The organism is Bradyrhizobium sp. AUGA SZCCT0158 (genome assembly GCF_018130065.1).
Lineage (GTDB): Bacteria > Pseudomonadota > Alphaproteobacteria > Rhizobiales > Xanthobacteraceae > Bradyrhizobium.
In genome coordinates, this window is sequence record NZ_JAFCME010000044.1 from 1 (window position 1) to 43,464 (window position 43,464).

General features: G+C 63.2%; 44 protein-coding genes and 1 pseudogene. 12 read left to right on the forward strand and 33 right to left on the reverse strand.

All coding sequences use genetic code 11. The features are described 5' to 3' along the window. Positions 1-302: 302 nt before the first annotated feature. On the reverse strand, positions 303-1,160 hold the full coding sequence (locus tag JQ574_RS33185) for a PCC domain-containing protein (RefSeq protein WP_212210525.1): 858 nt from the start codon (positions 1,158-1,160) through the stop codon (positions 303-305). 35 nt (positions 1,161-1,195) lie between these two features. Next, positions 1,196-2,836 carry an acyl-CoA synthetase gene (locus JQ574_RS33190; protein ID WP_212210447.1) on the reverse strand — a complete coding sequence of 547 codons (1,641 nt, stop codon included), beginning with the start codon at positions 2,834-2,836 and terminating at the stop codon, positions 1,196-1,198. A 193-nt stretch (positions 2,837-3,029) separates the two neighbouring features. On the opposite strand from JQ574_RS33190, the gene JQ574_RS35615 reads away from it, so the two are divergent. Further along, on the forward strand, positions 3,030-3,158 hold the full coding sequence (locus JQ574_RS35615) for a hypothetical protein (RefSeq protein ID WP_283813479.1): 129 nt from the start codon (positions 3,030-3,032) through the stop codon (positions 3,156-3,158). Positions 3,159-3,281: 123 nt separating this feature from the next. Here the strand turns inward: JQ574_RS35615 and JQ574_RS33195 are convergent, their stop codons facing one another. Both JQ574_RS33195 and JQ574_RS33200 read right to left on the reverse strand, forming a co-directional pair. After that, a complete protein-coding gene (locus JQ574_RS33195; protein ID WP_212210449.1) occupies positions 3,282-3,686 on the reverse strand; it encodes an SPW repeat protein in 405 nt (134 codons plus the stop codon). Between the two features lie 145 nt (positions 3,687-3,831). Next, positions 3,832-4,776, reverse strand: coding sequence for a tetratricopeptide repeat protein (locus tag JQ574_RS33200; protein WP_212210451.1), 945 nt, complete (start codon positions 4,774-4,776; stop codon positions 3,832-3,834). Between the two features lie 98 nt (positions 4,777-4,874). Here JQ574_RS33200 and JQ574_RS33205 point away from each other — a divergent pair, with 98 nt between their 5' ends. Next, on the forward strand, positions 4,875-5,144 hold the full coding sequence (locus JQ574_RS33205) for a GNAT family N-acetyltransferase (protein ID WP_212210453.1): 270 nt from the start codon (positions 4,875-4,877) through the stop codon (positions 5,142-5,144). Positions 5,145-5,164: 20 nt separating this feature from the next. Here JQ574_RS33205 and JQ574_RS33210 read toward each other — a convergent pair whose 3' ends face one another. Then, positions 5,165-5,953, reverse strand: a complete 789-nt coding sequence (locus JQ574_RS33210; protein WP_212210455.1) for a fumarylacetoacetate hydrolase family protein — start codon at positions 5,951-5,953, stop codon at positions 5,165-5,167. 171 nt (positions 5,954-6,124) lie between these two features. Between JQ574_RS33210 and JQ574_RS33215 the strand changes: the two genes are divergently transcribed. Continuing rightward, entirely contained in the window at positions 6,125-6,289 is a 165-nt protein-coding gene (locus JQ574_RS33215) for a DUF1127 domain-containing protein (protein ID WP_211996721.1), read from the forward strand. Between the two features lie 82 nt (positions 6,290-6,371). Here JQ574_RS33215 and JQ574_RS33220 read toward each other — a convergent pair whose 3' ends face one another. Continuing rightward, a complete protein-coding gene (locus JQ574_RS33220) occupies positions 6,372-6,761 on the reverse strand; it encodes a DUF3597 domain-containing protein (protein WP_212210457.1) in 390 nt (129 codons plus the stop codon). A gap of 294 nt (positions 6,762-7,055) precedes the next feature. On the opposite strand from JQ574_RS33220, the gene JQ574_RS33225 reads away from it, so the two are divergent. Together JQ574_RS33225 and JQ574_RS33230 are read left to right on the forward strand one after the other, a co-directional pair. Then, positions 7,056-7,985, forward strand: coding sequence for a DUF2189 domain-containing protein (locus JQ574_RS33225; protein ID WP_212210459.1), 930 nt, complete (start codon positions 7,056-7,058; stop codon positions 7,983-7,985). Positions 7,986-8,260: 275 nt separating this feature from the next. Next, on the forward strand, positions 8,261-9,076 hold the full coding sequence (locus tag JQ574_RS33230) for a lytic murein transglycosylase (protein ID WP_212210461.1): 816 nt from the start codon (positions 8,261-8,263) through the stop codon (positions 9,074-9,076). 58 nt (positions 9,077-9,134) lie between these two features. Here JQ574_RS33230 and JQ574_RS33235 read toward each other — a convergent pair whose 3' ends face one another. Further along, complete coding sequence (locus tag JQ574_RS33235; RefSeq protein WP_212210464.1) at positions 9,135-9,398, reverse strand: hypothetical protein; 264 nt, start codon at positions 9,396-9,398, stop codon at positions 9,135-9,137. A gap of 878 nt (positions 9,399-10,276) precedes the next feature. Between JQ574_RS33235 and JQ574_RS33240 the strand changes: the two genes are divergently transcribed. The 3 genes from JQ574_RS33240 to JQ574_RS33250 all read left to right on the forward strand — a co-directional run bounded on the left by JQ574_RS33240 (position 10,277) and on the right by JQ574_RS33250 (position 13,144). Further along, positions 10,277-10,429 (forward strand): DUF1127 domain-containing protein, encoded by a 153-nt coding sequence (locus tag JQ574_RS33240; protein ID WP_016846063.1) that lies wholly within the window; start codon positions 10,277-10,279, stop codon positions 10,427-10,429. Between the two features lie 152 nt (positions 10,430-10,581). Beyond that, positions 10,582-12,015 (forward strand): methylenetetrahydrofolate--tRNA-(uracil(54)-C(5))-methyltransferase (FADH(2)-oxidizing) TrmFO, encoded by a 1,434-nt coding sequence (trmFO, locus tag JQ574_RS33245; protein WP_212210466.1) that lies wholly within the window; start codon positions 10,582-10,584, stop codon positions 12,013-12,015. Positions 12,016-12,019: 4 nt separating this feature from the next. Further along, positions 12,020-13,144 carry a serine/threonine protein kinase gene (locus JQ574_RS33250; RefSeq protein WP_212210469.1) on the forward strand — a complete coding sequence of 375 codons (1,125 nt, stop codon included), beginning with the start codon at positions 12,020-12,022 and terminating at the stop codon, positions 13,142-13,144. On the opposite strand, the gene JQ574_RS33255 is transcribed toward JQ574_RS33250, so the two are convergent. Genes JQ574_RS33255 through yajC form a run of 5 tightly spaced genes read right to left on the reverse strand, consistent with a single transcriptional unit; the run spans position 13,141 to position 17,408 of the window. Then, positions 13,141-14,004 (reverse strand): phytoene/squalene synthase family protein, encoded by an 864-nt coding sequence (locus tag JQ574_RS33255; RefSeq protein ID WP_212210470.1) that lies wholly within the window; start codon positions 14,002-14,004, stop codon positions 13,141-13,143. The genes JQ574_RS33250 and JQ574_RS33255 overlap by 4 nt on opposite strands. Next, the gene (locus tag JQ574_RS33260; protein ID WP_212210472.1) at positions 14,001-14,384 is read right to left on the reverse strand and encodes an Mth938-like domain-containing protein; all 384 of its coding nucleotides are present in this window, start codon (positions 14,382-14,384) and stop codon (positions 14,001-14,003) included. The genes JQ574_RS33255 and JQ574_RS33260 overlap by 4 nt, the downstream gene beginning before the upstream one ends. A 2-nt stretch (positions 14,385-14,386) precedes the next feature. Next, positions 14,387-15,391: a protein translocase subunit SecF gene (gene secF, locus JQ574_RS33265; protein WP_212210474.1), complete on the reverse strand. Its 1,005-nt coding sequence runs from the start codon at positions 15,389-15,391 to the stop codon at positions 14,387-14,389. Between the two features lie 13 nt (positions 15,392-15,404). Then, on the reverse strand, positions 15,405-17,003 hold the full coding sequence (secD, locus tag JQ574_RS33270) for a protein translocase subunit SecD (protein WP_212210476.1): 1,599 nt from the start codon (positions 17,001-17,003) through the stop codon (positions 15,405-15,407). A gap of 39 nt (positions 17,004-17,042) precedes the next feature. Next, the gene (gene yajC / locus JQ574_RS33275) at positions 17,043-17,408 is read right to left on the reverse strand and encodes a preprotein translocase subunit YajC (protein WP_192739505.1); all 366 of its coding nucleotides are present in this window, start codon (positions 17,406-17,408) and stop codon (positions 17,043-17,045) included. A gap of 178 nt (positions 17,409-17,586) precedes the next feature. Here yajC and JQ574_RS33280 point away from each other — a divergent pair, with 178 nt between their 5' ends. Then, positions 17,587-18,558, forward strand: a complete 972-nt coding sequence (locus tag JQ574_RS33280) for an ATP-binding protein (RefSeq protein WP_212210479.1) — start codon at positions 17,587-17,589, stop codon at positions 18,556-18,558. Positions 18,559-18,692: 134 nt separating this feature from the next. Here the strand turns inward: JQ574_RS33280 and JQ574_RS33285 are convergent, their stop codons facing one another. Both JQ574_RS33285 and JQ574_RS33290 read right to left on the reverse strand, forming a co-directional pair. Next, entirely contained in the window at positions 18,693-20,072 is a 1,380-nt protein-coding gene (locus JQ574_RS33285; RefSeq protein WP_212210481.1) for a peptidoglycan DD-metalloendopeptidase family protein, read from the reverse strand. 109 nt (positions 20,073-20,181) lie between these two features. Next, positions 20,182-20,826: a protein-L-isoaspartate(D-aspartate) O-methyltransferase gene (locus JQ574_RS33290; RefSeq protein ID WP_409363424.1), complete on the reverse strand. Its 645-nt coding sequence runs from the start codon at positions 20,824-20,826 to the stop codon at positions 20,182-20,184. A 256-nt stretch (positions 20,827-21,082) separates the two neighbouring features. Here JQ574_RS33290 and JQ574_RS33295 point away from each other — a divergent pair, with 256 nt between their 5' ends. After that, complete coding sequence (locus JQ574_RS33295) at positions 21,083-21,460, forward strand: response regulator (protein ID WP_212210483.1); 378 nt, start codon at positions 21,083-21,085, stop codon at positions 21,458-21,460. A 129-nt stretch (positions 21,461-21,589) separates the two neighbouring features. Here the strand turns inward: JQ574_RS33295 and surE are convergent, their stop codons facing one another. The 12 genes from surE to JQ574_RS33355 form a co-directional block, all read right to left on the reverse strand. Continuing rightward, positions 21,590-22,357, reverse strand: a complete 768-nt coding sequence (gene surE, locus JQ574_RS33300; RefSeq protein ID WP_212210485.1) for a 5'/3'-nucleotidase SurE — start codon at positions 22,355-22,357, stop codon at positions 21,590-21,592. Positions 22,358-22,455: 98 nt separating this feature from the next. Further along, the gene (locus tag JQ574_RS33305) at positions 22,456-23,001 is read right to left on the reverse strand and encodes a hypothetical protein (protein ID WP_212210487.1); all 546 of its coding nucleotides are present in this window, start codon (positions 22,999-23,001) and stop codon (positions 22,456-22,458) included. Between the two features lie 11 nt (positions 23,002-23,012). Continuing rightward, the gene (gene serS / locus JQ574_RS33310; RefSeq protein ID WP_212210489.1) at positions 23,013-24,347 is read right to left on the reverse strand and encodes a serine--tRNA ligase; all 1,335 of its coding nucleotides are present in this window, start codon (positions 24,345-24,347) and stop codon (positions 23,013-23,015) included. A gap of 81 nt (positions 24,348-24,428) precedes the next feature. Beyond that, positions 24,429-25,253: a twin-arginine translocase subunit TatC gene (gene tatC, locus JQ574_RS33315; protein ID WP_212210491.1), complete on the reverse strand. Its 825-nt coding sequence runs from the start codon at positions 25,251-25,253 to the stop codon at positions 24,429-24,431. Beyond that, positions 25,250-25,768, reverse strand: coding sequence for a Sec-independent protein translocase protein TatB (gene tatB / locus JQ574_RS33320; RefSeq protein WP_212210493.1), 519 nt, complete (start codon positions 25,766-25,768; stop codon positions 25,250-25,252). Before tatB ends, tatC begins: the two co-directional genes overlap by 4 nt. A 154-nt stretch (positions 25,769-25,922) precedes the next feature. Continuing rightward, on the reverse strand, positions 25,923-26,162 hold the full coding sequence (locus tag JQ574_RS33325) for a twin-arginine translocase TatA/TatE family subunit (RefSeq protein WP_192739514.1): 240 nt from the start codon (positions 26,160-26,162) through the stop codon (positions 25,923-25,925). A gap of 231 nt (positions 26,163-26,393) precedes the next feature. After that, positions 26,394-27,125 carry an SMC-Scp complex subunit ScpB gene (scpB, locus tag JQ574_RS33330; RefSeq protein WP_192739515.1) on the reverse strand — a complete coding sequence of 244 codons (732 nt, stop codon included), beginning with the start codon at positions 27,123-27,125 and terminating at the stop codon, positions 26,394-26,396. Between the two features lie 21 nt (positions 27,126-27,146). Then, complete coding sequence (locus tag JQ574_RS33335; protein ID WP_192739516.1) at positions 27,147-27,977, reverse strand: segregation and condensation protein A; 831 nt, start codon at positions 27,975-27,977, stop codon at positions 27,147-27,149. After that, a complete protein-coding gene (gene nagZ, locus JQ574_RS33340) occupies positions 27,974-28,996 on the reverse strand; it encodes a beta-N-acetylhexosaminidase (protein ID WP_212210495.1) in 1,023 nt (340 codons plus the stop codon). The genes JQ574_RS33335 and nagZ overlap by 4 nt, the downstream gene beginning before the upstream one ends. Positions 28,997-29,043: 47 nt before the next feature. Further along, positions 29,044-30,501: an SPOR domain-containing protein gene (locus tag JQ574_RS33345; RefSeq protein ID WP_212210497.1), complete on the reverse strand. Its 1,458-nt coding sequence runs from the start codon at positions 30,499-30,501 to the stop codon at positions 29,044-29,046. Positions 30,502-30,621: 120 nt separating this feature from the next. After that, a complete protein-coding gene (argS, locus tag JQ574_RS33350; RefSeq protein ID WP_212210499.1) occupies positions 30,622-32,415 on the reverse strand; it encodes an arginine--tRNA ligase in 1,794 nt (597 codons plus the stop codon). Between the two features lie 23 nt (positions 32,416-32,438). Then, on the reverse strand, positions 32,439-33,647 hold the full coding sequence (locus tag JQ574_RS33355) for a deoxyguanosinetriphosphate triphosphohydrolase (protein ID WP_212384180.1): 1,209 nt from the start codon (positions 33,645-33,647) through the stop codon (positions 32,439-32,441). 107 nt (positions 33,648-33,754) lie between these two features. Between JQ574_RS33355 and erpA the strand changes: the two genes are divergently transcribed. Beyond that, positions 33,755-34,084 carry an iron-sulfur cluster insertion protein ErpA gene (erpA, locus tag JQ574_RS33360; RefSeq protein WP_192739521.1) on the forward strand — a complete coding sequence of 110 codons (330 nt, stop codon included), beginning with the start codon at positions 33,755-33,757 and terminating at the stop codon, positions 34,082-34,084. A gap of 6 nt (positions 34,085-34,090) precedes the next feature. On the opposite strand, the gene JQ574_RS33365 is transcribed toward erpA, so the two are convergent. From JQ574_RS33365 to JQ574_RS33375, 3 genes are read right to left on the reverse strand one after another with little or no spacing between them, the layout of a single operon-like run. After that, a complete protein-coding gene (locus JQ574_RS33365; RefSeq protein ID WP_249119770.1) occupies positions 34,091-34,930 on the reverse strand; it encodes an amidohydrolase family protein in 840 nt (279 codons plus the stop codon). A gap of 17 nt (positions 34,931-34,947) precedes the next feature. Then, on the reverse strand, positions 34,948-38,076 hold the full coding sequence (locus JQ574_RS33370; RefSeq protein WP_212210503.1) for an efflux RND transporter permease subunit: 3,129 nt from the start codon (positions 38,074-38,076) through the stop codon (positions 34,948-34,950). Between the two features lie 3 nt (positions 38,077-38,079). Next, on the reverse strand, positions 38,080-39,210 hold the full coding sequence (locus tag JQ574_RS33375) for an efflux RND transporter periplasmic adaptor subunit (RefSeq protein ID WP_212210505.1): 1,131 nt from the start codon (positions 39,208-39,210) through the stop codon (positions 38,080-38,082). 155 nt (positions 39,211-39,365) lie between these two features. Here JQ574_RS33375 and xth point away from each other — a divergent pair, with 155 nt between their 5' ends. Then, positions 39,366-40,157: an exodeoxyribonuclease III gene (gene xth / locus JQ574_RS33380; protein ID WP_212210507.1), complete on the forward strand. Its 792-nt coding sequence runs from the start codon at positions 39,366-39,368 to the stop codon at positions 40,155-40,157. 49 nt (positions 40,158-40,206) lie between these two features. Here xth and JQ574_RS33385 read toward each other — a convergent pair whose 3' ends face one another. From JQ574_RS33385 to JQ574_RS35785, 4 genes and pseudogenes are all read right to left on the reverse strand, one after another. Beyond that, positions 40,207-41,067, reverse strand: coding sequence for a tetratricopeptide repeat protein (locus JQ574_RS33385; RefSeq protein ID WP_212210509.1), 861 nt, complete (start codon positions 41,065-41,067; stop codon positions 40,207-40,209). Next, positions 41,054-41,698, reverse strand: a pseudogene (locus tag JQ574_RS33390) (dihydroxy-acid dehydratase); the annotation flags it as partial. The pseudogene JQ574_RS33390 and the gene JQ574_RS33385, both read right to left, overlap by 14 nt. A gap of 301 nt (positions 41,699-41,999) precedes the next feature. Continuing rightward, entirely contained in the window at positions 42,000-42,905 is a 906-nt protein-coding gene (locus JQ574_RS33395; RefSeq protein WP_312014657.1) for a cytochrome P450, read from the reverse strand. Further along, positions 42,794-43,240: a hypothetical protein gene (locus tag JQ574_RS35785; RefSeq protein WP_312014658.1), complete on the reverse strand. Its 447-nt coding sequence runs from the start codon at positions 43,238-43,240 to the stop codon at positions 42,794-42,796. Before JQ574_RS35785 ends, JQ574_RS33395 begins: the two co-directional genes overlap by 112 nt. Between the last annotated feature and the right edge of the window lie 224 nt (positions 43,241-43,464).

Below are 43,464 nucleotides of genomic sequence, written 5' to 3' on the forward strand. Positions count from 1 at the left end.
TCGTGTGCAGCTTTGTTTGCACTATTCGCACACGAGACCGCGGGTGCAGCGCGCATCCGGCATTCCCTGCGCCCTCTGAATTTTTTGGGGGCGAACGATTTCAAGCACAACTCGGGCGCAACGCGTCGCGAGAATGCGAAGCCACATCCACGTGTCGTCCCGGCGAAGGCCGGGCCCCATAACCCCAGGGAGTAGTTTTGCGAATGGTCTCTGCTACCGAGCTTCATAGAGAGATCACGCGGTATGGGTCCCGGCCCCCCGTGCGCAATTGCGCACTAGGCCGGGACGACAGCAGAAACCGATCAAAGCACTTCGAGCACCAGCTCCATCGTCATCAGCACCGGATTGTCGCCGCGCATCAGCCGGCCTTCGGCGATGCCGCCGAGATAATCCACCAACGCAATATCCAGCGTCGCCTCCAGCGTACCGTCGGCGGTTGACGTGATGGTGCCGAAGCGGATCGCAAGCTCGGTCGCGAACGGCACGACGGATCGGCCATCGGTGAACTGCGCGCCGATCGTGCTGCCGACCCCGCCATGAATCCGGGCCTGAAAGATCCCGTGTTGCCGGCAGAATGCTTCCAGCGCACACGCGAAATCCTGGTTCGGCCGCAGCCGCAGCGCAAAGGCCCGGCTACTGGTGTCGGCACCGCTCGCCTCGCGCGGCACCGGCCCGAACAATTTGAAATTGGTCTCGCTATCCACCTCGGCGGTGAAGACAGCGCCATCGATCCCGAACGCTTCCACCACGAACGGCTCGGCGACGATGCTCTCCTCGGGCAGGATGTGGCCGCCATGCAGGTCGCCGTCGGTCTCGGTCCACAGGCCGTGGCAGTGGAAGAACGGCGCGCCGTCGCGCTCGCCCAAAGTCATCGCCGCGAACTTGAGCTGCGTGATGCCTTCGGGCCGGAAGGTGTCACTGTAGAACGCGGCATTGGCGCCGGTCTTCGACAGCGCCGGCATCACATAGGCAAACGGCCCGAGCGCCCCGCCCCGCATGCTCAGCACGCCGCCGGCAAAACCTGCCTCGGCGAAGCCGCGGCGCGCGGCTTCGAGCAGCGGCAGGCCGGCTTGCAGCGTGAACGAGAACGCGCGGCCCCGCGCCTCGACCCACTGGATGCGTTCAGGGTTCGGCGGACCGGGCTGGAGGATGCTGCGCATTGCTTCCGGCACCGGCCGGTTTGCCTTCGCCGCCGTCATCGTGGCGCGTCTTGACTGGTGAGGTCGAGCAGCCCGCGCGCCTCGAGTTCGTCGCGCACCAGCCGCTTCGGGATCTTGCCGTATCCGGACTTCGGCAGCGCCTCCCAGAAGAAGAACCGCTTCGGCATCTTGTAGCGCGGCACCTTCGGCGACAGGAATGCGGCGAGCTCCGCCTCGCTCACCGCAGCCGCGCCCTCGCGCGCAACGCAGACGGCGACGCCGACCTCGCCCCAGAACGGGTCGGGCACCCCGAGCACGGCGACCTCACCGATGCCGGGATGCGTCAGGATCTTCTCCTCGACCTCGCGCGGATAGATGTTCGACCCGCCCGAGATGTACATGTCGGAGGCGCGGCCGGTGATGTAGAGAAAACCCTCCTCGTCCATATGGCCGAGATCGCCGGTGCGGAACCAGCCGTCGCGAAACGCCTTCGCATTGGCATCCGGGTTGTCGTAATAGCCGGCGAACACGGCGGGGCCGATCACGCAGATCTCGCCGGTCTCGAACGGTTTGAGTTCGCGCCCGTCATCGCCCTGGATCGAGACCTGCATGCCGGTGCGCTCGAAGCCGCAGGTGCCGATCCGCGCATGCGGCGTATCCTCGGGGTCATGCAGATTGGCCGGCATGACAGTGATGTTGCCGGTGACTTCGCCGAGCCCGAAATACTGCACCAGCACCTTGCCCAGCTTGTTCAGCGCGGCCTTCTGGTCCTCGCGGTACATCGGCGCGCCGGCATAGATGATGAAGCGGAGCGAGGAATGGTCGTAGCGGTCGACCGCGGGATGCTCGACCATCATCTTCAAAATGGTCGGCACCGTAAAAATGTTGCTGACGCGATGCGCCTCGATCAGCCGGAACGCCTCGTTGATATCGAATTTTTCCGACGGCAGCAGGATGGTCGGCACGCCCCGCGCCGCCTGCACCAGCTGGTGCACGCCGGCACCGTGCGACAGCGGCGCCACCACCAGAGAGGCGTCCTGCTCGGTGGTGCCGGGCATCAAATCGGCGAGATGGTTGGTGACCACAAAGGCCATCTGGCCATGGGTCAGCACCGCGGCCTTGGAGCGGCCCGTGGTGCCTGACGTGAAGAAGAACCAGCAGGGGTCGTTGTAGTCGACCGCGGTATTGGCAAAACTCTCGCCGGCATGCGCCGCAATGGCGGCGCTCACCGACTTCTCGCCAAAGGCGCCCTCGCCGATCCGCCAGATGAACTCCAGCGCGGGGTTGGCTACGGCGGCGGCGTGTTCCGGGAAATCGCCGTGGCACAAAAATCCCTTGGCGCCCGAGGCAGTGGCAAGATAGGCGACCTCGTCCGGCATCAAGCGGAAGTTGGTCGGCACCCAGACCACGCCGAGCCGGAACGCCGCAAACATCGACCAGAACATCTCGTCGCAATTTTTCGAATGCACCAGCAGTCGGTCGCCCTTGACGAGGCCGCGTTCGGCAAGCGCCGCTGAAAGCGCCGAGACGGCGCGGTCGATCTCGCGCCAGGTCCAGGTCCGGTCGCCGTAGATAAAGCCGGTGCGATCGCCATGGCGGCGGGCGTTCTGGGTCACCAGATGCGCCAGGTTCATCACCCGGTTCGACATCCGCACGAGGCCGCCGCGCGGCGCGGCTGTGGTTGCGGTTCCCGTCATGTCGGCACCGCCGCACTGCACAAGCCAAGCAAAATCATCATCGTTACGCTTCTCAACGCTGATCTGAACATTCCGGCCGGACGTTAGCAGAAAGCCCGGCCTCTGCCAGCGCGTCCAGGTACAGGCTGCGTGCTTATAGACGCGGCTGCATGGCTGGCCCATGGTGCCATCAGCCAAACGCCGGGAGATCAAGATGGCCAATGAAAAAGGCCCGAACATCAAGAAGAAGCAGAAATGCAAGAATTGCGAGGGCAAGGGCCTGGTGAAGAAGGGCGATAACGTCGTGAAATGCCAGCGCTGCAAGGGGACCGGCGTGCGCTGACCTCCCGATTTCCCACGCCGAAACAGGACCACCCGGCGGGTCCCGGGCGATCCTGTCGTCATCGTTACCACGCTGCCACGCAGGCCTGCCGACGAGAAAGCCGGCAGGCCCGATCGCAAGCCATTACTGCGGATGGTTGGCGAGTTCCTGGTCGGTCAGGCGCCAATCCTGCCACAGCTGAAGCGCGCCGAGCAGAGCCACGACTGCGCCGAGTATCGCGTGCCAAGCCGGCAGAAACGTGTCGCCGGAATAGCCGAAAATCCACGGTGAAGCGATCAGCCAGAGCCCGAGGACGATCTCCGCCACCTCCTCCCAGCGCTGCAATGCGACATATTCCAGCTGGGCGAGGCCGAATACCAGCATGCCGACCACGAAGGTGTTGAGAATCATGGTGCTGCGATCGGCGGTCATGACCTCGTTGGCCGGTTGCACGGGAAACCAGGGCGACACCACGATCAGCACGCCAAGTAGCATGCCGAACCAGTCCTCCCACGATCGATGTGTTCTGAAGAAACGAAAGTCCGACATAGTAAACCTCCCATTGAAAAGAGGCATACGTCAGCGGCCGGCAATCCCTGACATTTCCGATCTCGAACCATATCCGGCCGCATCGGGGCGTATGTCTTGCAAAAGACGTAGGTACACCCTAACCGGTTGCAAGACCACGAACCATCTATTGCGCTGCGCCAAGTTGCTGCAGGCCTTCACGGGCGGTGCGCAGGCTGGGGTTGATCTCCAGGGCTTTGCGGAAATCCGCGACCGCGCCGGCCTTGTTGCCCAGCCGCATCTTGGCCTGGCCGCGGTTATTCCAGGAATAGGCGTCAGCCGGATCGTATTGCAACGCCTTGTCGTAATCGGCAATGCCGCGCTTGGTATCGCCCTGATACAGCCGGATCATGCCGCGGTTGCGCCAGCCCCGGGCATCGGTCGGCGCGATTTTGGCCGCCGCACCGTAATCGGCGGCGGCACGCTCCAGTTGCTCGGTATCGCGATAGACATTGCCGCGGTTGATATAGGCCAGCACGTCCGGCTTCAGCTTGATCTGAATGCTGTAATCGGCGATCGCGCGGGTGGTGTCGCGCTTGCGATGATGGAGATAGCCGCGGTTGCCATAGGCGATGGCGAGCGACGGGTTATGTTTGATGGCGGCGTCGAAATCGGTCAGCGCGCGATCGAGGTCGCCTTTTCCGACCCAGGCGTCGCCGCGATTGTTGTAGGCCAACGCGAAGGTCGGATCGATGCGGAGCGCCGCGTCATAGTCGGCCATGGCGTGATCGAGTTCGCGCTTGAAGGCATAGACCCGTCCGCGATTGGTATAGGCGCATGCATAGTCCGGATCGAGCCTGATCGCCTCATTGAGGTCGGCCATGGCGGCGTCGAGTTCACGCTTCTCGGTAAGCCCGTGGCCGCGGTTGCAATAGGCGCCGGCGAGCCTCTTGCCGGTCTCGGTCTTGCCATCGATCACGACGCTGCAGGCCGTTACCCGCTCATTCGGCGCCGTCGTCGTGTTGGTACAGGCCTGCCAGTTCCGGTCGCCCCCGGCAGATGCGGCTGGCGCTTGCGTGAACGTCAGCGATGCACCCAGCAGCGATGCGGTCAGGCAGGTCAAAATGCGCATGATGTCACCCCGGCAAGCGATTTCTCCCTTGGTCGCTCGTTTGCATCATCGGGTTCACATGCCTACATGAGTGGGGTGAATCGCATGGAACTCCTCGCATGACCGTCCGCAACAACAAGGCCCAAAACCGCTTCGAACTCGACGTCGAGGGTACGGTAGCGTTTGCGAATTATCGGCTGACCCCGTCGGCTGTCATCATCACCCATACCGAAACGCCGAGGGCGCTGCGCGGCCGCGGCATTGCCTCCGAACTGGTCAAGGGCGCGCTGGAATTGATCCGCGCCGACGGCCACAAGGTGATTGCCGGCTGCGGTTTTGTTGTCGACTATCTGCGCAAGAATCCGCAGTTCGCCGATTTGACTGGCTAGTCTCTCGCCGGGACGAAGACCTACACAATCTTGATCGACATATCCGGCAGCCCTTCCAGCTTGCACAGCAGCACATCCCCCTTCACGACCGGGCCGACATTTTCAGGCGTGCCCGAATAGATGATGTCGCCGGCCTTCAGCTCGAAGGCATCAGACAATTTGGCGATCTGCTCGGCGACGCTCCAGATCATGTTCTGCAGGTTGGAGTTCTGCTTGACGGTGCCGTTCAGCGCCAGCGAGATCGCGCCCTTGGTGAAATGGCCGGTCTTGGCGGCGGGGTGGATCGGGCCGAGCACCGCAGAACGGTCAAAGCTCTTGCCGATCTCCCATGGCTTCTTCTCGTCGCCCAACGCGCGCTGCAGGTCGCGCCGCGTCATGTCGAGGCCGAGCGCATAGCCATAGACGTGATCGAGCGCCTTCTCCGCCGCGATGTTGGTGCCGCCCGATTTGAGCGCTGCAACCAGTTCGACCTCGTAGTGATAGTTCTTGGTCAGTGAGGGATAGGGATGATCGGCGATGCTACCGATCGCGACGTTCTGGATCGCATCCGTCGGCTTCTGAAAAAAGAACGGCGGTTCGCGGGTCGGGTCGGATCCCATTTCGCGCGCATGCGCGGCATAGTTGCGCCCGATGCAATAGATGCGGCGGACCTGAAACACGTCGGTCTCGCCGACGATCGGAATGGTCGTGGCCGGCACTGGAAACATCGACTTCGGGCCGGCCTGCGCAGCGGCCGGAGCGCTTGCCGCCGCGCCCGCCAGCGCCAACGCTCCGGTCGTTAGAACGGTTCTGCGGTCGAGGCTGTTCATGATGGTCTCCCTGGTTCACGTTTCTCGTTCAGGCTGTCTCTACAGCCTTTTCGCACAAATTGCATGGCACCTGCGCTTTGCTGCATTGCAGTGAACCGCGTCGCCGCAGCTCGCGACCAACGGCCATCAGCACCGCAAAGGTGCCTCTCACATCTTGAATAGGAAAACACCATGTTGATCTCTCTGATTGCCGCCATCAGGCGATACGCCCGCTACCGCTCCGAGCTCGCAAGCATGAGCCAGCTTGACGATCGCATGCTCCGCGACATCGGCATCAGCCGCGCCGACCTTGCCAACTCCGCGCCGCGCTACACCGGGCGCCGGCCGTATCCCTGAACGATCGTTCTCGCGCGCATCCCAAAACAAAAAAGGCCCGCGTCACGCGCGGGCCCTTTGCCTGTTGATCAGAACGAGAGCGTCAGTGCTTGATCTCCGGCGGCAGCTTGCCGCCATTCGCGGCCAACTTGGTCATCACCTGCTTGTGCAGCCAGATGTTCATGCTCGCCGAATCATTGCTGTCGCCGGTATAGCCGAGCTCCTTGGCGAGCTCCTTGCGCGCCGTGAAGCTCGAATCGATGTCGAGCGCCTTCATCAGATCGACGATCGAGGTGCGCCACGCCAGCTTCTCGCCCTTGTCGGCCACGGCCTTGTCGAGGATCGGCGCGACATCGATCGTCGCCGCCGGTGCTGCGGATCCGCCGGCGGCAGCTCCGCCTGCAGCCGCTCCGCCTGTCGCTCCGCCGGAAGCCGGCGCCGCGTCTGCTTTGGTGCCGAAAATCGCGCCCATGATTTTTCCGAAAATGCTCATCGTTGGCTCCCAGTGGAATTGAATAGGTATGTCGCTAGCGGCACTGTTGACCGGCAGCACCAGCCCGGGCTCGCCTTTTAGTTTAGCCAGCCAATTGTGGCTTGCCAATGAAACATTCACCGAAGCGTGAGTGCTATTGTCCCGGTTTGGGAGTACGCTGATGACTCAGTTCGCGACATGGCCAGTTGTTCTTCCCTGTCTTCGCGTCTGGTCTGATCGTGATCATGTTTGGAAACGGCACGTTTGCGCCCTCCAGCGAGCGCAAGATGCGGCCGCCAGAGGGAGACGACGACCATGGCGATTCCAATTCAAGGCACCTCATATCAAGGCAATGTCACATCTCTGACGCAGAGCGGACAGGAGACCGCGAATGCGCCAGTGATCCGGACCATCGGCCTTTCCGATTTGCACCGGGCCTTGCAGCTCGGCTGGGAGGATTTCAAGGCCGTTCCAAGTCACGCCGTTATCCTGTGCGTGATCTATCCCGTGCTCGGATTGGTGCTGGCGCGCACGGTGCTCGGTTACTCGGTGTTGCCGCTGTTGTTTCCGCTGGCCGCAGGCTTCGCCCTGCTCGGCCCGTTCGCAGCGGTCGGCCTATATGAGATGAGCCGCCGTCGTGAGACCGGCGCACAGGCGACGGCGTGGGATGCGCTCGAGGTGCTGCGCTCGCCCTCGTTCGGCGCCATGCTCGGGCTCGGCGTCCTCCTGCTGGCGTTGTTTGTGACCTGGGTAGCCACCGCGCAGGCGATCTACATCGCGGCGTTCGGCTATGAGGGCGCGACGGGCCTGCAAGATTTCGCGACGCGGGTGCTGACCACGCCGCAAGGCTGGTGGCTGATCGTGGTCGGCTGCGGCGTCGGCTTCCTGTTCGCCCTCGTCGCGCTCTGCATCAGCGTCGTATCGTTTCCGCTGATGCTCGATCGTCACGCCGGCGCCGGCGACGCGATGGTGACGTCCCTGCGCGCGGTCGCACGAAATCCCGTGCCGATGGCGGTCTGGGGTTTGATCGTGGCCGTGCTGCTGGTTGCAGGAACGCTGCCGTTCTTCCTTGGCCTTGCCGTCGTCATTCCACTGCTTGGCCACGCCACCTGGCATCTCTACCGGGAAACCATTGAACCGGAACTCAATCCCCAGCCGCTTCCGCCCCGCGCGCCACGCGAGCGCAAGCCCGCGGCGGACTTCCCGGCCAATCTGTTTCCCTGGCGGCGCAAGGAAGGCGCATAGGCCTTACAGCAAGTAGCGAGATCAAACCGCCGGTCGGTTGTCGACCGGCGGTTTGGCGTCCATTCATGCTGGCATCGCGCAAGACCAATCCAGGCCGCCCCTCGGCCTCGGCCTTCGGGTTCAGAATTGCCTATGAATTGAGCGCCTGTGCTGATGACACGTTTGTGTCAGCGCCGACGAAATGGCGGCCTTGTTTTGGCCGCTGTTGCTCCGAACATTCGGTGTGGTTTCGAGACTAATGTCGATCATGAATCGACTTTGGAGCGAACGACACTATGACCTCTCGCGTTTCTGTTCGGACTTTGGCGCTGGCTGCACTTCTCCTGACTTCGGCAAGCCCATCGATTGCAGCCCCCTGTGGCTCCGGCACGTTTGAGGGCTGGCTCGAAGACTTCAAAAAGGAAGCCGCGGCGAAAGGAATTTCGCCGGCGGTCATTCAAACCGGACTGACCGGCGTGGCGCTCGACAAGACGGTCATTGCGCGGGACCATTCACAGAAGGTTTTCAGCCAGAGCTTTGAGGAATTCTCCGGCCGCATGGTCCCGCCCCGGCTCGCCCGCGGCGCCAACATGCTCAAGCAATATGGATCGGTGCTCGGGCGCATCGAACAGGCCTATGGCGTGCCCGGCGAAGTACTGGTCGCAATCTGGGGTCTGGAGACCGATTACGGCGTCAACATCGGAAAATTCCCGACGCTGCGCTCGCTTGCGACGCTGGCCTATGATTGCCGTCGCACCGATTTGTTCAAGGCCGAGTTGATGGACGCGCTCCGCATCGTCGAGCGCGGCGATATCGCGCCACAGGATATGCGCGGCGCCTGGGCCGGTGAAATCGGCCAGACCCAGTTCATGCCGTCGTCCTACATCAAATATGCGGTCGATTTCGACGGCAATGGCCGCCGCGACCTGCTGCGCAGTGCGCCTGATGTGCTGGCCTCGACCGCGAACTACCTTGCAAGCTATGGCTGGCAGCGCGGCAAGGATTGGGAGCCCGGCAGCGCGAATTTCGCCGTGATCCAGCAGTGGAATAAGAGCGAGGTCTATTCCAAGACCATCGGCTATTTCGCGACACAGCTTGCGCGTGCGCCTTAATAGGTCGGGAAAATCGGAGGGCCAGGCACCAAGGCAACAGGCCCTCCGCCGGGTAGGTCTACTTCGCCGTACCTATGTGCATCGCCTTGCTCAGATGCGCGCCGCAGACGCCCATCTTGCCGCTCAGCATGGCGTCCTGAGCCATGGCGATTTCCTTTTGCGCGGTAATCTTGCCCTCGCCGTCCGCCATCGCCTCGATGGCGGTCTCGGTCTTTTCGAGGTTGGGACCGCTGCAGCCGGCGTTCACCTTGGCGGCGTTTGCGGGAGCGATGGCGTAGGCAATGGCAGCCATTGCGGCTGCTGCGATTAATTTATTGAGCATGTTGTTTTTCCGTTTTCTGTTTTTGACAGCACCAGCGTCATTGCCGGAATCTGCGCGATGATTGTTTTCCGGTTGCAGAAAATTTTGGAATGACGTTCGCGCGAGGTGCTGAGCGCAGCATGCAATGCGATTATGCGAAACGACGCTTTTTCATTACGGCTGCGTAATTCATTACGGCCACGTAACGACGCGGCGCAGCATGTTGATCGATGCAGCACCGGGCAAAGATCGCGTTCGATCTCGCCATGGTGCGCGCTACCCCGATAGCGATGATCAACGCATGTGGTGAGACGTTGCGTTCAAATCGGGAGCGCTGTTCGCACGGTCTTCGTCGAGCGATACGCCAAGATAGCTATCGTCGCCACGAGCAGCGGAAGTCATCAGCGGTGGCCAGCCGCAGCACAGTGTCGGCGGGTCCCGGCTGCTGGCTAATGCCCCAGCGCGGGGCTCGCGCCACAGTTGCGCCTAAGCCGCGCGCCTTGCCACCATAGACTAATTATATATTCATTCTTATGGCGAGAACTGCATGCGAATCGCGCATGCAAAGCAGAGAGACGGTTCGATTTTGTGCAGGTCGGCCAGCCATTGATTTCTGGTGCGGAAGCATCTCTTGACGAGGTCGTAATAGTTGCTACCGAAATTTTGTCAACTATTTGATTTTGAATGCGTAATTCATATGTCCTGAGGTCGGAACCAGCCTTTGGCCGCTCGATTGAGCGAGCAGTGCCGATGGGTTAATCAAACCTTACCAAAGCCATGCGTTTCCAGCTTAGCTGCACCGCAACACAGGAACTTCTGCACTGCAAAATATCAGCTATATTCATTTCAACGATGAGGCTTCCCTCCAAGAGCTGAATCGTAATTTCAAGGAGACTACCATGTTACTCTCGCTCATCCGCATGATCCAGGCGTTCCGGGACTATCAGCGCAATGTCAGCGAACTGTCCCAGCTTAGCGATCGCGAATTGGCCGATATTGGCCTCGATCGTTCGGACATTCCGCGCGTTGCAGCCGGGACCTATAACGGCTGATCCTTTGTCAGCTCCCTGACGAACGGATAAACGCCCGCCTCGCTGCGGGCGTTGTCGTATCTGGACTTGGTCGTATCCGGGCTGGATTCCTTGTTCTAAAAACGCCATTGCCGCAGGTGCACTTGGCGAGAAAACGCGCTAACCCTGCGCGCATGACCGCAGCCAAGAATCCAACTAACACCGTCCATGTGATCGGCGGTGGCCTCGCCGGCTCGGAAGCCGCCTGGCAGATCGCCAATGCCGGCATCCCCGTGGTCCTGCACGAGATGCGCCCGGTGCGGATGACGGAGGCCCATCAAACCGAAGGGCTTGCCGAACTCGTCTGCTCCAATTCATTCCGCTCCGACGATGCCGCCAATAATGCGGTGGGCCTGCTGCACGCCGAAATGCGCCGGCTGGGCTCGCTGATCATGCGGTCGGCGGACGCCAACCAGGTGCCGGCCGGCGGTGCGCTGGCGGTTGATCGCGACGGATTTTCGGCCGCCGTCACCCGTGCGCTGCACGAGCACCCCCTGATCGAGATCGACCGCACGGAAATCGCCGGCCTGCCGCCGGCCGACTGGGGCAACGTGATCGTGGCGACCGGTCCCCTCACCTCGGCGCCGCTGGCGGACGCTATTCGCGAACTCACCGACGAGAACGCGCTGGCGTTTTTCGACGCGATCGCGCCGATCGTACACAAGGATTCCATCGACATGTCGGTGGCCTGGTTCCAGTCGCGCTACGACAAGGTCGGGCCCGGCGGCACCGGCGCCGATTACATCAACTGCCCGATGACCAAGGAACAGTACGACGCGTTCGTTGCTGATCTGCTCGCCGGCGAGAAGGTCGACTTCAAGGACTGGGAGACCAACACGCCCTATTTCGATGGCTGCCTGCCGGTCGAAGTAATGGCTGAACGCGGTCACGAGACGCTGCGCCACGGACCGATGAAGCCGGTCGGCCTCACCAATCCGCATAACCCGACGGTGAAGGCCTACGCCATCGTACAGCTGCGCCAGGACAACAAGCTCGGCACGCTCTACAACATCGTCGGCTTCCAGACCAAGCTGAAGCACGGCGCCCAGCAGCGCGTGTTCCGCACCATTCCCGGGCTCGAGGCGGCCGAATTCGCCCGCCTCGGCGGCCTGCATCGCAACACCTTCCTGAACTCGCCAAAGCTTCTGGACGGCCAATTGCGGCTGCGCGCGCAGCCGCGGCTGCGTTTCGCCGGCCAGATGACCGGGTGCGAAGGCTATGTCGAATCCGCCAGCATCGGATTGATGGCCGGGCTCTATGCCGCCGCCGATGCACGCGCGCAGTCGCTGGCGCCGCCGCCGGCGACGACAGCGCTGGGATCCCTGCTCGGCCACATCACCGGCGGTCACATCGAGACCGTCGACGCTGGCCCGCGCTCGTTTCAGCCGATGAACATCAATTTCGGCCTGTTCCCGCCGCTTGCCAGCCCGCCGACGAAGAAGCCGGACGGCACGCGGCTGCGCGGCAACGAGAAGACGGTCGCCAAGAAGCAGGCGATGAGTGCGCGGGCGCTGGCCGATCTCGACCGCTGGATCGCCGATCACCTGCGCGTCGCGGCGGCGGCGTAAGATCATGGCTTTGCCAAAGGATGACGCCGCGATTCTGTCGGCGCGATGGACCGAAGGCGTGCTGCTGAAGCGCGACGTGTTCTCCACCGTCGAGCGCGGGCGCTTCAAAAGCGACGCCGGCGAGGTCGATGCGGTGTTGCGCCGGCTCGATCAGGTGCCGATATGGTCCTATCTCCTCGCTCGCCATCTGTTCGCCCGCGAGCACCGCGCGCTGGCGCTGGCGCGTGACCTGAATGTCGGCCCAAAACTGCTGTGGGCTGGCCGGCAGGCGCTGGTGCGCGGCTTCATCGATGGCGTCGCGCTGCAAATGGCAAAGCCCCATGGCGATATCGGCTACTTCCGCTCGGCCAAGCTGGCGCTCCGAAAGCTGCATCGCGCCGGCATCTGTCATAACGATCTCGCCAAGGAGCAGAACTGGCTGCGCGGCAGTGACGGACAGGCCTATCTCACCGATTTCCAGCTGGCCGCCTGCTTCAAGAGCCGCAGCCGGCTGTTTCGCATCGCGGCCTATGAGGACCTGCGGCACCTCTTGAAACACAAGCGCAGCTACGCGCCTGCCGCGTTGACGCCAATGGAGCGCAAGATCCTGGCGCGCAAATCCGTCGTCGCCAGCGTCTGGCTGATGACCGGCAAGAAGGTCTATCAGGCCATCACCCGCGGCCTGTTCAATTTCACCGATCGCGAAGGCGGCGGCCGTCGCCTGGTCAACGACGCGCCTGTGCTGATCGAGATGATCCGCAAAAATCCACACGTGCGCGATACGGCCATCGTCGCCTTTGCTGACCGCCGCACCGGCGTCGGACTCTATGCGTTCGTCGAGGCCGATCAGGTTGCGCTGGAAAAGCAGCTGCGCAGCGAGCTTTCGTCCGCCAAGGGCGTCAAACCGCCGGAGCATATCCAGGTCGTGCACGCATTGCCGCGCGACGCCGCCGGCAAGCCGCGCACCGAAATCCTGCAGCTCGTCGCGATGAACCAGCTCGACCTGATCGAGCCGATGATGAAGAACGACACTGACCGGGCGTTCCTGAAGGACATTCTGGAGAGCCGCAAGAATTTGCGGGACCGGTTTAATTTTGAAGCGGCGGATATGGATTCGCCGTCGGGCGCCTCTACGCGAACAAACTCTTAACCACCAAATTCCGGCGAGCGCGACGCCCGCCACAGCGTCCAGAGCGTCCGCAATCGCGACGAGGTCCTAGGCACGAACGGATCGGAATCCGCCCGCGACATCCACTTCAGGTCACGGCGGACCAGCGCCAGCGGCAGGAATACCGGCCTCACCTCCGGCGGCACGGCGGAGAGCAGTTCGAAGGCGGTTTTCAGATGCTCCCGCGCCTCGCCGATCAGCTGGTCGATCGCCGCGCGCGCCTGCGGCGTCTGCTTGCCCGAATAGACTTCTTCCATGCCGCTGCCGTGTTGCTGCAGCAATTGCAGCGGCACGAACAGCTGGCGCCGCGCCGCATCCCACGGCAACTTCTCGATCACCTGCACCAGGCCTTGGGCGAAGCCGGCGTGGCGCGCGAGGTGATCGACCGCTTCCGAAGGCCGCGACGCGACGAGCCCGGCCAGCGAGAACAGCGCCGAAGATGTGTCGTTGATGTAGCCTTCGAGCGCCGCCATCGACGGCATCGGGTCGTTGTAAAGATCGAACTGGTGTTCGTCGATCAGGCGGGACAGCGGGTCGACCGGCAGGTGGTAGTCACGGATCACCTGCAGCAGTTCGGCGGCGACCGGGTTGCCTTCGATGCCGCCATGGCCCGCGCCGGCCAGCATGTCGGTCCACCACTGCAGCCGCATCTCGCCGGGCAGCGGCTGGCTGACCTGCTCGCGTACCCGTGATATCTCGGCATTGAAGGCGTAGATCGCGAGCAGCGCGCGGCGCTGGGCCGCCGGCATGAACAGCGTCGACGCGTAGCGGACGAAATCATGGGTGCGCACCAGGTCGGCGCAGAAGCCGGCGGAATCCCTGGATGCCTCGCTTGCGCTCATGGCACCGCGATCAGCGCGGCGGCAACGCGCCGGCGCTCACCCATCATGATGTTGTAGGTACGGATCGCCGGCCCGGTCTGCATCGGGTCCAGCACCACCCGCACCGCGCGCAGCGCCTCGCGCAAATGTTTGGGCGGTATCCAGACGTCGGTGCCGGTGCCGACGACCAGGGTGTCGATCGAATTCGCAGCCTTGAAGACGCGCGCGAGCGAATATTCGTCGATCTCATCGGGCTTCGTGACGTCCCACGCCCAGATCCCGTCCGGCAGGCACAGCAGCGAGCCGCGGTGCGACATGTCGGCGAACGCAAAGCCACCCTTGCCGTAGGCCTCGATCGGCGCCGACCTCGGAAAATGCGGAGCGTCCGAGGAGCTCGTCATGCTTACTTCTTTTTAGGCGTATCCGGCGCGTCGCGGTGCTCACCAACGCCGAGATAGATCAGGATCGGCGCCGCGATGAAAATCGAGGTGTAAGTGCCGACCAGCACGACGCCGAACATCATGACTGCGGTGAAGCTGTGGATCGCGTGGCCGCCGAACACCAGCAGCGCCAGCAACGCCAGCGTCACCGTGACGTGGGTGATGATCGAGCGCGACAGTGTCGAATTGATGGATTCGTTGAGCAGTTGCGGCATCGGCATTTTCTTGTAACGCCGCAGCATTTCCCGAATCCGGTCATAGATCACGACCGTGTCGTTCAGGGAGTAGCCGAGGATCGTCAAGAGCGCCGCGATACTGGTGAGGTCGAAATCGACCTGGGTGAGCGACATGAAACCGATCGTGAGCACGATATCGTGAACGTTGGCGATCATGGCGCCGAGCGCGAACTGCCATTCGAACCGAAACCAGAGATAGAGCAGGATCGAAAAGATCGCGAGCATCAGACCGATCATGCCGTAGGCCAGCAATTCGCCGGAAACGCGCGGGCCTACCACCTCGACGCGGCGATACTCCACGCTGTCTCCGAGGGCGCTGCGGACCTTCGTCACCGCCTCTTGTTGCGCCTGGTCGCCGCCGGCCTGCTCGGCAACCCGGATCAGGACGTCGGCCGGACCACCAAACTGCTGAAGCTGAACCTCGCCGAGGCCGAGATTGCTCAACGTCGCACGCATCGTGGCAATGTCGGCGGAGCCCGACTTGGACTGCACCTCCAGCAACGTTCCACCCTTGAAGTCGATGCCGAAATTCAAGCCGTGGGTGAAGAACAGGATGATCGCCACGATCGAAAGCGCCGCCGAGATCGGAAAGCTGATGCGGCGAAAGCGCGTAAAATCGAAATGCGTATCGTCAGGGACGATCCGCAGCGGAGGCAGCAGATCGAGCACGGCGACGACTGTCAGCACGGCAATCAGGATGCCAAGCCCGATGAGGACGAATTGTGTTGTCAAAGCCGACTCCGCTTCAAATTGGCACGGTCTTCGGCCGCTTCCATCGTACCCAGCCGGCGACGATCAGGCTGGTCAGGGTAAACGCGGTGAACACGGTGGTGATGATGCCGATGCCGAGTGTCACGGCAAAGCCGCGTACCGGCCCGGTGCCGATATAGAACAGCACAGCGGCGGCGATGAAGGTCGTGATGTTGGAGTCGAGAATGGTCGACAGCGCGCGCGTGAAGCCGGCGTCGATCGCCGAAATCGCGGTGCGGCCGTGGCGCAGCTCTTCGCGGATGCGCTCGTAGATCAGCACGTTGGAGTCGACCGCAATGCCGACCGTGAGCACGATGCCGGCGATGCCCGGCAATGTCAGCGTGGCGTTCAGAAGCGACAGGATGCCGAAGATCATGGCGACGTTGATGGCGACCGCAATATTGGCGAACACGCCAAACAGTCGGTACGTCACCAGCATGAACACGATGACCAGGATCGAGCCTACATAGGCCGCAAGTTCGCCCTTCTCGATCGAATCCTGACCGAGGCCCGGACCGACGGTACGCTCCTCGATGATGGTCAGCGGCGCAGGCAGCGCGCCGGCGCGCAACAGAATCGCCAGATCGTTGGCGGCCTGCACCGTGAAGTTACCGGATATCTGACCGGAGCCGCCAGTGATCGGTTCCTGGATAACCGGCGCCGAGATCACCTTGCCGTCCAGCACGATCGCGAACGGTTCCTTGACGTGTTGTGTTGTCGCCGCCGCGAACTTCCGTGATCCGGAGCTGTTGAACTTGAAAGAAACGATCGGCTGGTTGGTGCGCTGGTCGAATCCCGGCTGGGCGTCGATCAGTTCACCGCCCGAAACCAGCACTTGCTTCTTGATCACATAGGGCTGCGGATACTGCGGGTCGGCGCTGGGCAGCAACTCCGAGTCCGCCGGCACGCTCCCCCGTTGATCCGGCGGCACCGTGAGATCGACCATCCGGAATTCCATCTTGGCGGTCTTGCCGAGAATGTCCTTCAGTCGGGTCGGATCTTGCAGGCCCGGCACCTGCACCAGGATGCGGTCGATGCCCTGGCGCTGGATCAAGGGTTCCACCGTGCCGAGTTCGTTGACGCGGCGCTCGACGATCTGGATCGATTGTTCGACCGACTGGCGGATGCGTTCCGTGACCGCGGCCGGAGGCACTGTCAGCCGGATCACCCCACCGCCACCGTCAGCCACCTCAAGGCCACGCTGGCCGCTCGACCCCAACAACCCGCCAAGCGGTTGCGACAGTTCGCGCAGTTTGGTCAGCGCGGTCGGCGCGTCGGTGTCCTTGGTGATGCGCACTTCGACGACATCGGCACGGGCACTGAGGCCGGTGTACTGGATCTTGGCCTCACGCAGCACACGGCGGACGTCGTCGCGCACCTGGTCGAGCTTTTCCTTCTTGACGTAGTTGGAGTCGACTTCCAGCAGCAGGGACGAGCCGCCCTGCAAGTCGAGGCCGAGCACGATGTGGCGCTGCGCCCATTTCGGCCAGGTCTTTACCGTGGCCTCAGGGAAGAAATTCGGAACGGCGCACAGGCACACCACCAGCGCGGTCAGAATGATCGCCAGCGCCTTCCACCGCGTGAAATACAACATCGAGTTGACCCGTCAGATCAGGAGTATGCAGAGCGCAAATCAGCTCGCGGACGTCTCGTCCTTGGCGGTCTCGGCCTTTTCCTTGGCCGGCTCGCCCTTGGCGCGCACGCCGGAGATCATCTGCCGCATCTGGCGCACGCGCACACCGTCGGAGATCTCGAACTCGATCTGGTCGTCGTCGACGACCTTGGTCACCTTGCCGACCAGGCCGCCGGAGGTCACGACGGTATCGCCACGCCGGATGTTTTTCACCAGTTCGGCATGGTCCCTGATCTTCTTCTGCTGCGGGCGCAGAATCAGGAAGTACATGATGACGAAGATCAGTGCGAACGGCAGCAGCGACATCAACATGCTGTTGGCATCGCCACCGGCTGCAGCCTGGGCGTACGCAGGGGTAATCAGCATTCGAACAATCCTCGTGAGACGGGAAACGACCGGCGACGCAAGCGTCTGACCGGTCCGGGCAAATTCGCGCGGACTATAGCGGCGGCCGTCCCAATTGCAACGCTGCCAGCCCCCTCATTTAGGGCGCTTGCGGGAGCTTCCAAGGCCCGTTAAGGCTGCGCCGTCAGGAACACGGAAAATGTCGAAAAAACCCAATAAAACAGCGGCTCGCGCCACCTCCAAAGCAGGCCGGCGGAAGCCCGCGAAAACCGCGACAAAACGTCCGGCGCCCCCCTCGAAAGACGCCACCGCCGAGCGCATCGCGGACGCGCTGGAGGCCATCGCGAGCCACCTTTCCGCGGCCTCCCCGGCCAACGCGGGACCTGAGTCGTTCGGGGCTGCGGACGCCTTCGTCTGGCACCCGGACGGGCGGCTGGCGCCGGTACCGCGCGTCAGCCGGGTCGACCTCGGGTTGCTCAAGGGTATCGACCGGATGCGCGACATCCTGATCGAGAATACCGAGCGCTTTGCCGACGGCCTGCCCGCCAACAATGCGCTGCTGTGGGGCGCGCGCGGCATGGGCAAGTCGTCGCTGGTCAAGGCCGCGCATGCCGACATCAACCTCAAGCGCAAGCCGGCCGGCAAACTCAAGCTGATCGAGATCCATCGCGAGGATATCGAGAGCCTGCCGGGCCTGATGGACCGGGTGCGCAGCTCTTCATTCCGTTTCATCGTGTTCTGCGACGACCTCTCCTTCGACGGCAACGACGCCTCCTACAAATCGCTCAAAGCGGTGCTGGAAGGCGGCATCGAGGGACGCCCGGACAATGCGATCCTCTACGCCACCTCGAACCGCCGGCATCTTCTGGCGCGCGAGATGATCGAGAACGAACGCTCGACCGCGATCAATCCCGGTGAAGCGGTCGAGGAAAAAGTCTCGCTGTCGGACCGCTTTGGTCTGTGGCTCGGCTTCCACCGCTGCAGCCAGGACGAATATCTGGCGATGGTCCGCGGCTATTGCGGCCATTACGGCATCAAGCTTGCCGATGAGGAACTGGAGCGCGAAGCGCTGGAATGGTCGACGACCCGCGGTTCACGCTCGGGGCGCGTCGCCTGGCAGTTCACGCAGGAGCTGGCCGGACGGCTGGGTGTGCGGCTGGTGGGAAAGTAGGACGCGGTGGCGACGAACTCACTCGTCATACGCGGGCTTGACCCGCGTATCCATCGCACCTCGCGAGAGCGCTTTCTTCAGGGATGGATTGCCGGGTCAAGCCCGGCAATGACAGTTGAGGAGATACTGCGCCCTCACGCCCCGTTCAGGAATTGAAGCGGGTCAACCGGTGAAGATCCTTTGCGGATCTCGAAGTGGAGTTGCGGCGATCCCACCTCACCCGATTGGCCCGACTTGGCAATGATCTGGCCGCGCTTGATCGTGTCGCCGCGCTTCACCATCAGCTCACTCGCATGGGCATATGCAGTGACGTAACCGTTGGAGTGCCGAACCAGAATGAGATTGCCGTAACCCTTCAATTCATTGCCCGAGTAGGCGACGACGCCGTCTTCGGCAGCCTTCACCGGGGTACCTTCCGGCACCGCCAGATTGATGCCGTCATTGGCCTTGCCGTTGGTCTTGGCGCCGTAGGTCGTGATGACCTTGCCGCGTACCGGCCAGCGGAAGGTCGGCAGCGCGCCAGTGGCTTCGCTGGACTTGACCGCCGGCGCATCGGCCGCCGGTTTTTCCTCGACATTGGTTGTCGCCTGCGCCAAGCGCGCGCTTTGCGGCTGCGCGGCAGGCGTCCCCGGCTTGGCAGCAGGCGCGGCGACCGCTGCGACCTGCACCGGTGCAACAGGCTGCGCCGCAGGTGCGGCGGCGGTCTTGGCGCCAGGCACGGTCAGCTTCATGCCGAGGCTGAGCTTGGCCGATGTGTCGAGGTTGTTGGCCTTGGCGAGATCCGCCACCGGAAGGTTGTTCCGGCGTGCAATGCTCATCAACGTGTCGCCGCGATTGACGACGTGCACGCTCGACGGCCCCGCAACAGCCGCGACCGGCTTGCTGGCCGGCGGCGCTACCGCCGGCGCAGGCGCGGCGGCAACGGTCTGGCGCGGGATGATCAGTTGCTGGCCGGGCGATAGCGCGCGCGGTCCCTTGTAACCATTGGCCTGCAGGATCGCAGCCGACGAAACGTTGTAGCGCTTGGCCAGGATGTCGAGCGTGTCGCTGGTACCGACGATGATCGTGGTGCCGCCATGCGCGGGCGCAGCGGCAACCGAGCGCGGCGCAACGGTGGCGGTGGTCTCAAGCTTGGGTTGGCCCGGCGGGGTATAGGACGAAAGCCCGCGGCCTCCGCCCGACACGCCGTTGCCTGCGGTCTGATAGGATCGCGGCGCCGTGACCACCGGCGGCGGTGGCGGCAAGGCCGACGATTGGTGTTGGGGCTGCGACTGATACGGCTGAGTTTGCGGCCGAGAATATTGCGGCAGTTCGCGACGCTCGACCTGGGGCGCCGGCGCCTGCTGCACCGAACCGGTCGCGTCCGGCTGATAGTTGAACGGGTTTGACAGGGTGTTTTGCGAGAAGCGCGTCGACATATCGGCGCTGCAGCCGGCAAAGCCAAACGACATCAGCGTCAGCACCGCCACTTGCGGTACGCGACGCGAGCGAAGCAACTCGACGACACGGGACATGGTTACTCACTCATACGCAACTAAATACTCTTTTGAGTAAACACGTCCCGAGTAAATAACCGCTTAACCCTTCAAATAAGATGTTGGCGGGAACCGCCAATCCGTGATTCTACAGTTCGCGGGCAATCCCCGGCAGCGCCGGCACGAAGCGCACGTCGACCAGCGCCTTGCGGTCGAACCCTGCGTCAGTCCTCGTGACGCGCAGCAGAGTCTGGACACCCTGGTGGGGTCCGACCGGTGCGATCAGGATGCCACCGGGCTCAAGCCGCGCCAGCAGCTTCTCCGGGATTTGCTCCATCGCCGCGGTCACGATGATGCGGTCGAAATCCCCGGCACCTGGCGGGATATCGAAGCCGTCGCCAAGCAGGACCTCGATATTGTCGTAGCCCAGCTTTTCCAGCCGGGCCCGCGCGCTGTCGGCCAGCGTCCGGTACCGCTCCATGGTCAGGACGTGCTTGCAAAGCCGGGACAGGATCGCGGCCTGGTAGCCGGAGCCGGTGCCGATCTCGAGCACCTTGTGTTGCTTTTGCAGCTGCAATTGCTCGGTCATGTAGGCGACCACGAAGGGCTGGCTGATGGTTTGCCCGCAGGCGATGCCGAGCGCGCTGTCGCGATAGGCATGACCGCGATCGGCCGCGGTCACGAACATCTCGCGCGGCACCTCTTCCATGGTGCGCAGGATGGTCTGGTCGCTGATCCCCCGCCGCCGCAGGGAGAGCTGGAACATCATCTTTTCGGGCGGTTCTTGCGACATTAGAGACTCGGGGGCGCGGCCTGGCCATTCATCTAGTGCTTCGCTCGGGATTTGATGCAATAGCCAGCAGAGCTTTAAGGAAGAATTTCCTCAAAATGGGTTCCGCTTGTGGAACTACGGTCCGGGAACAGCGTTAGAGCCCGGAAAATCGGGGCTCTTGACGGGCGGGCCGCAGGCCTTGGCCTGACCCATCTTGTCGTTGCGCCGATTGGTGTTATTTGCGAACCTTGAGCTCGGGAAGGGCAAGGATTCCATCATGATGGCGACGCGGCCGCAGGGCTGTTCAGTGTTTCTCGTCGAAGACGAGGTCATGATCCGGATGATGGTCGCCGACATGCTCGAAGAGCTCGGCTACAGCGTCGCCGCCGAGGCCGGCGAAATCGGCGAAGCCGTCAAGCTCGCCCAATCGACCGAGTTCGATCTCGCCATCCTCGACGTCAACGTCAACGGCAAGGTGATCACGCCGGTGGCCGAACTGATCAAGGCGCGCAACCGGCCCTTCATTTTCGCGACCGGCTACGGCTCCTCGGGCCTGCCCGAGGAATATCGCGACCGCCCGGCGCTGCAAAAGCCGTTTCAACTGGAAACGCTGGCGCAGATGATCAACAACGCGCTGAAGAGCGCGGCGGCTTAGCCGCTCTATCCGCACACCCTGCCCGTCATCATCCGCGAAAGCGGATGATCCAGTATTCGAGAGACCGTCGATTGAACCGCGACGCCGCGGCGTACTGGATACCCGCGTTCGCGGGTATGACGCTTCGCGTCACTTCAACGTCGTCGTCAGAGCTTCCGAAAACGCTTCATCGGTGCGGTCGAGCCGCAGCGGCGTTACTGACACGTAGCGCGCGGCCAATGCGGCGAGATCGGTGCCTTCGGCCGGCGTGTCCAGCATCGCGGCGCGTTCGAACCCGATCCAGAAATAGGGATTGCCGCGGCCGTCATGGCGCTTGTCGACTTTCAGGAAACCGAGATTGCGCTTGCCCTGCCGCGTGACGCGGATGCCGTTAACCTGATCAGGGGTGCAGGCCGGAAAGTTGACGTTGATCACGGTGTTCTTGGGCACGCCGGCGTCGATCACCTTGCGCACGATATCCGGCCCGAATTTCACCGCCGTGTCCCACAGCGGCGCGTTCCGCGTTTCGATGGAGAATTCCTGGCTCAGCGCAAACGATGGAATGCCCAGAATGGTGCCTTCCAGCGCGCCCGCGATGGTGCCGGAGTAGACCACGTCCTCGGCGACGTTGCGGCCCTTGTTGACGCCCGACAGCACGAGATCCGGCAGCTTTTCGCCGAGGATGTGGCGCGCGCCCATGATTACGCAATCGGTCGGCGTGCCGCGCACCGCAAAATGCCGCGGGCCGACTTCGCGCAGCCGCAGCGGATCGTTCAGCGACAGCGAATGCGAGACGCCGGATTGATCGAGTTCGGGCGCCACGATCCAGACGTCGTCCGACAGCGCGCTGGCGATCTCCTCGACGACCTTCAGACCGGGAGCGTGAATGCCGTCGTCATTGGTGCAGAGAATGCGCATCCGTCAAAATGCCTTCCGGTTCGATTCGAGGCCGTTTTCCATGTCGCCGGCGCCGTATTATCCGCCTATCGCCGCCGAGGCAAACCGGCAAGATACAGTCATTCCCGCATCCGGACGCGCCAGGGACGAACGAACTTGGCGTAGCCTGAAAACACCATTTGAAATTTTGGCGGCACGGACTGAGCCGGCTCGGGCTCAGGCGTTGGGATCGCAATCGCCCGCAATATGACGGGCGGAGCCGGAGGCGGTTTGATCGGATCCGGCTTTGGAGGCCGGGGCTCTTCCAATTTTGCGATCTGAGGTGGCGGCTCAATTGGTGCGATGGGCGGAACCACCACCGGCGCCGGCGTAACCGGCGGCGCAGCCTGACACACCGTCGGCGCAACGGGCGGAGCCGGCGCGATTGTTTCCGGCTGCGTCACGCCGCCCGGAGGAAACCGCTTCCGCGCCACCTCGAGGCCCTTGTCGAAATCCGCGACATTGAGCCATTCCTTGGCCCGCATGGTTTCGATCAGCGCCTCGTCCCACAACTGCGGGACCTCGATATCGAAGAAGCCCTTCAGCTTCTGGTCGATCAACTGCATCCCGAGGCCGGTGACAGCCCATTGCCGGCCGATCCAATGGATGTCGCGATGCAGGGGCATTTTCGGCTTTGCTATCTGTCGTGCTCGATGACTTTGAGGCCGCCCATATAGGGCTGCAGCACGTCGGGCACTGCAATCGATCCATCCTGTTGCTGATAGGTTTCCATGACAGCAATCAGCGCGCGGCCGACCGCAGTGCCGGAGCCGTTCAGCGTATGCACGAAACGCGGCTTGCCATCGGGCCCGCGATAGCGCGCATCCATGCGCCGCGCCTGGAAATCGCCGCACACCGAACAGCTGGAGATTTCGCGAAAAGCACCGCCGTCGCCCTGCCCCGGCATCCACACTTCGATGTCGTAGGTTTTCTGCGCGGAGAAACCCATGTCGCCCGCACACAGCGTCATGACACGATAATGCAGATCGAGGCGGCGCAATACTTCTTCAGCACAGGAGAGCATGCGCTCGTGCTCGTCCTTGCTCGCCTCCGGTGTGGTGATCGAGACCAGTTCGACTTTTGTGAATTGATGCTGGCGGATCATGCCTCGGGTATCACGGCCGGCGGCACCTGCCTCCGCACGGAAACACGGCGTCAGCGCCGAAAGACGCATCGGCAATTCCTTGTCGTCGACAATGGATTCGCGGACAAGGTTGGTCAGCGATACTTCGGCCGTGGGAATGAGGCCAAGACGTTCAGTCTTTAGGCGGCCATCATCCGGAGCCGCCAGCAGCTCGCCCTTGATCGCCCAGAACTGATCATCCTCGAATTTCGGCAATTGCCCGGTGCCGAACATCACGTCGTCGCGCACCAATAGCGGCGGATTGATCTCGGTGTAGCCATGTTCGTTGGTGTGGAGATCGAGCATGAATTGACCGATCGCACGCTCCAGCCGCGCGAGGCCTTTTTTCAGCACGACAAAACGCGCGCCGGAGAGTTTCGCTGCCGTCTCGAAATCCATATAGCCGAGCGCGCCGCCGAGATCGTCATGCGGCTTCGGCGCGAAACCGTAGGTGCGCGCCTTGCCGAACACCTGACGCTGCACATTGCCGAGCTCGTCAACACCGTCGGGCACTTCGTCGAGCGGCAGGTTCGGGATCGCGGCCAACTCTTTGGCGAGTTCGTCGTCCGCCGTCTTTGCCGCGGCTTCGAGCTCCGGCATCGTGGTCTTGAGTTCGGCGACCTCGGCCATCAACTTCGATGCACGCGCCTCGTCCTTTGCCTTCTTGGCGTCGCCGATTTCCTTCGAGGCCGCATTGCGCCTAGCCTGCGCCTGTTCGGATGCCAGGATTGCCGCGCGGCGCTTTTCGTCGATCGCCAGCAGCGACGGCGACAGCGGCGCCAGGCCACGGCGCTTCAGTCCGGCGTCGAATGCTTGCGGGTTATCGCGGATCGATTTGATGTCGTGCATGGCGGATCATTCCTGAATCGTGCCGGTGAAGGCGCGCATCCAGTAACCCGAATGGACGGCTTTTGGAACAGCGAAGCGGCCCTACTCCGCCGGATTGGCCGCGGGCGGCGGGGTCGCGGAGGGTGGCGTACCGGTTGCGGCCTTGGCTGCGGCGACCCGCTTCTCCACCAGGGCGACCGCGAGGATCGAGCCTTCGTAGAGGACCATCAAGGGCAGCGCGAGCGAGGCCTGGCTCAGCACGTCCGGCGGCGTCAGGACGGCCGCGATGACGAAGGCGACCACGATGAAATAGCGCCGCTTTTCGCGCAGCTGCTGCGCGGTGAGGATGCCGATCCGGCCCAATAGCGTCAGGATGACCGGCAGCTGGAACGCGATGCCGAAGGCAAAGATCAGCGACATCATCAGCGACAGATATTCGCCGACCTTCGGCAACAACTGGATCTGCGCGGTCTCATCGCCGCCGGACTGCTGCATGCCGAGCGAGAAGCGCACCAGCATCGGCAGCACGATGAAATAGACCAGGAGCGAGCCGAGCACGAAGAAGAACGGGGTCGCCACCAGGTACGGCAGGAACGCGCCGCGCTCGTGCTTGTAAAGCCCGGGCGCCACGAATTTGTAGATCTGCGTCGCGATGATCGGGAACGAAATGAAGCCGGCGCCGAACAGCGCGAGCTTCAGCTGCGTGAGGAAATATTCCAGCAGCGCCGTGTAGATGAACTTCGAATTCTCGGGGCCGGCGATCCAGACGAACGGCCACACCAGCACGTTGTAGATCTGCTTGGCGAAGAAGAAGCAGAAGATGAAGGCGATACCGAACGCCAGCAGCGCCTTGATCAGCCGCGAGCGCAGCTCGATCAAATGGTCCATCAGCGGCGCTTTGCTGGCCTCGATGTCTTCGTCGCTCATGACGCTTTGGCGTCCTTGAGAATGTCCGGCGCCGCTGGCGCGATGTCCTGTGACGCGGCCTGAGCTTCGCGGGTGATGATCAGCGGCTCGGAGACCGCCTGATGGGTTTCGGCCTCGACGAACGTCTCGGCCGTCGGGGCGGCCGGCGTGGTCGGTGCGACGATTTCGGGCGTCACGGTTTCCCCGATCGAGGTCTCCACCTGCGAGTTGACGGGCTTGTCGATGTCCCCGATCTGCAGGGCGTCACCGACGTCCTTTTGCAGCGAGGTGATCAGACCGGTGGGAGACATGCCTGTCGCGACGTCCTTGACCTCGTCAAAACTCTTCTTGAGGTCGGCCATTTCGGCCTCGCGCATCGCTTCCTGGAACTGGCCCTGGAATTCGCTAGCCATCTTGCGGGCCTTGCCCATCCATTGCCCGACCATGCGCAGCACGCCCGGCAGCTCTTTCGGGCCGATGGCGATCAGCGCGACAACCGCGATGACGACCAGTTCACTCCACCCGATGTCGAACATGAAAATTTCCGCTTACGCGACCCCGCCCTACCCAAATCTCCATAGCAAGATTTTGGGGCGGCCCGCGTCTTTTCTCAACCGGCGTCCATGACTTCAATAGGCCATGGCTTCACCGGACACCGGTCCGCGCCCGACGGCGCCTACAACTAAACCGTCAAACAGCCTTGCTGCCGACATCGGTGCGGGCCGCCGTCGGCGCCGCATTGTGATCGATGGTCTTGGTCGGCTCGACCGCGGGCTTTTCCGCAGGCTTGTCATCGTCCTGCAAGCCTTTCTTGAAGGACTTGATGCCCTGCGCGACGTCGCCCATCAGGTCCGAAATCTTGCCGCGGCCGAACAACAGCAGGACCACTGCGATCACGACGATCCAGTGCCAAATGCTAAGCGAACCCATCCTGCAACCCTCCAAAAGAGACGGCCGGCATCCGGCCCAAGCTTTGCCGGAAGGTAGGCCCGGGAGGTGTCAAAAACAAGGACCCAGGCCGCGGCAAATCGCTGTCGCGACTACGGATTATTGCTACCGTTAATCCGGTTTCGAGGACTGAACGGCCCCTAGCGGAACAGGCCCCGAACCGGGGCCCGTTCTACTTTGCATGGGGTTGTTTTCGATATTTTTGTCCACGCCCTAGCTTTCGCTAGGGGTCTCGGGCTCGGCCGCCGGCGCCAGCAGGAGTTCCAGGGTGTCGCCGGCATCCAGCGGGTCCTCGTCCTCTCGCAGCGCCACGTCGTCCGACGGGGTCGGAACGCTGAAGCCGGACGGCAGCCGCGAATCCAGCAGGCCGGTGCCTTTCAGCTCTTCCAGGCCCGGCAGATCGCCGAGTGCTTCGAGGCTGAACTGCGACAGGAACCCGTCGGTGGTGCCGAACGTCAACGGCCGGCCCGGCGTCTTGCGGCGGCCGCGGGGACGGATCCAACCGGTCTCCAGCAACACATCCAGCGTGCCCTTGGAGGTGATCACGCCGCGGATTTCCTCGATCTCGGCGCGCGTCACCGGCTGGTGGTAGGCGATGATCGCGAGCACCTCGATGGCCGCGCGCGACAGCCGCCGCGTTTCCGTGCTCTCCCGCGTCATCAGCCACGACAGATCGCCGGCGGTGCGGAACGTCCACTTGTTCGCGACCCGCACCAGATTGACGCCGCGCGTGGCGTATTCCGCCTGCAGTTGCGCCAAAGCGACCTTGACATCGACACCGTCTGGCATCCGCTTGGCCAGCGCCGCCTGATCGACCGGCTCGGCGGAGGCAAACAACAGCGCTTCCAGCAGCCGCAATTCTTCGGGCCTCGCTTCGGGCTCGTTCGTGGGATCGACGGAATGTTCCTCGGCTTCTTCCATGCGCTTTTCCGCGAGGCTCGCCATGGCTAGGTCTCCTTCTTCCACTTACTCGACCGAGAGATCCGAAGCGGACATCGCTCCGGACGCTTGCGGCTGACGCTTACGAAAATACAGCGGCGCGAACGCCTCTTTCTGATTCAGTTCCATCTCGCCTTCCCGCACCAGCTCGAGCGCGGCGGCAAAGGTGGAGGCAAATACCGTCGCCTTCTGCGAGGGATCGACAACATAACTGAGGAGAAATTCGTCGAGGCAGCTCCAGTCCTCGGCCATGCCGACCAGCCGCTCCAGCGAGGCGCGCGCTTCCGACAGCGACCACACCGTGCGCTTGGCCAGATGCACCGTTGCCAGCACCTTCTGTTGACGCTGCGTGGCATAGGCCGTGAGCAGGTCGTATAGCGTCGCGGTGAATTTGGGGTGGCGGATTTCCGCGATCGATTCCGGATTGCCGCGCGGGAAAATATCGCGCTGGAACTGCGGCCGGTTCATCAGCCGGTTGGCCGCCTCGCGGATGGCTTCCAGCCGGCGCAGCCGGTTGGCGAGCGCGGTCGCCATTTCCTCGGCGCTCGGGCCGTCGGGCGTCGCCGGCTCCGGCAGCAGCAGCCGCGATTTCAGGAACGCCAGCCAGGCCGCCATCACCAGATAGTCGGCCGCGAGCTCGAGGCGGATCTTTCGCGCCGCCTCGATGAAGACGAGATACTGGTCGGCCAGCGCCAGGATGGAAATTTTGGACAGGTCGACCTTCTGTTGCCGCGCCAGCGTCAGCAACAGGTCGAGCGGACCCTCATAGCCCTCGACGTCGACAACCAGCGAGGGCTCGCTGTCGGTGCCGTCAGCGGCGGGCCGTCCGGTCTCAAACGATAGAATCTCCGCGGTCATACCGTCCCTACCCGATCCATCAACGCGTCCAGTTCAGCCCGCGCCGCCTGCCGGTTGAGCGGCAGCGGCGCCTTTCGCGAGGCCAGCGCCCGGTTGGCGCGATTGAGGGCCTCGCCCGTCAGTTCCGGCGTCTCGGCTGCGACATCGCGCATCTCGTCGAGCTTGCCATTGCAATGCAAAACCATGTCGCAGCCGGCGTTGACGATGGCTCGGGTCCGCTCGGCGATCGATCCCGCCAACGCATTCATGGACACGTCATCACTCATCAACAAACCCTGGAACCCGATTACGCCGCGAATCACCTGCCGGATGATTGTCGCAGAAGTCGTCGCCGGATGGACGGGGTCTAGCGCGCTAAACACAACATGTGCGGTCATCGCCATCGGCAGGTCCGCCAGCGGTTGGAAGGCGGCAAAATCGATCCGATCGAGCTCTTCCCTCGTCGAATCAACCGTTGGCAGCCGAAAATGACTGTCCGCTGTGGCCCTTCCATGGCCGGGAATGTGCTTCAGGACCGGCAACACCCCGCCCTGCTCCAGCCCCTCGGTGACGGCGCGGGCGATCGCGGCCACTTTGCCCGGCTCGGTTCCATAGGCCCGGTTGCCAATGACGGCGTCGGCCCCCGCAACCGGCACGTCCGCCAGTGGCAGGCAGTCCACCGTGATTCCGAGGTCGATCAGGTCGGCTGCGATCAGCCGTGAGCTCAAACGGGCGGCCTTGAATCCCAGTTGAGGGTCGATGTCGTACAGCGCCCCAAAGACGGCGCCTGGCGGATAGACCGGCCAATGCGGCGGTCCGAGCCGCTGCACCCGCCCGCCTTCCTGGTCGATCAGGACGGGCGCATCGGCGTTTCCGACCAAATTGCGCAATTCGCCAACCAGCGAAGCAACTTGCGCGGGGGTCTCAATGTTGCGTTTGAATAGGATAAAGCCCCATGGCAGCTCGGCACGGATAAACGCGCGCTCGTCAGCGCTCAATTCCAGTCCGGATATGCCTGTGATGAATGCGCGGCTGCTCATGGGGGCCGATTAGGCCCCTCACAGCTCCCGGGTCAAGGAAACGGCCGTTAATTCCTGAGGATGACGCACTGTCCGCCGGCGGTTTTCAGGTTGCCGCACAGCTGCGCCGCCTCCTCCTGAGAACCAAACGGTCCGACCATCGAGCGGTAAACGACGCCCTTGTCGCCGAGATCCGCCCGCCTGATCGAAGCCGAACGTGTCCCCAGCACGGATGGATACTTGCCCTGCAGCGCCCGGTAGGACGCCAGTGCATCAGCCTCGTTCTTCTGCGAGGAGACCTGAACGAGATATCCGACGCCGGAGGGCGCGGCCTGCGCCTGACCGGTTGCCGCTACACGGGTGGGCGCCGGATCGGGCGCTGCGCCGCCTTGCGGCGTCAGCGCGAGCGGGCCATTGGCGCTGGCGTTGGCGGATGACGGGTTGCGCGGCGCGGCCGGAGCTGGCGCCGGTGCGGCCGTACGGGCAGCCGGCGCCGGCTTTGCCTGTGCAACCCCTGCAGGAACGCCACCATTATCGGCGTCGCCCTTTACGGCAAGGGTCTTGACCTTGCGCGGTTCGTTGTTCGGCAGGGAGCCGTTCGCGGCGGTCGCCGGCGGCGGAGCGGCCGGAGAGACGCTTGCGACCGAGGGCGGGCTGCCATTCGGGTTCAGCGGCGGAAACACCACGCGCGGACCGGACCTGGAGTTGACATCGACCGGAGCCTCTTCACGCGAAACGATCTTTTCGCCGCCATCGCCGGGCACCATGCGGTCCGGTGTCTTGGCAGCGGCACCATCGCCCGGCGTCGCCATGACCTTGGTCGGGCTGTTGTCGGCCTTGATGATCGGCGGCTCGCCGCTGCGGGGTGAGCCGACATAGGTTCGGTAGGCGAAGGCAGCCCCCGTCCCGACCACGGCCAGCGCCAGCACCGCGGCGACCGTAATCAGGCCGTTGCTGCGCTTGCGCGGCGGCTCCGGCTCTTCCTCGTAATCGCTCTGATAGGCGTAGGGATCATCCGGAAAGGCCGGATCACGTGCATATTCATGCTGCCCTGATTCCAGCTGGCCATACAGCGCGTCGTCATACCGCGAGGGATCCACCGGCTGCTCGTCCGCGTATTGCTGCGCCGGCGCGTGATGGTCCTGTTCATGTGCCGCCGGCTGCTGAGCCGCGTAGCGGTGCAAGGGATGCACTGGGCTCGGCTGGTAATCCGGCTCCGGCTCTTCGTATTCCTGCTGCGGTGGCAGTGGCGGCGCATCGTGCCTGGCGCGCTGCATCCATGGCGGCGGGCCCGCGGCTACACCGACCTCTTCCTCGTCCACGGCGTCGTGTTGCGGTCGCACGTTGGCCCGCGACTGCAGTGGGTGCGGGGTCTTGGCACCGCTGCTAAACGGATCGGACTGCCCGATCAGCCGCGCCAGCTCCGCCAGCGGATCGCTGTCGCCCCTCGCCGGGGCAGCCGGGTTCGCGCCGCGATCATCGTCGGCGTCCGAAGGAAAAGTTCGTTCCTGGTATCTATCAGCCATCGTGAAGATGCATCCCCTTCGGGACAGCGCCAACCCGCCATGACCATACGAGCCATGAACACGAATTGGCTCCTGCCAGATACCCTCACAATCCCCATTGCGAGGGCCTATGCCCCTTGCCTACCGCATCTCGGTCGGAGCGTGGACGCCGAGAACGGCTAAGCCCGATTCCAGAACCGAGACGACGCCCTGGACCATTGCCAGTCGCGCCCTCGTAATGTGTGCATCATTAGTGATAATGAAGCGTAAATAGGGCAAATCCCGCCCCTTGGTCCAAAGCGCGTGAAATTCACTCGCGAGATCATAGAGGTAAAAAGCGATTCGGTGGGGTTCATGCGCCACCGCCGCCGCCTCGATCATCCGGGGATAAAGCGCCAGCTGCTTCAACAGGCTGAGTTCCGTAGGGTCCGTCAGCCGCTCCACCGCGGCGTCCCCGAGATAGGCCGCCCGGGCGGAATCGCTCTCCGGCAGGTCCGGAAGCATTTCCCGGGCGTTCTTGAAGATCGAATGGCCGCGGGCGTGGCCGTACTGGACGTAGAACACCGCGTTATCCTTGGACTGCTCGATCACCTTGGCAAGGTCGAAATCCAGCACCGCGTCGTTCTTGCGGAACAGCATCATGAAGCGCACGGCGTCAGACCCGACCTCGTCGACCACCTCACGCAAGGTGACGAACTCGCCGGAGCGCTTTGACATCTTCACCGGCTCGCCGTCGCGCAGCAGCTTGACCAGCTGCACGATCTTGACGTCGAGGGCCGCCTTGCCCGAGGTCACGGCCTTCACCGCCGCCTGCATGCGCTTGATATAACCGCCATGATCGGCGCCGAACACGTCGATCAGGTTGGTGAAGCCGCGATCGAACTTGTTCTTGTGGTTGGCGATGTCGGAGGCGAAATAAGTATAGCCGCCATCGGACTTGATCAGCGGACGATCGACATCGTCGCCGAATGCGGTGGCCCGAAACAGCGTTTGCTCGCGGTCCTCGTAGTCGTCGACCACCTTGCCTTTGGGCGGCGCCAGGCGGCCTTCATAGACATCGCCTTTGGCACGCAGATAGTCGATGGTCTCGGTGACCTTGTTGTTGCCGGTCTCGATCAGCGAGCGCTCCGAGAAAAACACATCGTGCTTGATGTGCAGCGCCGAGAGATCGCCCTTGATCATCTCCATCATCATGTCGATGGCCTTGAGGCGCACGATCGGCAACCAGGCGTTTTCCGACATCGCCTTGAGCTTGCCGCCGTATTCGGCGGCCAGCGCCTGCCCAACCGGGACGAGATAATCGCCGGGATAGAGGCCTTCCGGGATCGCGCCAATGTCCTCGCCGAGCGCTTCCCGGTAACGCAGATACGCGGAGCGGCCGAGCACATCGACCTGCGCGCCGGCGTCGTTGATGTAGTATTCGCGCGTGACGTCATAGCCCGCGAAACGCAGCAGGCTGCACAGTGCGTCGCCGAACACGGCGCCCCGGCAATGTCCGACATGCATCGGCCCGGTCGGATTGGCCGAGACGTATTCGACATTGACCTTTTCGCCGCCACCAATCGCGCTTTGGCCGTAGGTGACGCCCTCGCGCAGCACGGTGCGCAGCGCGTCCGCCCACGCCTCTGGCTTCAGGGTGAGATTGATGAAGCCAGGCCCGGCGACTTCGACGGAAGCGATCAGATCGTCCGCACGCAGCTTTTCGGCGAACTTGTCGGCAAGATCGCGCGGCTTTGCCTTGGCTTCCTTGGCGAGCACCATCGCGGCATTGGTCGCCATGTCGCCATGGGTCGCATCGCGCGGTGGCTCGACCACCACGCGGGAGAAATCGATGCCGGCAGGCCAGTTTTCCTCGGCCGCTAGCACGGCACAAATCCTGTGCACGCGCGCAAGCACATCGGCAAAAAGGTGCGGAGAAGTGGGTTTTTCGGCCATTTTTTGAAGTCCTCGGCCGCCGCCTAACGCAAATCCGGGGTCAAGTCAAAAAGCCTCTGGTGCTCGATCAGGGCGAAACGATCGGTCATCCCGGCAATGAAATTGCCAATCCGGCGGGCACGCCCGGCTTCGGTCTGCCGCTCGGTCTCCTCGACCCACTCGGCCGGCAGGTCAGCCGGCGATTTCTGGTAGCGCGCGAACAGGTCGAACACGATCTGCTCCGCCTCACCCATCACCCGCATCACCCGCTTGTGGCGGTACATCCGCTGCTTCAGGAATGCCTTGATGTCGGCCTCCTCCGTCGCCACGGCAGGCGGAAACGCGACCAGGGGCTGAGCGCAGTGGCGCACATCGTGGGCCGATTGCGGCTTGGCCGCTTCGAGCCGCCTGCCTGCCTCGGCGACAACAGCCGAGATCATGTAGGAAATCAGCTCGCGCACCAATTCCGCCCCGCGCCTGCCGTCATCGAGATCGGGATAGTGCTTGCCGATGTCGGCGATGATGGCGGCCGTGAGCGGCATCACGTTGAGGTCGTCGACGCTGAACAGGCCCGCGCGCAGGCCGTCATCGATATCGTGGGCGTCATAGGCGATGTCGTCGGCGAAGGCTGCGACCTGGGCCTCCAGCGAGGCGTAGGTCCACAGGTCCAGATCATATTTGCGGTTGAAATCGGCGATCCCGACCGGGATCCCGCTGTCGCTGTAGCGCCCGGTGGGGTCCCCGCTCCGCATCGTCAGCGGGCCATTGTGCTTGACGATGCCCTCCAGCGATTCCCAGCTCAGATTGAGCCCATCGAATTCGGGGTAGCGATGTTCCAGCGAGGTTACGACGCGCAGGGTCTGGGCGTTGTGATCGAAGCCGCCATGGGCCGCCAGGCATTTGTCCAGCGCCCGCTCCCCGGCATGGCCGAACGGGGGATGGCCGAGGTCGTGGGCCAGCGCCAGCGTCTCGGTGAGGTCTTCGTCGAGCCCGAGCTGGCGGGCCAGCGCGCGGGCGATCTGGGCCACCTCCAGCGAATGGGTCAGCCTTGTGCGGTAATGATCGCCTTCATGGAACACGAAGACTTGGGTTTTGTGCTTCAGGCGGCGGAAGGCGGTGGAATGGATAACCCGGTCGCAGTCGCGCCGGAACGGGCTGCGGGTCTTGCTCGGCGGCTCCGTAAACAGCCGGCCGCGGCTGCGATCGGGATCGCAGGCATAGAGCGCGCGGGGGGCAGCCATTCCGACCGACACGTTTTTTTAGTCCTTATCCATTTGATTCTGCGAGATTACATACTTAACTATGGGGAGCGCGGGATACCAAATGAATTGGGTATGACGCCTTCGACCGGAGACCACGCATGACCACTGCCATCACCGTCAGCGAGCGGGCCGCCCGCCGCATCGGGCAAATCCTCAAGACCGAGGGCGACGGCGCCATGCTGCGCATTTCCGTCGAAGGCGGCGGCTGCTCCGGCTTCCAGTACAAATTCGACGTCGAGCATGCCCAGGCCGAGGACGATCTGGTGATTGCGCGCGAGGGCGCCGTGGTGCTGGTCGATCCGGCATCGGTGCCGTTCCTGGCCGGCTCGGAAGTCGATTTCGTCGACGATCTGATCGGCGCGTCGTTCCGGGTGGTCAATCCGAATGCCACCGCCTCCTGCGGCTGCGGCACCAGTTTTTCGATCTGAGCGACATCAGCGCGGCGTGGCGAACAACGCCTTCGCATTGCCGCTCGCGATCTGCTCGGCGATTTTGGGCGATAGCTGCGCCAGCCAGGCGCGATAGCTCGCCATGATCTCACCATAGCTCGCCCAGCGCTCCGGCACCCAGGTGTCCGAACCGAGCAGGAAGCGATCGGGATAGCGTTCGAACAGCGTCCGCCACTCAGCCGTCAGCTTGCCCGCGCCGTCGGTGATGCCGCTGCGATACGACAACTCTCCCCACAGCTTTGGGTATTTCGACAGCATCGCCGTGACGCGATCGGTCGACAGCCCAAAGCCGGTATGCGCCCAGATGATCCGGGCTTTCGGATTGTGCCGCATCAGGATCTCGACCGCCTCGTCATCGGCATGGGCGTGCAGATAGAGGTCGTTGGCGACCGCAAAATCGACGGTCTTCTTGACCCACTCGTTCTCCGCCGACTTGCCCGACAGATGGAATTCGCCGATGCCGCGGTAATAGCCGCGCTTGAATTCGTCCTGCACCAGATCGAAGATCACGGGGTCGCCGAACCAGCTCTGGATATCCGACCGGACGCGGTACGGACGGATGAAAGGCACGACCTGCAGGCCATCGGCCTTGGCATCCACCAGCGCATGCGTTCCGCTGTTCGGGCGGCTGGTCGCGAGGATGCCGGTGACGCGATGCTTCTTGAATAGCGCGAGCACCTCGTCGAGCTGGTAATACGGCTTTGGTTCCCAATTGTAATGCAGATGCGCGTCGAAGATTTCGATCGGCTCGGCCGCAACGGCCCTCGTCCCGACGTTCCACGCAAGCGCGGTCAGGATGACGATGCATCGCAAGGCGGTCCGCATTGCCCGCGCCGGGATCATTACTCGGCCGCGACCACGTGCGGCCGCTTCTCGTCGCCGGTTTCTTCGAGCTGCGGTTCGAGCCGGCGCTTCAGGCGGCGGTCGAGACGGTCGAGATAGATGTAGATCACGGGGGTAATGTACAGCGTCAGCAGTTGCGACAGGCACAGACCGCCGACCACGGCGACGCCAAGTGGCTGGCGCAGTTCGGCGCCGGCGCCGGCGCCGAGCGCGATCGGCAGCGTGCCGAAGATCGCGGCGAACGTCGTCATCATGATCGGGCGGAAACGCAGCAGCGCGGCTTCCCGGATCGCATGCTCGGCGCTGAGGCCGACGCTGCGCCGCTCCAGCGCGAAGTCGACCATCATGATGGCGTTCTTCTTGACTATGCCGACCAGCATCACGATGCCGATCATCGCGATGACGGACATCTCCATTCCGAACAGCATCAGGGTCAGGATCGCGCCGATGCCGGCCGACGGCAGGCCGGAGATGATGGTGATCGGGTGGATGAAGCTCTCGTAGAGGATGCCGAGGATGACGAAGGCCGCGAACACGGCGGCGAGGATCAGGACGCCCTGCCCGCGCAGCGAATCCTGGAACACCTGCGCCGTGCCGGAGAAGCCGGTGGCGATGGTTGCCGGCAGGTTGGAGCTCTGCTCGAGCGTGGTGATCTGGTCGACCGCATGGCCCAGCGAATAGCCGGGCGCGAGGTTGAACGAGATCGTCACCGCCGGCTGCTGCGCCTGGTGGTTGATTTGCAGCGGCCCCACCGTCGGAACCAGCTTCGCCACCGCTGACAGCGGAATGGTCTGGTTGTTCTGGGTCTTCATGTAGAGCTTGGACAGATCGGACGGATCGACCCGGAACTGCGGCTGCACTTCCAGGATAATCTGGTAGTCGTTCGACGGCATGTAGATGGTGCCGACCTGGCGCGAGCCGTAGGCGTTGTAGAGCTGGTTGCGAACCTGATCGACGGTGACGCCGTAAACGGCGGCCTTCTCGCGGTCGATATCGACCGTCATCTGCGGGTTCTTGATGTAGAGATCGGTGGTGACGTCGAGCAGTCCCGGCACCTTCTCGATCTTGTCGCGCATCTCCGGCGCCAGCCGGTACAGCGAGTCGGTGTCGCCGCTCTGCATCACATACTGGTACTGGCTCTTGGAGATCCGCCCGCCGATATTGAGGTTCTGGATCGGCTGGAAGAACGCCTGCATGCCTGGAATCTGGCGGGCCTTGGTCCGGAGCCGCCCGATGATCGTCGTGAGGTTGTCGCGTTCCTTTTTCGGCTTCAGCGCGATGAACAGGCGCCCGTAATTCGCCGTCGCGTTCGGTCCGCCGGCACCGACGGTGGAGTTGATGTATTCGACCGCGGGATCGCCTCTCAGCACGGCGACCAGCGCCTGCTGCCGCTCCTTCATCGCATCGAAGGACGTATCGGTCGCAGCCTCGGTCACGCCGATCAGGAAGCCGGTGTCCTCCTGCGGAAAGAATCCCTTCGGCACGATCATGTAGAGGTAGACGGTGCCGCCGAGCGTCGCCAGCGTCACGGCCAGCATCAGCGCCTTGCGCGCCAGCACCCAGTCGAGCGTCCATTCATAGGCACGCAGCCAGGATTCGAACATCGCCTCGAAAGCGCGAAGCACGATATTCGGCTTCTTGTTCGGGTCGTGCGCCCGCAACACGCGCGCGCACAGCATCGGTGTCAAGGTCAGCGAGACGAATCCTGATACGATGATCGCAACCGATACCGTCACCGCGAATTCGCGGAACACACGGCCGACGATACCGCCCATCAGCAGCACCGGGATGAACACGGCGATCAGCGAGAAAGTGATCGAGATGATCGTGAAGCCGATCTCGCGCGCGCCCTTCAGAGCGGCCTCAAACGGCCGCATCCCGCGCTCGATGTGGCGGACGATGTTTTCGAGCATGACGATGGCGTCGTCGACCACGAACCCGACCGACAGGGTCAGCGCCAGCAGCGTCATGTTGTTGATCGAATAGTCGAGCGCATACATCACCGCGCAGGTGCCGAACAGCGAGATCGGAACCGCCAGCGCCGGAATGAAGGTCGCGGACGCCGAGCGCAGGAACAGGAAGATGACGAGGATGACCAGCCCGATCGCGATCAGCAGCGTCTCCTCGACGTCGGCCACCGCCTGACGAATGGATACCGAGCGATCCATCAGCACGTTGATCGACACCGATGGCGGGATCTGCGCCCGCAGCACCGGCAATTTGGCCAGGATGCCATCGACCACCGCCACCGTGTTGGCGTCCGGCTGTTTCTGGATGCCGAGCACGATCGAGCGCTCGTCGTTCAGCCAGGTTGCGATCCGCTCGTTCTCGACGCTGTCGTAGATCTTTGCGACCTCATCGAGCTTGACCGGCGAACCGTTGCGCCAGGCCACCACGATCTTGCTGTAGTCGGCCGCCTTGTCCATCTGGCCGGAGGCCTGCAGGGCCACGTCCTGCTTCGGTCCGTTCAACGTGCCGACCGGGGTCGACGAATTGGCGGCCGAAACCGCGGAACGGATGTCTTCGAGCGACAATCCACGCGCCGCGGCGGCTTCCGGATCGGCCTGGACGCGAACGGCGAACTTCTGCGCGCCGTAGACGCTGACCTGCGCGACGCCCGGTATCTGCGACAAAGTCTGGCCGATGGTGATTTCGCCATATTCGTTGACCGCCGACAGCGGCAGCGTGGGTGAACCGAGCACCACGAACAGGATCGCGAAATCGGCCGGGTTCACCTTGCGGAAACTCGGCGGGATTCTCATCTCGATCGGCAACCGGCGTTGCGCGATCGTCAGCGCCGTCTGCACGTCGAGCGCGGCGGAATCGATGTTGCGGTTGAGATCGAACTGGATCGTGATCGAGCTGGTGCCCTGCGAGGAATTCGACGACATCGAGGAGATGCCGGCGATGGTCGAGAGCTGGCGCTCGATGACGCCGGCCACAGATGATGCCATCGTCTCCGCGCTCGCGCCCGGCAAGGTTGCGGTCACGGCGATGGTCGGGAAGTCGACCCGCGGCAGCGCCGATACCGGCAGCAGGCGGAAGCCGAAGATGCCGAATGCAATGATCGACGCCGTGATCAGCGTCGTCATGACCGGCCGGCGGATGCAGAGCTCCGAAAGCGTCATCGGCTACGCCCCCGCCTTCTTTGTCCGCGGCTCGACCCGGGTTCCGTCCGACAGCAGCAACTGTCCGTCGACCACCACGCTCTCGTCGCCCGCGAGCCCTTCCGAGATCACCGACATGCCCTGCGAGGTGCGATCGACCGTGACCGGCTGGACCTTGGCTGTGCCGTCCTTGACGACGAAGACGAAATTGCCGGTCTGGCTGCGCTGCACGGCGACGGTCGGCACCACGATCGCATCTTCGCTGCGGATCGTCAGCCTGGTCGCGACCAGGGTGCCCGGCCACAAGGTCTCGTTCTCGTTGCTCATGATGCCGCGCACGGTGACCATGCCCGTGGTGGCATCCACCGTGTTCTCGACCATCGCGACCTTGCCGGTCTCGGAGCGCTGATGGCCCGGGATGGTCGCCGTCACCCCGGATACCCCTTTCGCCATCGACTCCCGCAAATCCACCAGCACGCGCTGCGGAACCGCGAAGGTCACGTAGACCGGCGCCATCTGGTTGATGACGGCGAGCGGCGCGGTATCGGCGGGACGGACGAAGTTTCCAACTTTCACATTGGCCACGCTGATCCGGCCCGAAAACGGCGCGCGGATCGTGGTGTAGCTTTTCTGGACCTTCAGATTGTCCAGCGACGCCTGGTCGGACTTGATGGTTCCGGCCAGGATGTCGGCCGTCGTCTTGGCGTTGTCTAGATTGACCTGCGTGGTCGCGCCCTTCCCGATCAGTTCGCTGAACCGCCGGACGTCGCGCAGCGCGCCTTCGAGCTGGGCGCGATCCTTCGCCAAAACTCCCTCAGCCTGCTCGATCTGGGCATCGATCTGGCGCGCATCGAGCGTGAACAGCAAGTCGCCTTCGTTGACCTTGGCGCCGTCCTGGAAATGGACCGACAGGATGGTGGTTTCCAGCCGCGACTTCAACGCCACGCTGGAGATCGGCGTAACCGTTCCGTTGGCGTCGACATCGACGGGCACGGACTTGCGTTCCGCCTTCGCCAGTTCGACCGAGACCATGCGCGGACGCTGCGGCCCCTGCGCGCTGGCGTTGCTCCCCATCCACGACGAGCGGGTTGTGTAGGCCGCGACGGCGACGATGCCGATAATGCCGGCAACAAGTATCCAGTTACGCTTTTTCATAATTTTTCACGTCCGTCGGCCCGCAAAGGACGGGACAGCTGCTCCCGGCCCCTTGACGGCGACTTTTACGCCTTATTTCTAGATAGTTATCACAGCCTCGCAGCACATGGTATGCCACTGGGCGAAAATGTGTTGTTACAATCCGGTCATTTGCAATGCGTATTGCTACGTGGAACGTCAATTCGGTCCGGCAGCGGATCGACCATCTGCTGACCTGGCTGAAGGACTGCGCGCCTGACGTCGTCTGCCTGCAGGAAATCAAATGCATCGATGAAGCCTTTCCGCGGCTCGAGATCGAGGCGCTCGGCTACAACGTCGTCACCCACGGACAGAAGACTTTCAATGGCGTTGCGCTGCTGTCGAAGCTGCCGTTCGAGGAAACCAAATCCGGCCTCGCCGGCGACGACGAGGACGCCCATGCAAGGTTCCTGGAAGGCGTGATTCCCCTGAAGAAGGGCGTGCTGCGCATCGCCTGCCTCTATCTGCCCAATGGCAACCCTGCGGATTCAGATAAATATCCCTATAAACTCAAATGGATGTCGCGGCTTCTTGAGTATTCCAGAGAACGACTTAAAGCGGAGGAGCCGCTGATCCTGGCGGGCGACTTCAACGTCATCCCGGCAGCAGGGGACGTCTACAATCCCGCCGCCTGGGCCAATGACGCGCTGTTCCGCCCGGCAACCCGCGAATCCTTCCAATCGCTGCTCGGGCTCGGACTGACGGACGCACTGCGCGCCGTGAACGACGCGCCCGGCCAGTACACCTTCTGGGACTATCAGGCCGGTGCCTGGCAGAAGAACTGGGGCTTGCGGATCGACCATTTGCTGCTGTCGCCGCAGGCCAGCGACCGGCTCACCAATGTCGGCATCGACAGCTACGTGCGGACCTGGGAAAAGCCGTCCGACCATGTCCCGGTCTGGGCCGATTTCGAGCTCGAAACCGCCTGAGCGAATAAGCGCCGCTCAAGCCGCGGCAGCAACCAAGCTGCGGCGGGAATCAGTCCCGGCGGCCCTGCACCCAGTGCTCGAGCATCTGCAGCGCCATGGCGCGGTCGTCGCCGGAGGCTTTCGACATCGCCCGGGTGTAGCTTTCCTTGATCCAGACCTCGTCCGGCGCCGCGCTCTCGCTCGCCAGGGTCAGCCACATCAGCCCGCGCGCGCGCTGCGGCGGCAGCCGGTCGCCGTTGAACAGCATCTGGCCGAGCAGCGCCTGTGCCTGATGCTGGCCCTTCTGGGCGGCCAGACCAAGCCAGCGGGCGCCATAGCGGAAATCTTCCCGCGAGGCGTCGGGGGTCTTCAGATAGAGCCGCGCCAGGTCGTACTGGGCATCGGCATTGCCGAAATAGGACGCGGCATAGGAGAACATCTCCCGCGCCCGCTCCCGGTCGACCTTGACCTTCGAATTGGGAATGCCGTTGAGGTAATACCGGCCCAGCGCCACGAACGCGTTGGCCACAATCGTCGCCTGAGGCGCCGACGGGCTATCCTCGGCATGCTGGTTGGCAATGCGGCTGAAATATTCGAACGCCCGCAGGTCGTCCTGGGTGACGCCATCGCCGTTGGCATACATCCGGCCGAGCTTCCACTGGGCCACGGGATGACCGCCTTCGGCGGCGTATTGCAGGGAGGTCAGCGATGGCGCGGTCGCGGCAGCAGCCGCGGTTGCCGGCGGAATCGCCTTTTTCTGGCCCGGAATACCCAAGGCCTGAGCGTTCAACGCCTGGGCAGCGGGCTGGGAAACCACGGGAAGAGCGGCATCTTTGGGATTTACCGGCGCACCATCGAACGCGAATCCGGAGCCTGCCACCGGTGCGGCCCCTAACATCAACGCAAGAATGATACGCCTAGATGTCCGCATAACACTGTTTCTCGTGCGCACCGTCTGGGTGGGAAACAGCGCCACCCATCGCCTGCCCGATCCTTTGGGCGTCCTTCCACAGCGCAGCCGATTTGAAGTTAGTCGCTCGGGACTGCCGTTTGGTCTCATGTTCAGGGGCGTCGGCGCCGGTCAACTTTACGTTAAGACTCGCCGCGGCGGCCTCCTCGCGGTCCAAGCCGCGGACAGAACCTGGAAATTCAGAACCTGAAAATTTCGGCTTCGACATGCCCGCGACCTTCACGACCGCACCTTCCTGCGCAAAATTATCTTTTGGGCCGACGACAACGCCGGTGACGGCCATCACCTTTACGCTCTTGAGGTTTTCGGCGATCGTCCGGCCCGAGGCGGTAAGGCAATTCCCGCGCAGGTGGCCATTGTCGAGCAGCGTCTTCATCAGAAGCGATATGCTCCCAATTTCCTGTATGTCTTTGGCAACATCACGGCCGCCCGGCTGCAAACCCGCGGCATACGGAGTCTTTTTGAAGATTTCCCCCGCCAAGATTTCGGCCGCCTCGACCAAATTGAATTTGATGCTGCGTTGATCGGTGGCGATCCCCGACGGGTGCGGTGCAGCATTGCTCGCGTCGCGGGAAGCCGCGACGACGGCGGCATAGGCTTGCGGCGCGCACGAGGGACCCGCCGTCACGTGACAGCTCGGCAGCCTGTTCTTGATGTTGGTCCCTGCGTTCATCGCGAACCTGTTTCCCCAGCCGTCTCGTCTTCGCGAGCGCTGTGGCCATCAGCCTATGAAGGCATGATTTCATGCAGGGGTGTGGCTAAAAAGCGGCGCAGGCAATAGCTGGCTGCTTTGACGGTTAAATGTTCAGGAACTGTTGCGGCCACGCAACAATCGTGGCAAGTGGGCAACGATCGACGGCACAACTCGCACAGGCTGTGGAACAAAATTCGCGCTACCCTTGCTTGGCGCCACCCGGACTGCGTGTTTGCCTGATCGTCACAACCGGCAACCGGTCGATCGCGCGCAGGCCAGGCCGCTTGCGCCATTTGATTTCGGATGGATCGGCCGCCAGCGCCAGGTCGGGCCAGCGCCGCAACAGCGATTTGAGCGCACATCGGCCTTCGATCCGCACCAGCTGATGGCCGAGGCAAAAATGGATTCCGGTGCCAAACGCGATGTGGCGGTTGGGCCTGCGCTGCAGGTCGAGCCGCTCGGGATGCGGATTGGCCTGCGGGTCCATGTTGGCGGCGGCGAGCATCGCCATGACCTTTTCGCCCTTCCTCACCTGCACGCCGCCGAGATCGACATCCCGGCGCACATAGCGCGGCTTGGTGAATTGCACCGGCGTGATGAAGCGCAGAAATTCCTCGACCGCCAGATCGAGCCGGCTTTCATCCTCACGCAGCCAGTGGCGCAGTCCGGGATTCTTCAGAAGCTCGAACGCCGATCCGCTGATCAGATGCGTCGTGGTCTCGTGGCCGGCGAACAGCAGCAGGAACACCATCGACACGATCTCCTCGCGGCTGATCTTCCCGCCGTCCTTTTCGACGCGCACGATCTCGGCGATCAACCCCTGCCCGCCTTGCCGGCGAACGGTTTCCAGATGCTGCTCGACATAGCGCCGCATGGCAAAAATCTTCGGCATCATGCCGAGAAAGCCGAGCGTACCGGTGAAGCGGGTAAAGCCGCTGGCCCAGGCGGTGAATTTGGCGCGGTCGGCGAGCGGCAGCCCGAGCAGTTCGCAAATCACCGACAGCGGCAGCCGGCGCGCAAAGCGCTCGACGAGATCGGCGGGACTGCCATCGGCGAACAGTTCATCGGCAAGCTGGTCGCCGATCGCCTGGATATGCGGCTCCATGTCGAGCACGGCACGGCGGCGGAACGCTTCGTCGACGATGTCGCGCAGCGCTTGTGGTTGGGCTCGTCCATCGACAGCATGCTGTTGGCGAGCGTACGCACGATACCCGGCATCCACCATTGCAGCCCGGCGACATTGCCGTCGTCGCGGCGGATGGTGAAGGTCTTGGTATCCTTCAGCACCTGATCGGCAAGCGCCTGCGTGGTCGTGGCCCACACCTTGCCGATGATCGGAAAGCGCACTTCCACCACCGGCCCGATGGTGCGCAGCTTCTCGATCGCAGTGGCGGGATCGCGAAAGAACTCCTGGCTGGTGAAGTCGGCCTGTAAACTCATGCGCGGCTCCTTCGACGAATGCCGGGAGTTCTATATGCGTTCGTGGCGAGAGAATTCCAGATCGGGCAACAGCTATAACTCGTCGTCCCGGCCTTGAGCACAGATGCGCAATTGCGCATCGGAGGACTCATACTCCGCGGCGGGAGTTTGCACCTTATCCCAAACGCAGCTTCGCGATCTCGCGACGCATGGCGCCCGAGCTTTGCTGGAAACTTCCCGCCCTC

Bases quoted from the DNA above. Each gene is read 5' to 3' on its own strand.
- JQ574_RS33190 (WP_212210447.1), bottom strand. From the start codon at position 2,836: ATGACGGGAACCGCAACCACAGCCGCGCCGCGCGGCGGCCTCGTGCGG.
- JQ574_RS33290 (WP_409363424.1), bottom strand. From the start codon at position 20,826: ATGTCGCAAGAACCGCCCGAAAAGATGATGTTCCAGCTCTCCCTGCGG.
- JQ574_RS33370 (WP_212210503.1), bottom strand. From the start codon at position 38,076: ATGACGCTTTCGGAGCTCTGCATCCGCCGGCCGGTCATGACGACGCTG.
- JQ574_RS33225 (WP_212210459.1), top strand. From the start codon at position 7,056: ATGGCGATTCCAATTCAAGGCACCTCATATCAAGGCAATGTCACATCT.
- argS (WP_212210499.1), bottom strand. From the start codon at position 32,415: ATGGCCGAAAAACCCACTTCTCCGCACCTTTTTGCCGATGTGCTTGCG.
- JQ574_RS33335 (WP_192739516.1), bottom strand. From the start codon at position 27,977: ATGACCGCGGAGATTCTATCGTTTGAGACCGGACGGCCCGCCGCTGAC.
- JQ574_RS33325 (WP_192739514.1), bottom strand. From the start codon at position 26,162: ATGGGTTCGCTTAGCATTTGGCACTGGATCGTCGTGATCGCAGTGGTC.
- serS (WP_212210489.1), bottom strand. From the start codon at position 24,347: ATGCACGACATCAAATCGATCCGCGATAACCCGCAAGCATTCGACGCC.
- scpB (WP_192739515.1), bottom strand. From the start codon at position 27,125: ATGGCGAGCCTCGCGGAAAAGCGCATGGAAGAAGCCGAGGAACATTCC.
- secD (WP_212210476.1), bottom strand. From the start codon at position 17,003: ATGTTGTATTTCACGCGGTGGAAGGCGCTGGCGATCATTCTGACCGCG.
- JQ574_RS33295 (WP_212210483.1), top strand. From the start codon at position 21,083: ATGATGGCGACGCGGCCGCAGGGCTGTTCAGTGTTTCTCGTCGAAGAC.
- JQ574_RS33210 (WP_212210455.1), bottom strand. From the start codon at position 5,953: ATGAACAGCCTCGACCGCAGAACCGTTCTAACGACCGGAGCGTTGGCG.
- JQ574_RS35615 (WP_283813479.1), top strand. From the start codon at position 3,030: ATGGCCAATGAAAAAGGCCCGAACATCAAGAAGAAGCAGAAATGCAAG.
- JQ574_RS33345 (WP_212210497.1), bottom strand. From the start codon at position 30,501: ATGGCTGATAGATACCAGGAACGAACTTTTCCTTCGGACGCCGACGAT.
- yajC (WP_192739505.1), bottom strand. From the start codon at position 17,408: ATGCTGATTACCCCTGCGTACGCCCAGGCTGCAGCCGGTGGCGATGCC.
- xth (WP_212210507.1), top strand. From the start codon at position 39,366: ATGCGTATTGCTACGTGGAACGTCAATTCGGTCCGGCAGCGGATCGAC.
- JQ574_RS33235 (WP_212210464.1), bottom strand. From the start codon at position 9,398: ATGCTCAATAAATTAATCGCAGCAGCCGCAATGGCTGCCATTGCCTAC.
- JQ574_RS33260 (WP_212210472.1), bottom strand. From the start codon at position 14,384: ATGACGAGCTCCTCGGACGCTCCGCATTTTCCGAGGTCGGCGCCGATC.
- JQ574_RS33200 (WP_212210451.1), bottom strand. From the start codon at position 4,776: ATGCGCATTTTGACCTGCCTGACCGCATCGCTGCTGGGTGCATCGCTG.
- tatC (WP_212210491.1), bottom strand. From the start codon at position 25,253: ATGAGCGACGAAGACATCGAGGCCAGCAAAGCGCCGCTGATGGACCAT.
- JQ574_RS33195 (WP_212210449.1), bottom strand. From the start codon at position 3,686: ATGTCGGACTTTCGTTTCTTCAGAACACATCGATCGTGGGAGGACTGG.
- JQ574_RS33215 (WP_211996721.1), top strand. From the start codon at position 6,125: ATGTTGATCTCTCTGATTGCCGCCATCAGGCGATACGCCCGCTACCGC.
- tatB (WP_212210493.1), bottom strand. From the start codon at position 25,768: ATGTTCGACATCGGGTGGAGTGAACTGGTCGTCATCGCGGTTGTCGCG.
- JQ574_RS33240 (WP_016846063.1), top strand. From the start codon at position 10,277: ATGTTACTCTCGCTCATCCGCATGATCCAGGCGTTCCGGGACTATCAG.
- erpA (WP_192739521.1), top strand. From the start codon at position 33,755: ATGACCACTGCCATCACCGTCAGCGAGCGGGCCGCCCGCCGCATCGGG.
- JQ574_RS33255 (WP_212210470.1), bottom strand. From the start codon at position 14,004: ATGAGCGCAAGCGAGGCATCCAGGGATTCCGCCGGCTTCTGCGCCGAC.
- JQ574_RS33305 (WP_212210487.1), bottom strand. From the start codon at position 23,001: ATGCCCCTGCATCGCGACATCCATTGGATCGGCCGGCAATGGGCTGTC.
- JQ574_RS33285 (WP_212210481.1), bottom strand. From the start codon at position 20,072: ATGTCCCGTGTCGTCGAGTTGCTTCGCTCGCGTCGCGTACCGCAAGTG.
- JQ574_RS33375 (WP_212210505.1), bottom strand. From the start codon at position 39,210: ATGAAAAAGCGTAACTGGATACTTGTTGCCGGCATTATCGGCATCGTC.
- JQ574_RS33385 (WP_212210509.1), bottom strand. From the start codon at position 41,067: ATGCGGACATCTAGGCGTATCATTCTTGCGTTGATGTTAGGGGCCGCA.
- JQ574_RS35785 (WP_312014658.1), bottom strand. From the start codon at position 43,240: ATGAGTTTACAGGCCGACTTCACCAGCCAGGAGTTCTTTCGCGATCCC.
- nagZ (WP_212210495.1), bottom strand. From the start codon at position 28,996: ATGAGCAGCCGCGCATTCATCACAGGCATATCCGGACTGGAATTGAGC.
- JQ574_RS33185 (WP_212210525.1), bottom strand. From the start codon at position 1,160: ATGCGCAGCATCCTCCAGCCCGGTCCGCCGAACCCTGAACGCATCCAG.
- JQ574_RS33280 (WP_212210479.1), top strand. From the start codon at position 17,587: ATGTCGAAAAAACCCAATAAAACAGCGGCTCGCGCCACCTCCAAAGCA.
- trmFO (WP_212210466.1), top strand. From the start codon at position 10,582: ATGACCGCAGCCAAGAATCCAACTAACACCGTCCATGTGATCGGCGGT.
- JQ574_RS33365 (WP_249119770.1), bottom strand. From the start codon at position 34,930: ATGCGGACCGCCTTGCGATGCATCGTCATCCTGACCGCGCTTGCGTGG.
- JQ574_RS33250 (WP_212210469.1), top strand. From the start codon at position 12,020: ATGGCTTTGCCAAAGGATGACGCCGCGATTCTGTCGGCGCGATGGACC.
- surE (WP_212210485.1), bottom strand. From the start codon at position 22,357: ATGCGCATTCTCTGCACCAATGACGACGGCATTCACGCTCCCGGTCTG.
- JQ574_RS33395 (WP_312014657.1), bottom strand. From the start codon at position 42,905: ATGGAGCCGCATATCCAGGCGATCGGCGACCAGCTTGCCGATGAACTG.
- JQ574_RS33230 (WP_212210461.1), top strand. From the start codon at position 8,261: ATGACCTCTCGCGTTTCTGTTCGGACTTTGGCGCTGGCTGCACTTCTC.
- JQ574_RS33220 (WP_212210457.1), bottom strand. From the start codon at position 6,761: ATGAGCATTTTCGGAAAAATCATGGGCGCGATTTTCGGCACCAAAGCA.
- JQ574_RS33205 (WP_212210453.1), top strand. From the start codon at position 4,875: ATGACCGTCCGCAACAACAAGGCCCAAAACCGCTTCGAACTCGACGTC.